Origin of the sequence: Vibrio agarilyticus (genome assembly GCF_012641465.1) — a bacterium.
Lineage (GTDB): Bacteria > Pseudomonadota > Gammaproteobacteria > Enterobacterales > Vibrionaceae > Vibrio > Vibrio agarilyticus.
The window spans coordinates 1-57,671 of the sequence record NZ_JABAIK010000017.1 but is presented as its reverse complement, the minus strand read 5'-3'; the positions used below and the strand labels follow the sequence as shown (position 1 = coordinate 57,671).

The 57,671-nt window shown below is 41.7% G+C and carries 37 protein-coding genes, 1 tRNA gene and 4 pseudogenes (1 of these 42 running past the window's edge); 16 read left to right on the top strand and 26 right to left on the bottom strand.

Translation table 11 applies throughout. The features are described from left to right. The 4 genes from HGP28_RS15150 to HGP28_RS15135 all read right to left on the bottom strand — a co-directional run. On the bottom strand, positions 1 to 197 hold the start of the coding sequence (locus HGP28_RS15150) for a beta-agarase (RefSeq protein ID WP_168837316.1). The gene continues 2,605 nt to the left of window position 1, outside the view; only the first 197 of its 2,802 coding nucleotides appear in the window; it begins with the start codon at positions 195 to 197; its stop codon lies off the left edge, out of view. Positions 198 to 423: 226 nt separating this feature from the next. Further along, positions 424 to 1,635 (bottom strand): GlyGly-CTERM sorting domain-containing protein, encoded by a 1,212-nt coding sequence (locus tag HGP28_RS15145; protein WP_168837315.1) that lies wholly within the window; start codon positions 1,633 to 1,635, stop codon positions 424 to 426. Between the two features lie 56 nt (positions 1,636 to 1,691). Beyond that, positions 1,692 to 4,562, bottom strand: a complete 2,871-nt coding sequence (locus HGP28_RS15140; RefSeq protein WP_168837314.1) for a beta-galactosidase — start codon at positions 4,560 to 4,562, stop codon at positions 1,692 to 1,694. A 78-nt stretch (positions 4,563 to 4,640) separates the two neighbouring features. Beyond that, positions 4,641 to 6,086 (bottom strand): carbohydrate porin, encoded by a 1,446-nt coding sequence (locus HGP28_RS15135; protein ID WP_168837313.1) that lies wholly within the window; start codon positions 6,084 to 6,086, stop codon positions 4,641 to 4,643. A gap of 512 nt (positions 6,087 to 6,598) precedes the next feature. On the opposite strand from HGP28_RS15135, the gene HGP28_RS15130 reads away from it, so the two are divergent. Continuing rightward, the gene (locus HGP28_RS15130) at positions 6,599 to 8,854 is read left to right on the top strand and encodes a beta-galactosidase (protein WP_211092019.1); all 2,256 of its coding nucleotides are present in this window, start codon (positions 6,599 to 6,601) and stop codon (positions 8,852 to 8,854) included. Positions 8,855 to 8,934: 80 nt separating this feature from the next. On the opposite strand, the gene HGP28_RS15125 is transcribed toward HGP28_RS15130, so the two are convergent. The 7 genes from HGP28_RS15125 to HGP28_RS15095 form a co-directional block, all read right to left on the bottom strand. Beyond that, entirely contained in the window at positions 8,935 to 9,432 is a 498-nt protein-coding gene (locus HGP28_RS15125; protein WP_168837311.1) for a hypothetical protein, read from the bottom strand. A 199-nt stretch (positions 9,433 to 9,631) separates the two neighbouring features. Next, positions 9,632 to 12,487 carry a beta-galactosidase gene (locus HGP28_RS15120; RefSeq protein WP_168837310.1) on the bottom strand — a complete coding sequence of 952 codons (2,856 nt, stop codon included), beginning with the start codon at positions 12,485 to 12,487 and terminating at the stop codon, positions 9,632 to 9,634. 28 nt (positions 12,488 to 12,515) lie between these two features. Beyond that, complete coding sequence (locus HGP28_RS15115) at positions 12,516 to 13,967, bottom strand: aldehyde dehydrogenase family protein (RefSeq protein ID WP_168837309.1); 1,452 nt, start codon at positions 13,965 to 13,967, stop codon at positions 12,516 to 12,518. Between the two features lie 18 nt (positions 13,968 to 13,985). Then, positions 13,986 to 14,768 (bottom strand): enoyl-CoA hydratase/isomerase family protein, encoded by a 783-nt coding sequence (locus tag HGP28_RS15110; protein ID WP_168837308.1) that lies wholly within the window; start codon positions 14,766 to 14,768, stop codon positions 13,986 to 13,988. Continuing rightward, the gene (locus HGP28_RS15105; RefSeq protein ID WP_168837307.1) at positions 14,768 to 15,913 is read right to left on the bottom strand and encodes a CaiB/BaiF CoA transferase family protein; all 1,146 of its coding nucleotides are present in this window, start codon (positions 15,911 to 15,913) and stop codon (positions 14,768 to 14,770) included. The genes HGP28_RS15110 and HGP28_RS15105 overlap by 1 nt, the downstream gene beginning before the upstream one ends. Beyond that, positions 15,910 to 17,055, bottom strand: coding sequence for a CaiB/BaiF CoA transferase family protein (locus tag HGP28_RS15100; RefSeq protein WP_168837306.1), 1,146 nt, complete (start codon positions 17,053 to 17,055; stop codon positions 15,910 to 15,912). Before HGP28_RS15100 ends, HGP28_RS15105 begins: the two co-directional genes overlap by 4 nt. Beyond that, positions 17,052 to 18,200 carry an extracellular solute-binding protein gene (locus tag HGP28_RS15095; protein WP_168837305.1) on the bottom strand — a complete coding sequence of 383 codons (1,149 nt, stop codon included), beginning with the start codon at positions 18,198 to 18,200 and terminating at the stop codon, positions 17,052 to 17,054. The genes HGP28_RS15100 and HGP28_RS15095 overlap by 4 nt, the downstream gene beginning before the upstream one ends. Positions 18,201 to 18,492: 292 nt before the next feature. Between HGP28_RS15095 and HGP28_RS15090 the strand changes: the two genes are divergently transcribed. After that, positions 18,493 to 20,859 (top strand): glycoside hydrolase family 2 protein, encoded by a 2,367-nt coding sequence (locus HGP28_RS15090; RefSeq protein ID WP_168837304.1) that lies wholly within the window; start codon positions 18,493 to 18,495, stop codon positions 20,857 to 20,859. A 217-nt stretch (positions 20,860 to 21,076) separates the two neighbouring features. Here HGP28_RS15090 and HGP28_RS15085 read toward each other — a convergent pair whose 3' ends face one another. From HGP28_RS15085 to HGP28_RS15055, 7 genes are all read right to left on the bottom strand, one after another. After that, positions 21,077 to 21,925, bottom strand: coding sequence for an IclR family transcriptional regulator (locus tag HGP28_RS15085; RefSeq protein WP_211092018.1), 849 nt, complete (start codon positions 21,923 to 21,925; stop codon positions 21,077 to 21,079). 196 nt (positions 21,926 to 22,121) lie between these two features. Beyond that, positions 22,122 to 23,564, bottom strand: a complete 1,443-nt coding sequence (gene aldA / locus HGP28_RS15080) for an aldehyde dehydrogenase (RefSeq protein WP_168837303.1) — start codon at positions 23,562 to 23,564, stop codon at positions 22,122 to 22,124. Between the two features lie 436 nt (positions 23,565 to 24,000). Beyond that, entirely contained in the window at positions 24,001 to 25,596 is a 1,596-nt protein-coding gene (locus tag HGP28_RS15075) for a sugar porter family MFS transporter (RefSeq protein WP_168837302.1), read from the bottom strand. Between the two features lie 177 nt (positions 25,597 to 25,773). Then, positions 25,774 to 26,568, bottom strand: coding sequence for an FCD domain-containing protein (locus HGP28_RS15070; RefSeq protein ID WP_246225755.1), 795 nt, complete (start codon positions 26,566 to 26,568; stop codon positions 25,774 to 25,776). A gap of 404 nt (positions 26,569 to 26,972) precedes the next feature. Next, positions 26,973 to 27,980, bottom strand: coding sequence for an Ldh family oxidoreductase (locus tag HGP28_RS15065; protein ID WP_168837301.1), 1,008 nt, complete (start codon positions 27,978 to 27,980; stop codon positions 26,973 to 26,975). A 15-nt stretch (positions 27,981 to 27,995) separates the two neighbouring features. Further along, positions 27,996 to 29,012: a zinc-binding alcohol dehydrogenase family protein gene (locus tag HGP28_RS15060; RefSeq protein WP_168837300.1), complete on the bottom strand. Its 1,017-nt coding sequence runs from the start codon at positions 29,010 to 29,012 to the stop codon at positions 27,996 to 27,998. Between the two features lie 22 nt (positions 29,013 to 29,034). Next, on the bottom strand, positions 29,035 to 30,498 hold the full coding sequence (locus HGP28_RS15055) for a mannitol dehydrogenase family protein (RefSeq protein WP_168837299.1): 1,464 nt from the start codon (positions 30,496 to 30,498) through the stop codon (positions 29,035 to 29,037). A gap of 350 nt (positions 30,499 to 30,848) precedes the next feature. On the opposite strand from HGP28_RS15055, the gene HGP28_RS15050 reads away from it, so the two are divergent. The 3 genes from HGP28_RS15050 to HGP28_RS15040 all read left to right on the top strand — a co-directional run bounded on the left by HGP28_RS15050 (position 30,849) and on the right by HGP28_RS15040 (position 35,701). Beyond that, entirely contained in the window at positions 30,849 to 31,805 is a 957-nt protein-coding gene (locus HGP28_RS15050) for a sugar kinase (protein ID WP_168837298.1), read from the top strand. Positions 31,806 to 31,841: 36 nt separating this feature from the next. Further along, positions 31,842 to 32,930 carry a 3,6-anhydro-alpha-L-galactonate cycloisomerase gene (locus HGP28_RS15045; protein ID WP_168837297.1) on the top strand — a complete coding sequence of 363 codons (1,089 nt, stop codon included), beginning with the start codon at positions 31,842 to 31,844 and terminating at the stop codon, positions 32,928 to 32,930. 290 nt (positions 32,931 to 33,220) lie between these two features. Then, positions 33,221 to 35,701, top strand: coding sequence for an alkaline phosphatase D family protein (locus HGP28_RS15040; protein WP_211092017.1), 2,481 nt, complete (start codon positions 33,221 to 33,223; stop codon positions 35,699 to 35,701). A 146-nt stretch (positions 35,702 to 35,847) separates the two neighbouring features. Here the strand turns inward: HGP28_RS15040 and HGP28_RS15035 are convergent, their stop codons facing one another. Further along, complete coding sequence (locus tag HGP28_RS15035; protein ID WP_246225754.1) at positions 35,848 to 37,062, bottom strand: MFS transporter; 1,215 nt, start codon at positions 37,060 to 37,062, stop codon at positions 35,848 to 35,850. Positions 37,063 to 37,316: 254 nt separating this feature from the next. Further along, positions 37,317 to 38,399: a glycoside hydrolase family 117 protein gene (locus HGP28_RS15030; RefSeq protein WP_168837295.1), complete on the bottom strand. Its 1,083-nt coding sequence runs from the start codon at positions 38,397 to 38,399 to the stop codon at positions 37,317 to 37,319. Between the two features lie 238 nt (positions 38,400 to 38,637). Between HGP28_RS15030 and HGP28_RS15025 the strand changes: the two genes are divergently transcribed. Further along, positions 38,638 to 41,511, top strand: coding sequence for a beta-galactosidase (locus HGP28_RS15025; RefSeq protein ID WP_168837294.1), 2,874 nt, complete (start codon positions 38,638 to 38,640; stop codon positions 41,509 to 41,511). A gap of 203 nt (positions 41,512 to 41,714) precedes the next feature. Then, a complete protein-coding gene (gene tnpA, locus HGP28_RS19485; RefSeq protein WP_439333865.1) occupies positions 41,715 to 41,993 on the top strand; it encodes an IS66 family insertion sequence element accessory protein TnpA in 279 nt (92 codons plus the stop codon). Here tnpA (HGP28_RS19485) and HGP28_RS15020 read toward each other — a convergent pair. Both HGP28_RS15020 and HGP28_RS15015 read right to left on the bottom strand, forming a co-directional pair. Further along, positions 41,990 to 42,826, bottom strand: coding sequence for an IS3 family transposase (locus HGP28_RS15020; protein WP_211092021.1), 837 nt, complete (start codon positions 42,824 to 42,826; stop codon positions 41,990 to 41,992). The two genes, tnpA (HGP28_RS19485) and HGP28_RS15020, sit on opposite strands and share 4 nt — an antisense overlap. 11 nt (positions 42,827 to 42,837) lie before the next feature. Next, entirely contained in the window at positions 42,838 to 43,134 is a 297-nt protein-coding gene (locus HGP28_RS15015; RefSeq protein ID WP_168837293.1) for a transposase, read from the bottom strand. A 65-nt stretch (positions 43,135 to 43,199) separates the two neighbouring features. Between HGP28_RS15015 and HGP28_RS15010 the strand changes: the two are divergent. Beyond that, a pseudogene (locus HGP28_RS15010) lies at positions 43,200 to 43,467 on the top strand (transposase); the annotation flags it as partial. On the opposite strand, the pseudogene tnpA (HGP28_RS15005) reads toward HGP28_RS15010, so the two are convergent. From tnpA (HGP28_RS15005) to HGP28_RS14995, 3 genes and pseudogenes are all read right to left on the bottom strand, one after another. After that, positions 43,461 to 43,649: pseudogene (tnpA, locus tag HGP28_RS15005) on the bottom strand (IS200/IS605 family transposase); the annotation flags it as partial. The pseudogenes HGP28_RS15010 and tnpA (HGP28_RS15005) sit on opposite strands and share 7 nt — an antisense overlap. A gap of 128 nt (positions 43,650 to 43,777) precedes the next feature. After that, the gene (locus HGP28_RS15000; protein ID WP_168837292.1) at positions 43,778 to 45,826 is read right to left on the bottom strand and encodes a methyl-accepting chemotaxis protein; all 2,049 of its coding nucleotides are present in this window, start codon (positions 45,824 to 45,826) and stop codon (positions 43,778 to 43,780) included. A gap of 803 nt (positions 45,827 to 46,629) precedes the next feature. Beyond that, on the bottom strand, positions 46,630 to 47,973 hold the full coding sequence (locus tag HGP28_RS14995) for an RICIN domain-containing protein (RefSeq protein ID WP_168837291.1): 1,344 nt from the start codon (positions 47,971 to 47,973) through the stop codon (positions 46,630 to 46,632). Between the two features lie 733 nt (positions 47,974 to 48,706). On the opposite strand from HGP28_RS14995, the gene HGP28_RS14990 reads away from it, so the two are divergent. From HGP28_RS14990 to HGP28_RS19370, 5 genes and pseudogenes are all read left to right on the top strand, one after another. Further along, a complete protein-coding gene (locus tag HGP28_RS14990; RefSeq protein WP_168837290.1) occupies positions 48,707 to 49,333 on the top strand; it encodes a bifunctional 4-hydroxy-2-oxoglutarate aldolase/2-dehydro-3-deoxy-phosphogluconate aldolase in 627 nt (208 codons plus the stop codon). A gap of 528 nt (positions 49,334 to 49,861) precedes the next feature. After that, positions 49,862 to 50,782, top strand: a pseudogene (locus HGP28_RS14985) (IS5 family transposase). Between the two features lie 103 nt (positions 50,783 to 50,885). Then, positions 50,886 to 51,335 (top strand): hypothetical protein, encoded by a 450-nt coding sequence (locus tag HGP28_RS14980; RefSeq protein WP_211092016.1) that lies wholly within the window; start codon positions 50,886 to 50,888, stop codon positions 51,333 to 51,335. 421 nt (positions 51,336 to 51,756) lie between these two features. Next, positions 51,757 to 52,945 (top strand): annotated as a pseudogene (locus HGP28_RS14975) (ISL3 family transposase). A gap of 34 nt (positions 52,946 to 52,979) precedes the next feature. Continuing rightward, a complete protein-coding gene (locus HGP28_RS19370) occupies positions 52,980 to 53,156 on the top strand; it encodes a phage integrase N-terminal SAM-like domain-containing protein (protein WP_168837288.1) in 177 nt (58 codons plus the stop codon). 461 nt (positions 53,157 to 53,617) lie between these two features. Here HGP28_RS19370 and HGP28_RS14965 read toward each other — a convergent pair. Continuing rightward, positions 53,618 to 53,694, bottom strand: a tRNA-Val gene (locus HGP28_RS14965). Positions 53,695 to 53,976: 282 nt separating this feature from the next. Here HGP28_RS14965 and HGP28_RS14960 point away from each other — a divergent pair. The 3 genes from HGP28_RS14960 to HGP28_RS14950 are packed head-to-tail and all read left to right on the top strand — an operon-like array spanning position 53,977 to position 57,620. Then, complete coding sequence (locus tag HGP28_RS14960) at positions 53,977 to 54,549, top strand: hypothetical protein (RefSeq protein WP_246225753.1); 573 nt, start codon at positions 53,977 to 53,979, stop codon at positions 54,547 to 54,549. A 6-nt stretch (positions 54,550 to 54,555) separates the two neighbouring features. Continuing rightward, the gene (locus tag HGP28_RS14955; RefSeq protein ID WP_168837287.1) at positions 54,556 to 57,036 is read left to right on the top strand and encodes a hypothetical protein; all 2,481 of its coding nucleotides are present in this window, start codon (positions 54,556 to 54,558) and stop codon (positions 57,034 to 57,036) included. Next, the gene (locus tag HGP28_RS14950) at positions 57,033 to 57,620 is read left to right on the top strand and encodes a hypothetical protein (protein WP_168837286.1); all 588 of its coding nucleotides are present in this window, start codon (positions 57,033 to 57,035) and stop codon (positions 57,618 to 57,620) included. The genes HGP28_RS14955 and HGP28_RS14950 overlap by 4 nt, the downstream gene beginning before the upstream one ends. Positions 57,621 to 57,671 lie beyond the last annotated feature (51 nt).

Genomic DNA, 57,671 nt, shown 5'->3' with positions numbered 1-57,671 from the left:
CCTAGCTCAACTTTAAGAGATTGAACACCATTCGTTACAGGTTCTGTAACTGGCGTGACTCCAGCATCACCATAGCCATCAATGGTATAGCTGTGTTTTTCACCTTGTTCGAAAGAAGTTACTAACTGGGTTGCGGCTAAACTGGGCAATGCAACACCGCTGATTAATAAAGCATAGACGAGTTTACTAAATTTCATTATATACATCCGTAACGTAATGAAATTGACCTTGTAAGGACAATTCAAAAATATAAGGTTTACTTTCACATCACGACATTAAGGTTAACCAAATACTCATCCAGAAACAGTGATACAACTAGCAACTAGCAAACAAATCAACCAATACTGCAATTTTGGTTGATTTGTTTGCCAAAAAGAAAACGGGCACTGATCAAACAGTGCCCGTTTTCTTTGTTTATGCGCCCTATTTTCTACGACGTAAGACGCCCAATGCGGCAACTAGCATTAATGCAAAGCCTCCTAAACTACCACCCTCATTCTTATAAGGCTTATCATCTCCACCCAGACCAGGATTAGGTTCAATGCCTGGATCTGGCGCAACCGTACCTTCACCATCGACTCGAATATTATCAATATAGATAGGCAGAGTATCTGCATTCACCTCGGAATGAAGCATAAATTGAATGCCGCCAACTGCACTTTTAGTAAACTTGCTACCAGCTGCACTTGAATCTAAATTCACTTCGACAGTTTGAAACTCGTCAGACGACTCCAACACTTTCGCCTCCATTAGATTATAGGCATCGCTCCAATCTGTCCCCGTAGAAATTAGTCGCCCTGCAATAGTAATTGACTCACCCGAATTATTGAATACATCAAATTTCAACGTCGCTTTACCTGACCAATCCCAAGGCGTACCACCATCCCACATCGAAATAGCTTTATAAGATGCGTCAAAATCAACTTTCATGGATAACGTATCGTTATCAGAAGCCATATCAGAAGACACTATGTTAGTCGGTGCGTTAACATCTGCATCGATTACAGTGCCAGGTGGAATATCAGCAAATGATTGGACAATCTCCACTGTTGGTTCCGGTTCCGGGGTAGGGTCACCGCCCAAATCACAGCCATCACCTACCGTAGCACTGCCATCTGATAAACGCAGGTTATCGATGTAAACCTTATTATCAGCGGATAATCCACTTGAATCCGCAGTACCAAAATCGATTACTTTAATATCAGCAAGATCAGCGCCGCTGTGGTTATTTCCATCTTCATAAGATAGATCAAGCGAATAAACCGCGGCTGCATCCTGATTTAATGTTACCCAGTGCCAAATTTCCCTGTCTGCAGAATCGATTAATTTCACCAGAAGAGGAACATCAGCCGCACCTGCAGCTTTGATTGCATCAAATGAAAAGTGGGTGTTTTGGGTAAAATCAACCGCTTCTGCTAGCGTTACTTTCATTGATGCCCAAGAAGCGGAAGTATAAGTAACCTCTGCGGCTTGCTGACCGGCTGTACATGTCCCAGCGCTCACTTTATTTACAATACCTGATGCGGCGTCTAGTTTGGCATCAATTGCGTAGTTTTCAAAAGACTCAAAAGCGTGAACTGACATGCTGCTTGCGACCAGCACGGCTAAACATGTGGTGTTGAATAGTACTTTCATCTTAAATCCCTTTTTACTGTGAGGCTCAACAGCGTCGCCGAGCCTCACGTTGTCAGTTATTTGAAGCGGTTAGTATATAAATCTCGGTTAAACTCTTTCGCTGCTTTAATAAGCTCGACATAAGGTTCATCACCGATAGTAATAAAGCCAACATTGTAGTTTTCACCATCCCATGCACGGCCTGTTGCAGGCGAGTCTAGATATTGGAACCAGTGTGCTCCCACCATATATGGGTTATCGACCATAGACTGCATGTAATGCTTATACATTTCACCACGCTCTTTTTGACTTCCAACTGATACAATGCCGCCGTGGAATAACCCTGTATCTGTCGCACCAAAGTGGAACTCACCAATCACACTTGGTTTATCCAGCTCTGGTAAGAGTTTGCGCCAATGAGCTTTCTTACCATTAAGGTCATTTGAGTAGAGGTTGTAACTCATTACATCAACATATTTAGCGGCACCTCGAGCAATCTCCTCCGTTACACCCCAATCAGAGAAACGTGCACCTAAATACAAGTGGTTAGGTAACACTCGCTTAATTTCAGCACGTACAGTAGAGAAATATTTTTCAGACAACATAGTTAACATGTCTGAATAATCCGCTTTCATACCCGGTTTCAGCGTGGTTCTATAATCGAACGACTTTTCAAAGTCAGCCCAAGATGCCACATTGACACCCCATGCCTGGTTTAGTGCAGCAATCGTGGTGTATTTGCCCTTCAGGTGGTCAGTGAACGCACGTTTTGCTGGGCTCCCTTTCACATCATAAGCAAGTGCATTAATGATCAAACCGTAATGGTTCGCTTCATTTAGTGGGTTACCCCAAGAAATTTCATTGTCAACAAACACACCAAGTAGCCAAGGGTCATTTTGGTTATTGACGCGTCCGGCAACTCCTTCGGCCATTTCTCTCGCACTAACCTTGAATTCAGGGTCAAATGGGTCATGAATTGGTCCCCAATAATCGTTACCCGTGCTGATTCGCTTGTGATCGCCTTGAATCCAACCATGTGCTTCATAAGCAATGCGTTCACTACCAAAGAACATAGGGTCAATCCAGTTACCTAGTGTGGTAAAGCCCCAATCAACCATGCGATCTAAAGTGACATCTTTCCAAATTTTCATCGCTTCTTGCTTGTCTACGTTATATTTACGCATCAAGTTAGCTTGATAAAAACTGAACACCTCGCCTTTTTTCACCGCTCCCGAATGCACATATCCTGCGTAGCTATAAGCCTCCGCTAAACGATCACTTTCTTCTGGTAACCATTCAAACATAGAGTGACGAAGGTCTGAGGTAACTTCACGTCCAGTACGTGCTTTAGGATCTGTAAAGTCGACCCCTGTAATAGTTACCGTGTCTGCCATACGAACGTTATCAAGACCGGTCATAAAGAACAGGCAACCTTCTGGATCGACTAAGTTCCACTTTCCATCCACTTTTTCAGTGCGGAAGAAGCCTGTTGCTTCAAGACGAGGACCATTAGCATAACCACCAAATTTACAGCGATCAGCCATTGGCTTCGCTTTTCCAAGATTAGCGAGTTCTTGTTTACCTTTTTCGATTAGCTGATCGTCAGACTTGATTTTCTCTAACCACCCATCGCCCTTGAACTGCCCATACTGATCCACAATACCGTTATAACGAGTTGCATCTGCATCAATATTTGGAATCAATCGAATCGAATCGACAATGAACTTTGCATCTTTTGTTGGGTTTTGTAGATAAAGTTGAATCGCATGGATATTAGAGGTGTTAAGACTTGTTTCCCCCCAACCATAGCTGATTGCCTGTGCGTCATAAGACATTTTTGGCGGTTCTGCACGCATACCTGAAACTACATGACCTTTCAATTGTGAAATTGGCATGTAATAAGTTGACTTCTTGTTTGGTAGCAGTGTGGTATAACTTGAAATACTGTCTTTCACACCATCCGCTGTTCCGCCCCAACCTGAATTTTCGGCTTGGTCAACGCGCACGAACACTTGAACCGGATCGTCTGTTGGGTTTTCGATATCAAAAGCAATGTTGAAATCGCCCGCTTCTGACCAATTCCATGGTTGCGGTGGCATAAACGTGACATTCGGATAATCGTTAGACGCCGAAAGTTTAACTTCAAGACCTTTGCCATTTTCAGTATCTACAACTCTCGTGGTTGCCGATACGCTGCGTTCTGCTGCGACGAATGTAGGATCACCATCATTAAACTCTGTGACAACCGCTAAAGTTGGGATTGGCCCCGCTGCAACGACTTTTTCTTCTGCCGAAATAAAATCGCCAGTGGCTTCAATTAGCTCTAAGTTGTCTAAAATAATGGTCTGCTTATCCATTGGGCCTTGCACAAATACTTGGAATTCAGCCAACTTGCGTAGGTTTAAGTTATCCCCCCCCCAGTAGCCTTCAAGCTTACGTTTGCCACCGTTGAACAGCATTTCTACAGTTTGCGTTTCACCTGCTGCAAGGCTTACTGCATAGTTAAGTTGGTTGGTCTCAGCCCCCATTTGACCTACGTTATCGACAATTTTTAAAATAATATTGGCAGGGCTGTCTGTTGGGTTAGTAATATCAAGTTTAAAACTGCCTTTATTGTTCCAGTTCCACAGTTCGCCTTGTGGCATTATTTTGACATTCGGCCAATATTTGAATTTATTTGCCTCGCTGACCGCGTCAAAATCGACTCTGACTGCTGCTGTGCCATTTGTTACACCAGCATCAGTTACCAATTGCACTTTAGCATGATCAGTGACAAGACTATCGACAAACGATTGAGATTCAAAATCTGGCGTTGCTGCACCTGCACTCTCTTCTACTTCAGTCGCTGAAGATGCAGTGCCTGACGAAGAGCCCGTAGAGTTACAACCGTATAAGCCTGTCAGCGCAACCGCCACTAACATAGCCAATGAAGTTTTTTTTATTTCCATAATAAATTACCACTTTTGAGATAGGCGCTCAGAAAAGAGCGCCTTGATATAGTGTTGTAGGGTGTTCGTGATTTGCAATTACCACCAAGTTTCGAACATCACGCCCACAGTAGTGGCGTCACGTTTACCCGGTTCGCTGATCAAATTAGATACGTTTTCAAGGCTCCAAGTTGGAGTTTTGGTGTATGCCGTTGTTTCTGTATCTAACTTGCCGTAGGTCACAAAGAAACGAATAACAGGACGATCCCAGAAGCCACCACCGATATGAAAATCTTGAGCTAAAGTGATTTTATAAGAAGAATTTGTGCCAGACTTAAAGTCTGGATTTTGTGAACGGACTGATGACTTAACATCAAAATCCATCATATCGTAAGCCAGTTCTAAATTCGTTGAGAAACGCTGATTCCAAATATAGGTACCACGCACAACAGCTTGGTTCCAAACACTCTTATCATAGGGTTGTTCAGCACTCTTCGATAAGTCCGCTACGTTCTCGTTATACACAGCCGTTTCATGAGATAGCGCATATTGTACGCGGTAATGCTCGCCAAACTCTTGCATACCATCAAAGAAGCCGCCGTATTGATAACTTGGAATCGGTAACCAACTTTGAGTAATAGAAGATGGCGCTTTATAACCATAACGTGCCACTAAGCGATTAAATTCACCCCAGTCCCCTTGTTTTATTGCAAAACCAACTTGGAAGCCATCAGGGTGATTATCTTTTGCTGTCATATAGCCTGGTTGTTCTGGATTAGGCTCCATGTCGCCATCAGAACCAATGTAAGTACGATAAGTGGCGAATAAATCACCATTAATGTCATTAGCAAGGTTAACACCATGAAGCTTAGACACTAGCGAATAATACGAACCTCCCCATCCATTTTCACTTGTACAATTCCAATCTGCATCCCAAGCTGTACAATATTTATGGCTATTCTTACCCCAACCATCTTTCACGACCGCAACGTTTAACTTACCAAAACCAAGATTAAGATTGTCGACACCAACACCAATACCGTCAGCATTAACATGCTGGTAACCGTTCAATGAGTTCTCATAACGTCCGTAATAACGCTTACCCATCCAAATACCAGCTTCTGGGTTTGAAGGAAAAATACCAGTACCGCTTACCCACCACTCATCTAAATAGAAGTAATCACTCTCAGTTGAACCCGATTTAAAATCACTTGCACCAGTAAATAAATTGATATGGGTTACCCAGTTCATATCATTATTGGTAATACCATAATCAACATGAAGCTCTAGTTGACTTCCTCGGTTACCTAAATTGCCCGTTGGTTTATATGGATTACCCGCGGTTGCAATAATATTCATACCATTATCGGCTTTCTCAGCTTCGCGGCTTACAAGGCGATCACTTGTAGCACCAAACGCCGCTCTACCATAACCAGACGTTTTTAGGCCTTCCACATACTGGATTTCACCAGCATGAATTGGCTGTGTAACAGCGATTCCAATAGCAACTGCTAGCACAGATAGAGATGAGATTGTTTTTTTCATTGTTTTACCCATTTTTAAACACTGATCCTTAAAAACGAGATGTCAAAATACTCGTAAACTAAGGTGTACATAATTAGCTAATGCTTGATGTTTTTAGGTAGCATTATCGTTGTTTCTGTCTATACAATAACAACTGGTTATCCAATTTACCGTGACAAGGTTAACAATTGAACCCAAAGATCGACCTTTTCAATTAAATGACAATATAATTACGAATCTGAACCACAATTTTCCATACAAAGTACAATCAAAGTTTCTTAAAGTATCAATAAATAAACTCAGTAGATAGATGAGAAACAAACAACCTAACCATATGATTTAAAAGAAAATGATAGCCTCACAAATTCAGAATATTTATTTGCAAAAAAGTCAGTAAAGTGTAAAGATCTAAGATTTTCTATATTCACTGCATTTAAATAAATTCCAAAAGTTGCGACGTTCATCAACAATTGGTCAATCAATTAGGGTAGTATTGTTCAACAATAATGCATGTATTTATGGAACAGCCAAGTATGAAGCCTAAGATTGAAGATTTTCGCTATCAAACAGAACACGACACCTCGATCCCTTTATTTTGCAAGGATAAGTCCACACTAACTAAGAATTTTGACTTTAAAAATATGCAAGCTGAGTTGGTTGAAACACCCACAGAAGCTTTGGCTATAAAAGTTCATTGCAAAAGTAAAGACAACTTCTACACCTCTATGTATCTGAGACCAGAAACAGGCGTAGTATGGGACTGGAGCGAACTTTCTAGCTTCTGCTTTGCGTTTGATGTGCAAAATCTAAATAAACGGTCCACTCAAGTTTTTATCAACCTGTTTGACCATAATGGTCAAATGCATAGCCGTTGTATCAATGTTCAGGGTAATAGCTTAAAAACCTATATGGTTGAGCTTAAGGGGGAGTTACTTAAAGGCAGAACCAACTATTATACTGGTTTGCGCTCTAACCCTGCCCCATGGAATAGCCCGCATATCTATGCGACTTGGATGTGGGGCTCTATGAATATTGACGTTTCTAGTATCGATCATATCGAACTCAGCGTTCATGGTACTTTAATTGATCACAATCTTATATTCTCCGACTTCCGCCTAATGCAAAGTCCAGACATTAACCCTAATTATTTTACTCATGTGATTGATAAATTTGGTCAGAACGAACATGTTGAGTACCAAGAAAAAGTCCACTCAACTGAGGAACTGCAAGATTTTATGGAGCAAGAGCTTGAATCCCTAAAGCAAGGAGCTATGTCTGACCGTTCCAAGTTTTCGGGCTATAAAGACGGAAAACAGTATCAAGCAACCGGCTACTTCCGAACTCAAAAAATCGATGGAAAATGGTCACTTATCGATCCTGAAGGCTACCCATACTTTGCTACTGGCATTGATGTCATTCGCCTAGCCAACGCCTACACGATTACCGGTAATGACTACGATAACTCGCTAGTTCCTCAGCGCGATCCTGCCGATTTAACTCCAGAAGACTCGATTGAAAAACTGACCGTCTCCGATGAAGCTAAGCAAACGGCCTTTGTTGCCAGTAAAGTCCGCCGCGACTGTTTTCAATGGCTCCCTTCCTACGATGAGCCACTAGGTGAACACTACGCCTATATGCGTGAGTTATTTGATGGTGCCGTCGACCGCGGAGAAACGTTCAGTTTCTATGCCGCCAACCTAGAACGAAAATATGGCAAGAAAAACTACCTAGAAAAATGGCGAGAAGTCACTGTAGATCGTATGTTGAATTGGGGTTTTACCTCTCTAGGCAACTGGAATGCGCCTGAGTTTTACAGCAACGACCGAATCCCATTTTTCGCTAACGGCTGGATTATTGGCAACTTCAAAACCGTGAGTAGCGGCGATGACTTCTGGTCGCCACTGCCCGACCCGTTTGATCCTGTGTTTGCCGAGCGTGCAGAAGTCACTGTACAGCAAGTTAAAAATGAGATGAAAGGCTCACCTTGGTGCGTCGGTATCTTTATCGACAACGAAAAATCATGGGGACGAATGGGCACTATTGAGGGGCAGCATGGTATTGCTATTCATACCCTAAGCCGCAGTGATAGCGAGTCTCCAACTAAGGCTGTGTTCACGCAAACACTCAAAGACAAATACGTCGATATCACCGCCCTCAATGCCCGTTGGGGTACTGACATTGCGTCATGGGATGCGGTTTCTGACGGACTTTCTGGTCTAGAGCACAACGAAGCGCAGTTAAGTGACTATGGATTGCTGTTAGAAACCTATGCTAGTGAATATTTCCGTATCGTTAACTGTGCCCTTAAAAAGCATTTACCCAACCACCTATACCTTGGGGTGCGTTTTGCCGATTGGGGTATGACGCCGGATGTAGTGCGAGCGGCAGCTAAGCATTGTGATGTGATCAGCTACAACTATTACAAAGAAGGGCTGCACCCTAAAGCGTGGGAGTTCCTCGCTGACGTTGATATGCCAAGTATCATTGGTGAATTCCATATTGGTGCCAAAGATACTGGTGTGTACCATCCAGGTTTAGTTTGTGCTCACGATCAGACTGAACGCGGTGAGATGTATGAGTCTTATATGCAGTCGGTGATCGATAATCCATACTTTGTTGGCGCTCACTGGTTCCAATATATCGACTCTCCAATTACCGGCCGCTCATATGACGGTGAGAACTACAACGTTGGCTTTGTCTCTGTAGCCGATGTTCCTTATCAACCTATGGTTGAAGCAGCAAAACGTTTACACAGCAATATGTATAAGCGTCGTATTAATAAAAAGTAGTGGTGCTTTTATTAATTTATAGCGGCATACAATGTATGCCGCTATTTTTTCAATCATAAAAATCTGAAAGAAAAGTATTTTTATACAGACTCATCAAAGATATAGCTAAACCATTTTTCTATATCAGAAACCTTTTCTTCTGGCCCTCGAAAAGTAACTAACTTTTTATTTTTTGCTTGTGGCCAAGTTAATTTCCCCGTAGCCAAAGCATCAAGAATATCTAGCTCAGTAATTAATAGTAAATCTTGTTCTGATGGCAACTCATTTAACACTGTCAAACGAGGTTTTGCTGCGCTAACCACTTGACTATAGTGACGACTTATCGGCTCTAGTAGCGCAAAGTCCAATCGATTTGGATAAGCATAACCGAGTCTATTCTCCAAGGAAAACTTCATAAAATGCTTAGGTTTAGCTTGATTCTCAAGCATATGTTTTTTTCTTGCTTTGACTATCCCTCTCACCACTTCTTGCACTTCATTGGTACCAATTATGGCGACATTAGTTCCATAGTGCAGTGCACATGCATTGGCCCAAGAGGAGAGTGTCACAAGTAGTATTAAAAAGTAGTGCTTAGACATTATTCATCCCTTTACTTATTTACACACTATAATAACCTATCGAAGGTGATTAATTTAACGTATCTAATATTAAATAAATTAGCTTTAAGGTAATTTTCGAACAATATATTAATTAATCAATAGCTATCATTTAATTCTATGATCTAAGCATACTAAAAACCCCCTATGAAAGGGGGCATAATTAATCTAACATCAACTGCTATTGATTTTGCAGCGCTAATCGTTTTGGATACATAGTTCGATTGAACTGAGTCGCTTGCTTAACTAGCTCTCGATATGGTGTATCGGTAACGGTGACAAAGCCCACATTGTAGTTTTCACCATCCCAAGCTCGCCCTGTTGCTGGCGAATCTGTGTACTGGAACCAATGCGCACCAACAAAGTATGGGTTCTCCAATATACTGTTCATATAGTGGGTAAACATCTTACCGCGCTCTTTTTGGTTCGGCGTGGTCACAATACCACCGTGGAACAGTCCTGTATCTGTAGAACCAAAGTGGAATTCACCAATAATTGATGGTTTATCCAATTTTGGCAGTCGACTCCAATCACCTTTCGATTTTAGATCATTGGCGTAGAGGTTATAACTCATCACATCAACGTGAGGTGCCGCACCTTTTGCTACTTCAGGAGTGATCCCCCAATCAGCAAACCGCGCACCTAAATACATGTGATTTGGTAATACCCGAGCGACTTCTTGCTGCACCACAGAAAAATACTGAGAAGCGATCATTTCTAACATCTGACCATAATCCGCTTTCATTGCTGGGTTTAGAGTGTCACGGTAGTCAAAACCCGCAGCGAAACTATCCCAAGAGTTGATATCTTGACCCCATTTTTGAGCTAGGTTATCGACTGTTTTATACTCTTGCTGCAAATAGTCTGTGAGCGCTTTTTTAGCGGGACTTTGTGCTGCATCATAACTTAGCGCATTGACAACTAAACCATAACGGTTAGCTTCATTTGCCGTATTACCCCAACTCATTTCATTATCAATGAAGACACCGATAAGCCAAGGATCGTTAACTTCTACTTCAGTGGCTATTTTATCCACGGTGTTTTGTGCTGCTTGCTTAAATGCTGGGTCAAAGGGGTCGGGAATGGGTCCCCAATAATCATTCCCTGAGCTAATTTTCTTGAACTCGCCACCAAACATGGTCCAGCCATTTGCAACATAGGGGACGCGCTCGTTACCATAAAAAGAGGGGTCAGCCCAGTTACCTAGTGAGGTAAAGCCCCACTCCAAGTTACGATCTAACGAGACATCACGCCAGATATCGAGCGCTTCTTGAGCGGAATCGGTATTGTACTTACGCATCAAGTTCGCTAGATAGAAGCTAAATACCTCCCCCTTTTCTACCGCCCCTTTGTGTACAAATGGAACATAATCGTATGCCTGAGCTAGTGGGGAGTCCTCTTCTGGCAACCAAGTAAACAGGGAACGTCGTAATTTTGATTTTACCTCTCCACCTTGACGCCCCTCTGGCTGCTGATAATCCACACCTGTGATGGTCATGGTGTCGGTAGTACGGAAGTTATCGATACCCGTCATAAAATAGATATTGCCTTCCGGATCAATCATATTCCACTGACCATTCGTCTTCTCGACTCGGAAAAAGCCCGTGGCCTCAAATTTTGGCCCTTCGCTCCAACCACCAAATTTACTGCGATCTGTGTTCTGTTTTGCTTTACCGCGCTCGGCTAACTCTTGTTGACCTTGCTGTTGCAGTTCATCCAAAGAGTGCACTTTCTCTGGCCAATCTGAACCTATGTATTGACCAAACTGATCGATAAGGCCATCAAAGCGACTAGTATCCGAGACAAGATCAGGGATCAAGCGTAAGTTGTTAACCACCAACTTATAGTCTTTGTTGGGCTGCATAAGGAACAACTGAACGGTGTAGATGCTGTCTAATTTATCTAGCTCTTCCTCACCCCAAGAATAAGTAATCGCTTGAGCGTTATAGCTAGCTCTTGGTGGCTCACCTCGCATACCAGAGACTGCATCTTGGCTTGGTTTAGTGAGCGCCATATAGTAGGTACTATCGGAGTTTGGAGTAATCGCCATAGAGCCGACCATGCTGTCTGTAACGCCATCTGCGGTACCGCCAAACACTTGATGATCGCCCTGGTCGACACGCACATATACTTGCACCGGGTCGTCAGTTGGGTTTTCAATATCAAACGCTAGGTTAAAGCTGCCCTGTTTAGACCAATCCCAAGGCTGGCTGGGACGAAATGCGATACTTGGATAATCCGAGGCTTGACTAAACACTACCTCTAACGCCTTATCCTGATTTTTTCCGTCCACGACTTTTATTTGGCTAGCATTACTGAGGTCTTTGAACACCATACTAGTATTGCCTGTTTCAAATTGACTTAACGTGGCAACGGTTGGGATAGGGCCAGCGTCTATTTCTACCACATCAGAGGCAATAAAATCTCCCGTTGCACCAACAAGCTCAAACTGACTGAGTGCCGCTTGTTGTGCATCCGCAGGTCCTTGTACATACACTTGGAATTCACTGATTGTTTTTAAATCCAATTTTTCGCCACCAAAATAGCCTGGCAACTGCCTTTGGGTGCCATTGAATAACAGCTCAACTTCGCGCTCTTCACCCGCTTGAAGTTGGAAGGCATAATTAAGTGCATTGGGCGCTGAGCCCACCATTCCCACCCTATCTGATAACTTAAACACTAAACTTAGCGGATCGCTATCCGATGGGTTTTTAACTAAAACTTTCAGGCTACCTTTATCATTCCAGTTCCAATGACCCGACTTAGGTGCAAAGCGGATATGTGGCCAAATCTTAAATTTGTTCTCTTCCGATACGCTGTCAAAATCGACCGTCAGTAGAGATACATCGCCAGCTTTTGCTGTCGATGTCTTAGCATTTGATGCCGTCATATTGGGCAACAGACCGTTATGGATAAAACTCTCCGCTGCTAGCTGTCCAACATCTGTATTAGAGGCGATATCACTCCCGCCACTTGAACATCCATAAAGCGATAGAAAACTTGCCGCTAGAGCAAGAGATAATGCTGTTCTTTTCATTTCACGTCCTTAATTTACTCTGTTTTTATTATTCGTAGCTCCAGTACACTACACGTTTTTGTAGGTAGTTCTCGATACCATGGATACCATCTTCACCACCAATACCGCTGCGTTTATGGCCAGAGTGATAACCTTGGACATTACCAGTAATCTGGCGATTGACAAACACAGTGCCGACCTCTAACCGATTGATAGTGTGCATTATTTTATTGACGTCTTGAGTGTAGATATAAGATGAAAGCCCTTCTTCACGATCGTTTGCGATCGCTAATGCCTGCTCAAAGTTTTGCACTTTTATGATGGGCATTACTGGTGCAAACATCTCTTGAGCTGCCACAGGCATCTCGGCGGTGACTTCGGTTAAAACTGTCGGCTCAAACCAGTGACCCTTTTCAAACTCTTTGCCTGCTGGGCGACCACCACCGATGACAACTTTGGCACCCATCGCAACCGAGGTGTCAATCATGTCGGCAACACGATCTAGGCCTATTTGGGTCACACTAGGTCCCATATCCACATCCTGCATCGGGTCACCGACCGTAATATCTTTGACTTTTTCCAGTACTTTATGAGTAAACTCTTCTGCGACAGATTCCTCGACCAAGACCAGCTCATTACAGATACAAACTTGACCACAATTGGCGTAACGGGAGACCACTGCCGCTTCTGCCGCTTTATCAATATCTGCGTCAGCAAGAACGATAAAGGCCGCCTTACCACCTAGCTCCAACACCAGCCCTGATACATTGTCAGCCGATGCTTGATAAATCGCCTGACCTGCGGGCGTACTTCCCGTCAGAGAAACCAATCGAGTGAGCGGGTGGGTCACCAACTGCGAACTCACCTCAATACCAGCGCCACTGACAAGATTGATCACACCTGCAGGAATCCCCGCCTCTTCGACTGCTTTACAAAATTCACTCGCGGTGACCGGTGTCGCTTCATGGGCTTTTAATACCATGGTGTTACCTGTTACCAAGGCTGGACCTATCTTGCGACCAATTAAAGCTAGCGGATAGTTGTAAGCACAGAGACCTAAAGTCACACCATAAGGAACACGATTAATGTGAATCTGTTCATTTGCGCTATCAGATGGAAAAATTTCTCCTTGGATGCGGCGGACTGCTTCAGCAGAGTATGTTAGGTAATTGAGCGTATCATCAAACTCACCATAAGCTTGTACTAGGGTCTTTCCCTGCTCTTTAACAATCAGCTTGGCGAAGTGATCACGTTTTGGCTTTAATGCTTCTACCAATCTATGAATATAGCGACCGCGCTCAACCGCTGGCAGCAGTTGCCATGCTAATTGCGCTTGCTGTGCGCTTTGCATCGCCGCTTCTACATCGTCCGCAGTGCAGTCCGGTACGGTTGCCCATACTTGTTCATTGGCAGGATCGATAACCTCAAAAGTCTTGCCATTCGAGGCGTTTACCCACTGACCGTGGATAAAACATGGATAGTGTTTCACGTTATTGTTCATTGTTATTCCCGTAATGGTTTATGTACCAGAAAACTTCGCTGCTCGTTTTTCAACAAACGCTAAAAAGCCCTCATTGGCATCCTTGGTTTCATAAAGTTCATCAACGTATTTTTGTTCTATTGCTAATCCCTGTTTCAGTGAGACTTCAACCCCCTCTCTTAGCGCTTTCTTTGTGGCTGCGATGGCAAGACCAGGCCCATTGGAGAGCCCTAAAGCGTAATCAAAGGTTTGCTGATGCAACTCTTCCTCAGAGTAAAGACGGTTTACGATTCCCCAGTGATAAGCCTGTTCGATATTAAAATTGTCACCACTTGCTAACAGCTCCAACGCTCGGCTTAGACCGACCAATCGAACTAACCTTTGTGTGCCACCGTTGCCCGGAATCAAACCCAGTTTGATCTCCGGGAGCCCAAGCAGATAGCCGCCATTTGCTGCAAATCTTAGGTCGCATGACAGAGCAATTTCTACCCCCCCCCCCAAACAGTGCCCCGCTATTTGCGCAATATAGATCTTGTTACTCGACTCTATGGTTGCCATATTCAAACGCGCCTGAGTGACCATCTTTTGATTATCTTCGGTGGAGTTTTGCGAAAAGGCATGAATATCGGCACCTGCGCAGAAGAACTTCGCTAGGCCACTTTTGACTATTACGGCATTTACTGCGCTATCTTGCTCAGCTTGTTGTAAAGCTTGGCCAAACTGAGTCACCATAGCCAAATCGTAGGCATTGGCTTTAGCACGTTGCATAGTAATAATGCCAACACCATTATCTTGATGGTAAATAACTGATTTATCTTGCATTACAACACTTCCTGCTCACTAAACTCTTGTCGAATTTGTTCGGTGTGCTGCCCCAAGGTTGGCGCACCTAATGAATGGAAAAATATCTCACCATCGATACGAATGGGGCACCGAGTGGTTTGGTAACTCTCACCGCCCTCAACTTGCACTGTCTGCAGCATATTGAGAATTTTGAATCCGTCATGAGCGAGCAGTTGTTTCCAATCAAAAACTTCCGCACACCAAATATCAGCAGGCTCTAGAATCTGCAACCAATAGCCAGTGGTTTGAGTGCTCACCAGTTCTCGCAAGATATGTTTGATCTCATCACGTTTGCTGTACCACTGTCCGGGATCATCAAAAGCCAATAGTTGGGGACAATTCATCAAATCTCCTAGCTTTAGAATCGATCCCATCGCTAGGGCTAAGTAGCCATCTTGAGTTTGATATAAGCCGTAAGGTGCACCGACTAGAGGATGTGCACCACTGACCTCCCCCCGCACAACCGGTTCGCCATCTTGGTAAAACAGCGTAAGAGGCTCAAATTGAAAATCGAGTATGGCTTCTAGCATACTGACCTCAACCAAGGCACTCTCACCGCTGACCAACGCAGCTAGAACACCCTGAACTAATTGACCACCAGCAAACATATCGGCAATGGCTAACCCCATAGGCATAGGCCCATATTGGTCATTGCCTGTTTGCCAACTCAACCCAGAAAGTGCTTGAACCAATAAGTCTTGACCCGGTTTACTCCTCCACGGCCCTTGTTCACCATATCCAGAAACAGCACCGTAAATAATATTTGGGTTAACCGACTTAACCTCTTGATAGCTCAGCCCCAAGCGCTCCATAACCCCAGGTCGAAAGTTGTGAATCAAGATATCTGCTTTTGCTACCAGCTTTTGCACTAACGCTCTATCTTGCTCTGAACCTTTTAGATCCAGTTCTATACTCTGCTTATTGCGGTTAATCGCTTGATAAAAAGCGCACTCGCCAGCGATTTGATAGGACTCTCCGTATAAAGTCCGTGAAAGATCACCCCGATTGGCCTGCTCCACTTTAATCACCCTAGCGCCAAGATCAGCGAAGCGCAGCGCCGCACAAGGGCCTGACAGCAGTTGAGTAAAGTCCAACACGGTTAAACCTGTTAGAGGTAAGCTCATAATTGAAACTCCAAAGAAATGGCATCAGTATCCGCCCCAAGTCGAGGTGCGGCTTTTTGTGATTTAAGCGTGTGGCCATTGAAGCGGATCGGGCAGCGAGTGGTACGGATATGAGTCTGCTCATTGCGAGCAACCACTTGTTCCATATCCAAACTTAAGTAGCCATCACTGGCGACCAGTTTTTGATAGTCATTAACTTCAGAGCACCAGTAACCCACAAGCTCTAAACGTTCTATCCAGTATGCGGTGCTGCGCTGTTTCAATATGTCCGCTACATCGGCTTTCACCTCATCTCTATGGGTGAAGTATCTGTCGCCATCTAGCCACTTAGCTAAGCGTTGATCTCCTAAACCTTGATGAAGCACTGACATCTTGCCCATCGCAAGTGCGATGTAGCCATCCTGTGTTGGGTAGATTCCATAAGGCGCACCCAAATAAGCATGCGCACCATTTTGTTGACTGCGTACAGGCTCGAACTCTGGGTTATTAAGGTAAGCGGTCAATCCTTCAAACTGAAAATCGACCACAGATTCCATTAAACTGACGGCTACCTTAGCTCCAATACCCTGTCGGCGTTTGCGCACTAAAGCGGCGAGAATACCTTGCGCCAGATGGGTGCCACATAACATGTCGGCTACCGCTGCGCCAAAGGGAATTGGAGGGTGCTCGCTGTTGCCGCTGAGCCAAGTCAAACCTGACATGGATTGAGCGAGTAAATCTTGGCCTGGCTTATCTCTCCAAGGCCCCTCTTCCCCATAACCACTGACCTCTGCGTAGATGAGCTGCGGGTTAATCTGTTTTACCGCCTCATAATCCAATCCCAATCGCTGCATAATTCCAGGACGGAAGTTATGGGTGATAACGTCGACTTTACTAATGAGCTTTTTCACTAGCTCAATATCGTCAGAATTTTTCAGATCGGCGACAAATGAAGATTTATTGCGGTTAACGGTGTGAAATAGCACACTATCTCCGTCAGCCCACATCCCTTTAGTCGCAAGTTGACGACAGGCATCACCATACTTGGGACGCTCAATCTTAATAACGGTTGCCCCCAGATCGGCAAGGCGCAGCCCAGCATAAGGGCCGGCCATATATTGGCTAAACTCCAACACCGTTATCCCCTCTAGAGGCCGCTTCATAGGGTGATTCCTTTAGAAGTGACGTAAAGGTCATTGAGGTGATTTAATACCGCTTTTGCATCACCACCATTCATCAAATAGTCTCGAATTGGCGCTCCTGCATGGTCTTGGAAATACATATGTCCGTGATATCGAGGACGCAGGAAAGCTCGCTCAAGTGTTGGCATGGTATCGATGAAATAGTTGTCTGATGTTGCGTTAGCAAACTCGCTCAACCAAGCTTCCTTGTGACCCGGTTGACCACCAAACTCAATAAAGAAATTGGCTTGCATCTGTGGGTTGGCGACAAATTGTGCATACTGAGCAGCGATCGCTTTATGTTTAGAAGATGCAGATACGGCAAAGCCAGTGCCGCCAAGAGTGGTAATCAAGCGGCCGTTACCGTCTAGATCAACCGTATCTGCAAATTTGAGTAACTTACGAGCATAATTGGGTTTGGCATAGTTGGCATAACCGTAAGCAAATGGACAGTAAGCAAAGTTGTCACTTTGCGTCATTGCCTCATAAACTTGGATCGGGTTCCAATCAAAACAGCGCTTATCTAGATGAATAGACAGCTCTCTCAGCATCTGTAAGCTTTTGACACCAATCTCTTCACTAACAACGTATTGGTCATTGATACATGGCGCTTCACCTAATGTGCAACACAACATGTAGAAGTTCATTAAGGTATCTTGAGGAATAGAAGGCACCGCAACCGTTCCTTTGCGAGCCAACTCCATTAAGTCACTCCAGGTTTGTGGCATGGCTTTACCCAAACTCTCCAGAATGTCCATACGGGCTGAGGCTACCGGCGTTGCCGCATCCATGGCTAATGCCCACTGCTGACCGTTGTACCCATAACTGACATGCGAGTGACCCACAGAGTGGTTGGCTTGGTCGTTTAAGAATTCGGCAGGCAGAATATTATCTAGTGCTTCAATTACGCCAGTCTTAGCAGCAAAGCCAGCCCAAGGGTGATCGATAACCAATAAATCATAGCGCTCAGCTAATTGATCAATCGGCTCATCAGCAAACGCTTGTAGTGAACGTTTTTCCCAAACAATTCGAACGTCAGGATTTAACTCTTCAAAACGCTGAGCCGTCGCAACTAAGGGGGTAAAACCGCGAGTGTGGTTCCAAGTAATGCCTTTAAGTGTAATCACGTAAATCTACCTCATATATGAATATTTAATTTATATATAAACTATAAGCACGGATTTATTAATAAGGTCAAGTCTATTTTAATATCGAATACAAAAACTGTGACGCTTACAATTCGTACAGACTGGTAGCCTATTTTTATTGTAATAGCATGAAAAAGGCTGTTTGTTTGAGCTATATCACACAGTGACATCAGTTTGCGATCTGCATCAACTCCCAAACAACAAATTTAATTTTTATTTGAATAAACGCTTCATATATGAATATTATATTCACATCTGATTCGGAGGATATATGACACGCATTAATTTAGATTTAAGTGGTGAGCGTTGGCAGATGGAGCGCATGCGCCCAGGTCAAGGCGTCAAAGAGGGGCTGCATTTGTTGCCTGCTGAATATCAAGGCACACACTTTAGCTGGAACTTCGCTAAAGTACCGGGGGATGTGTATAGCGATCTCTATCGTGCCAATGAGATCGACGATCCCTATTTCGGTCGCAATATGCATAGAGCCAAATGGGCTGCTGAATATGAGTGGTGGTATAGCCGTCGCTTTGCCCTACCAAACGAGATGCAAGGCAAGAAGATCCGTTTAGTATTTGAAGGGGTTGACTATAGCTGTGAGGTTTGGCTTAACGGTCAATATCTGGGTCGTCATGAAGGCATGTTCTCTGAGTTTGAGTTCGATATTACCGAAGCAGCAAGCTTTGCTGACTGGCGTGATGGCTCTAATATGCTGATGGTCAAGCTTGATCCACCACCTAAAAACTACCGCAATTGTGGCGGTAAAAAGGTCAACTTTTCTGGCGACTATTTTTCAGGTCTTGTTCCTTTTGGTATCTGGAGACCTGTACGGGTCGAAGCAACCGACATCGTTAGTGTTAAAGATATCCGCACTGACGTTAAAGTCACAGCGCAAACAAGCGCGACGGTAAAAGCTCAGTACACGCTCATCAACCACACCGATACTGCGCAGCAAGTGACTGTAGTTTCTCAGTTACACGGAAAAAACTGTGAGACGGGTGAATACGTTGCAGAAGCCAAACTCACTGTTCAACCGGGTGAGACAACACTAGATGCCGAAATCGATGTGCCTGACGCCAAGCTTTGGTGGCCATGGGATATGGGTGACCAAAATCTGTATGATCTTAATGTCATCGTTAACCAAGACGGTCAAGAGCTCGATGCGACCAAAGAGACCATCGGCCTTCGTGAAGTGACCATGGACTACAACCCAGGCTACACACGCGATGAAGCCGAGTATCCTTGGACCTTCTTTATTAATGGTAAACGCCACTTCCTTCGCTCTGCTTGTTGGGGAGGACAGCCGTCATTCCTTTATGGTCAAAACAGCCTATCGAAATATGAAAAACGTATTCAAATGGTCCGTGAGGCTAACATTAACAACCTGCGTATCTTCGGTTGGCACCCGCCAGAGATCCCTGACTTTTACCGTCTATGTGACGAGTTAGGTATTACCGTTTGGACTAACTTTACATTGGCAACCCAAGCCTACCCTGAAGATGAGGCTTTCATTAACGGTGTATTGCATGAGTGTGTTGAAACCGTCAAGCAACGTCGCAATCATCCATCCAATATATTCTGGATGGGGGGCGAAGAAGTCTTCTTCTCCGGCGCTCACGAAGAGAGTGGTAACAAACGCCTAATGGAAGTGATCGGCGAATCTGTGGCTCAATATACCGATGTGCCATATGGCCTTGCCTCACCATTAAGTTCAGAGTCTGCGCAAAATATGGGCTTTAAAGCACATGAATCTATCCATGCAAACGAGCACTACTATCAAGGTGGCGCCGAGTTTATGGAAGAGTACTACCCTGCTTTAGATTGCTGCATTATTCCTGAGCTAACCGCAGCGTCTGCACCATCAATTGAGAGTTTGAAGAAATTTATTCCTCAAGATGAAATGTGGCCAATGGGACCAAGCTGGGCTTATCACTGGGCAGATATTGATATTCTCAAGAACCTAAACTTTGAAGTCTTTAATGACTATAAAATGGGCTCATTAGAGGAGTTTGTCGAAGCAACTCAGATAGCTCAAGGAACAGTGATTCAGTTTGCTCTCGAAACCTACCGCCGTCGCAAACCTAAAATGAGCGGCGTTGCTCTGTGCCACTTTATTACCCATGTGCCTGATATCAAATGGGGTGTGGTCGATTTTTATGGTGAGAAGAAAATCAGCTTTGACTATTTAAAACGGACTTATCAGCCACTTCTGCCTAGTCTTGAATTTAGTAAGCGGCGTTGGGATGCGGGTTCCAATTTCCATGCAAACTTATGGCTAGTTAATGACTATCAATATCTGCTTGAGGATTTGACACTTGAATGGCAGGTGCTCTATCAAGGTCAAGCAACCGAGTGCAACGGCAGCATAACCCAGAGTGTTAAGGTGGACTCAGCGACTCAATTGGCTACGATAGATTGGCAAGTGCCTTCTGGTGCTCAAGGTGAGTTCGAGATTGCCCTGAGCCTCAAAGATAGAAGTGGCAAAGAAGTCGCCAACAACCATTACGTCCTGCTGATTGGTAATCAAGAGCAAGCGAAGCAGCAAAGCTTAGCTTATTTAGCCCAAGCTCAAGAGCGTCTGGAACGTCACGGTCACTGCATCTACCGCTACTGGCCAGAAATGTGGGACAACGAATAAGCTGTAAGCTAATTGAAGTCAAGGCATTAACCTAGCCATAAGCAATGGTGTTTGTGCCAAGGATGGTGCGAGTCAAGCGCACAAGGACGTGCTTGCAGCTATCTTGTATTGGATGAGTTAATGACCTTTGTTAGCACTATAAAAAGAGGCATTTCGCCTCTTTTTTGTTTCTATTTTCTGTTTTAACTTGAAAGCTAAGCCTTTATTGTTGAAACCGTTAACAACCTAACTGCTCGCTAATCCTGACCGCTGTTTCACGCAGTTTAGCAATCAGTTCATCAGTATCTTTTTGAACATTGAGAGCAGACGGCATAGTTGACATAGACAACGAAGCAATCACTAAGCCCTCAGGATGCCCAACTAGGGTTGAATAATCCTCTACGCCAACAACAAATGGGCTAGCGGCTACCAAGTAGCCCTGATCACGAATCATCAGCAACTCCTCAAATAGACTATCTCGTTTAACTTGCGACATTTTCGCAAACTCAGGATCGCGCTCCAAAATCATATCAGTAACCTCTTTGTTACTGTTGGCTAAAAGAATCTTACCCGGACAGGTAGAGCGAGTAGAGAGCAAGGTCCCCTCTGCAATGTTTAGTGATACCGGTTCGTGACTTGCTGCATGGACAATCACCATAGTCTGGCTTTGATACAGCATGGTTAAATAACAGGAGTTACCCGTGGTAAATGCCAAGTCTTCCATATGCGGTATTGCACATTGCCGAATTTTGTCTACGGGTGTAATTCTTCTCGATAGATTATAGATTTTGAGGGACATTCGGTATTTGCCAGAGACTTCATCGCGATGCAAGTAGCCTCTTGCCTCCAGTCCAACTAGAACTCGGTAGATTTCATTGGCACTACGGTTAAGTGCAGTGGCGATCTCAGCTTGAGAACGAGGAGAGTCTTGCGAGGTCAAGTACTCCATAATATCCAAGCCTTTATCTAAAGCAGGAACAGCATATTTATTAGTTTTGTTTTTTGGTTCCATTGTCTTCTCAATAATATTTTCCGGTAAAAGATCAGTATAAACATAACCAAACAAAGCTCTGTTCCAACGACCCATCAATATGCGCTCAAACTCATATTGTGACAAAGGTGATCTAATACAACCCATCCACCATATTAAGCGCTCTAAATGCATTGATTGCAAGCGATCTAATTACAAATCACAAGTGGACGATAAAAAGTGGTTATATACCCAAATAACAAAACCGAAGGACTGCACCTTCGGTTTATTAGTAGTTTACCTAATCACTCAATTAGCCAAAGTTGACATAAAACGTCTTCTTCTCTAGGTACTGCTCAAAACCATACTTACCATCTTCACCGCCAGTTCCACTCAGTTTATAACCGTTATGAAACCCTTGGTGTTGTTCACCGTGACCTCGGTTAACGTAGATTTCACCACACTCTAGCTCGTGAGTTAAGCGGTGGATGTACTTCATATTTTGAGTACAAATCATTGTCGCAAGACCGTATTCACTGTCATTTGCGTAATCAATAACTTCCTCAAACGTTTCAAATTTGATTACTGGTAGAATCGGGCCAAACGCTTCTTCATGTACAATGGTCATGTCTTGAGTGATATTGCCAAGAACCGTTGGTTGAAACCAATAGCCTTTCTCGAACTCGCCACCAGTAATGCGCTCGCCACCACAAAGAACGGTCGCGCCCTCTTCTTTCGCTTTAGAAACCAACTCAACCATATGTTCAAGCTCACGCTTGTTGACTTTAGGGCCCATATCTGAATCTTGATTCATTGGATTGCCCACTTTAAGTGCTTTAACCTTCTCCATAAAGATCGCCATAAACTCATCATAGACAGATGAGTGCACGTACATACGTTCATTACAGGTACAGACTTGACCACAGTTGTCAAAGCGCGAATGCAGTGCGGCAGCCGCAGCTTGCTCAAGGTCAGCATCTTCCATCACGATAAATGGCGCTTTGCCACCCAATTCAAGCTGAACGTGTGCCATATTATTAGCACAAGATTTAATAATCTGCTGACCTACAGGAGTAGATCCTGTCATTGTAACCATATTAGTATACGGGTGACCAGTTAGCGCACCACCAAGTGAAGCGCCACCACCAGTAACAATATTTAGTACGCCGGCAGGGATGCCGACCTTTTCCGCTAGATAACCTAGCTCTAACGTAGCTAACGGGGTCTCCGATGTCGGTTTAACGACAATAGTATTACCAGCAACTAGAGCTGGGCCAATTTTACGACCTGCAAGTGCAAGCGGAAAATTCCATGCAGTGATCGCTACCACTACGCCGCGAGGAATTTTTTGAATCCAGATATGCTCGTCTTCATTGTCAGACTGAACTATATCTCCATCCATTTGACGAGCCCAATCACAAGCATATTCGATAAATGAAGCTGTCACATCAACTTCGCCACGCGCCACTTTTAAAAGCTTACCTTGCTCTTTTACTAATAGCTCAGCCAAGAACTCTTTATTGTCACGAATTTCCTGAGCAAATTTACGTAATAGTTCAGCGCGCTGCCTTGCTGGCACTCTCTTCCACTCACTTTGAGCTTTCTTGGCAACACTTAATACATAATCAGCATCACTTGCATCACCGTCTTGAATTTCAGCAACGATTTCTTCATTAGATGGATTAATCACCCGATCAATCTTACCACTTGTTGCATTAATCCATTCACCGTTTACATACATTTGGTAACGTTTCATGTTGTTTTCCACACTAACTATCCGAGAATAAAATTGGTTTACCGAAATCTATCAATTATAATACCAATTTACAGTGATAGACCTCAAGTTTTATCAATTCTTCCTCTAAGATAGTTAGGTTCACGAGCCTTCCACAAGATAAATGTCATAAAATTCATCAACCTGATCATCCCAGCTGACAAGTGTTATAAGATAAACACGATTGATTTCAATATAACTCCACATCGCTGTACATGTGATGAACTTCTACAACCACCCAAGTTTTTAATTTGCGCTTAGTTGTGGTGAATAAGTGTTTTACTTCTAATATGGACATTCCTTGGACTATATGCCCTAAGGAACAAGCACTCCTCCTAGGCGGTGGCTTAGAAATGGCAGGAAAAGCGTTGGTTTATAATAAACAAACGCTTTTCCTCAACTCTAAGTAGTGATCTAACTAAGCTTGAGAAGAAGTAATCACGCTCTTCTTCTCTGCTTCTTTTTTGTTACTGCCCATAAGAATTTCAATATGTTCAATGGTTTTTCCTTTAGTCTCAGGTAAGCTCATTGCCATGACCAACAAACCAATGGCAGCGAATACGCCATACACTAAAAATGTGTTAGCTGCGCCCAAGTTCGCCAACTGCCAAGGAAAAAATTGTTGAATAAGGTAACTTGCTATACTTGTTACCATCGCTGCGACAGGTATAGCTACACTACGAACAGAGTTAGGGAAAATCTCTGAAAACAACACCCACATAATTGGCCCAATCGAAATATGAAACGCGGCAATAAACCCTAAAATACCAATTAGAATCAGAGCTGGATTGATCGATATTGATTTTTCAATGATTTCAGCCTGATGCCACTTTAGTATATCTGCATGTAATACCTCTGATAGGGCCAGTTTGAACTCGGTGTCTGATTGATAAGTATTGTCCTGAATAGACACCAGAGGCCCAGCGTCAAATGATTCTGACATCTGTGTAACGTGGTGGCTCTCGAGGCGATACTCGGCATTGTAAAATCCATACCAACAAGTCATATGACTCAGAACCGCAAGCGTTAAACCGATGAGCATCAATGGTCGTCGACCCAGACGGTCTATAAAGAGCACGGCCATAACAGTAAACACAAAACTGGTTAACCCAATATAAAGTGCCTGTTGAAATGCAGCATTGACCCCAAAACCTACCTGCTCAAATACTGTCGGTGCATAAAATAGAATCGCATTCATTCCGGTAACACCTTGGATCACCGCAATAGTGATGCCCACGAACATCGCGTGTCGATATTTCGTATTTAATAGAAGCATCAATTGCTGTTTAAAAGAGATATCTGCAACATGCACTAAGTTTTGTTTAATCGCAGTAAACTCTGCTTCTGCATCTTCTTCACTGTTAATTTTATTCAACACTTGTATTGCTTGATTATCATGACCTACTTTGATCAACCAACGAGGAGATTCAGGAATCATACATACTAATGCGAACCAGATAAGAGCTGGAATAATTTCTGAACCAAGCATAGCGCGCCAAATACCCTCATTAGAGAGTAGATATATGGAAGCGTCCGCTTTCTCAACAAGATAAAAGTTTATAAAATATGCCGCAGATAAGCCAATCACAATATTGAGTTGATTGACAGTAACAAGTTTACCTCTGAGACGGTTAGGAGCAATTTCGCCAATATACATAGATGCTAAAGAGAGAGAACTAAATGCCAGGCCGCCAATAAAACGGAAAGCGACTAACATTTCATAGCTAGTCGCAAGCGCAGAGCCAATTGCTGAAATAACGTACAGCAAGGCTATCGTAACGAGGGTATTTTTACGCCCATATTTATCTGCAGCTTTACCTGCAAAGCACAGAGCGATAATCGCCCCTAAACTCGGCGCACTTACCACCGTGCCCACTTGCAGGTCTGTTAACATAAACTCTGCACTTATATAGCGTACAGTACCAGATATCACCGCAGCATCCAGTCCAAAAACAAAGCCCCCTAGCGCAACAATAAACGCATACATTGCTGCTCGTCTTATATACAAGCCCATTGGTTATCCTCTTCATCATTAATGGCCAACCAATATATTACAATCGCCTAGGGATAATACCTTACCAGAGATCACATATTTACCAATATTGAAAGTGAAATCAACAAGAGGTAGCTGCGTAAACAAAAAAAGCATGGGAACTACCATGCCTTTTTAGGAAAAAAATATATATTTTTGTTAATTTAGTAAGTCAATCTCCATGTCTCCAGAAAAGAAATAATCATCCAAATCTGCTTCAAACTCACTGGAATCAGCAATTTTTAATAACTCTTGTTTTGAGTTTTCTATATGCTGCCAAACTGCTTGTTTCGCATCCTCAGCAGAGCGTCGTTGAAGTGCCATAAAAATACGTTTATGATCAGATAGCCAGCTTTCTCTTAGTTTTGGCTCATGTAAATACTTTTCATTCAGAGCGTTCCACAAAGGATTTTGGATTCGGACATTACGCCACATCTCAGCCGCTTGATTAATCAAAACTCGATTTTGGGTCGATTCAGCGATTAAGACGTGGAATAGCCTGTCGAGTTCTTCAAATTTTTCACTATCACCATGAAGCTCTTTAATTTGCATATCAAGTACACGTTTTAGTTCGCGTAACTCATTAATTTTAATCTGTGTTGCTGCAAAACCTGCTATGTTACTCTCGATAATTTGTCTCGCTTGTAACAACTCAAATGGCCCAACATCGCTGTGGGGGATGATTGTACGCTGTGTAATTTTATCTGGTGAATCAATAAAATAGATACCCGCCCCTTGACGTACAACGACTAACCCCTTCAGCTCTAGCATAATAATCGCTTCACGGATGGTAGCACGACTACTGTCAAATCTTTCACTGAGCTCTCGTTCAGATGGCAAGCGCTCACCTGCCTTAAACACTCCGGAATAAAGTAGATCTTCTATCTGTAATCCAACTTCGTAATATCTGCGTTTAGTTTGGCTTTTATCCATAATGACACCTAAATCTTGCATTAACACTCGAGCATAGCATATGCAAACTCATTGATACGTTTCATTTGTATGATTAATTTAACATACATATTTACCAATAATACATCTTTTATTGCTGATTCTCGAAACAAGAAGCAAAAAAAGTGATTCGATTTCATGAAGCGGTACATCAATTGCAAATATTTATTTACCAGCAAATGATGAATGCGCTAGCGAAGAATATCGCATCTAAATTGACCAACTAAGTAAACCAACCTAAGTAATGACTCATAGAAGTGTTGGACATGATATTGTATGGAACCAGAAGTAAAACACTAATTTCGGCTGGGTGACACTCATTTTTTATCAGAGCGCAGCAAACAAAAATGCCACTGTTCTACAACGAGAGTAAGTGGCATAGACACAATACATTTAAAAATAAATATTTAACTTATTAGGTAGTCATAAACCCCTTGAGCGATTGGAATACCATCTCTTTCACACTCAGCTTTGTAGGCAACTTGTGGATCATTAGGAGCCAGAACTCGCTCTACACCAGGAACCGGGCGAACATTACGCAGTTCCGCTACCATCATTGCCATAGTTGCGGCAAACAAAGGGGTTCCTAAACGGCTTGGGTCAATTACAATCATTAAACTGGCAAGTTTACGCATTTTATCGTAATCACCGTACATGCGGACGATATGGTTACCATAGTTAGCCCCCATTAATACACCTGTTAGAGCATCAATAGCCAAAGCAATACCTGAGCCTTTGTGTGCGCCAAATGGCAGCAAGTTTTCTACTTTGTGTGGATCTGTCGTTTCGTTACCATCTTTGTCGATAGCTAGACCTTCACCAATTTGTTGACCTGTCTCTTTGGCATGCAGAAGCTTACCAAATGCAGTTGCACTCGTCGCCATATCAACAATCATTGGTTCTCCACCCTCTACAGGGAAGCCAAAAGCAATCGGGTTAGTGCCTAAAAATCGCTCTGCTCCGCCATGAGGTGCGACGCAAGTGTCAGTTTGTGTCATACCAATTGCAATCATACCTTCAGATGTCGCTTGCTCCATAAAGTAAGACAACGCACCACAGTGAGAGGTATTTTTCACGCTCACAAAACCAAGGCCTGAATCTCGAGCCATGTCGATCCCGCGTTGGGTAGCAGCGATCAAAGCCGAGTGTCCCATGCCATCATCTGAGTCTAAAATTGCTACAGATGGAGACACCTGTTCAAATGTAAACTTAGCTTGTTTATTTAAGCCACCAGATTTTAGGCGCGTGCAGTAATGCTCAACACGCATAGTACCATGAGAGTGAACGCCTGTTTTATCCGCATGAACAAGGACGTCAGTCACTTCTTGTGCTGTTTTGTTATCAAGACCAGCTTCAACTAACTTAGAGAAAGATAGCTCTCTTAACTTATTTTCATTTACTCGAATCGTAGACATAACTTCTTTCTCTAATTAAAAATTGATCACGCCTTTAACAAGGCTCTTGTTTTCAACTACATCCTGCTGGTATCTCAAACCAAAATCAGCGAAGTTATAGTCTTTGTTCTTCATGATATTTTGCGAGACCTTACCTTCAGCCATAAGTTGAATAACACGCTCAAAGTCTTGACGAGTCGCGTTACGAGAACTCATTAAAGTTGTCTCTTTCATATGGAAAGTTGGGTTGTGGAAAGCAAGTTCACCTTTTGTAAACCCAATAAATACAAGTTTTCCACCATGTCTAATCAGGTTGACTGCATTTGACATTGATTTATCAAAACCTGTGGCATCAAATACGATATCAGCCAGTTTGCCGCCGAATACTTCACGCACATCTTCAATATAGCTCTCGCTCATCGCATTTAGTGTTGCTGTGCCTAGCTTCTCTTTAGCCCAAGACAGACGCTCTTCGGCAACATCAACAACGACAACCTCACAACCCTCAGCTTTCGCGATTGCCGCAGCAGCAAGGCCAATAGGTCCAGCACCGACTACCAATACTTTATTATCTTCGATTACCTCAGCACGACGGATAGCGTGAGCACTTATAGCAAAACACTCAACTAATGCCCCTTCACTACAGCTAACTTCATCTGGCAGTTCAACTAAGTTATCCTCAAGCACTGCTAGATACTCAGTAAAGCCGCCATCTTGGTGTACACCATAGAGTGAGATGCTTTCACAGCAATTAGTTTTGCCTTCTTTACAAGCAGGACACTCACCGCATGGAATCGCTGGAATCACTGAGTAACGTTTGCCCTCTTTTGCTTTAGTTACAGATGTGCCCACCTGTTCAACTGTGCCACTAATCTCATGTCCCAACACTCGTGGATAAGAGAAAAAAGCTTGCTTACCAGCGAAGGCGTGAATATCTGTACCGCAAATGCCAACTGCATTGATTTTTAGAAGAACTTCGTTTGCTGCAATGCGTGGTACATCTCTTTCGATGTATTCAATTGAATAAGGTTCGTTGCAAATTAGTGTTTTCATAATAATTCCAAATCTTTATTAACTATTGAGCAAGCTCGGCGATAACAGTGTGAACACCGAGTTCTTCTATCTGTTTAAATGCATTTATCGTTTGTTGAATAAACAGGGCATTTTCAGCTTTATGCCCACCAAAAATTTTCTCAATATCAAGCAGAGCTTGAGCTTTTTCTAGCTTGCTTGTCTCTTTAGTTACAATCTCTTCAAATGTTTGCGCTAGAGGATCGAATACCTCTTTACCCGCTTGAATCTGGTCAATTACGTAGTGCATCCAACCGGCGATCAATACTGGTAAGCATCGTGTTGCAACTCCGCGATCTCTTAGTGTCATGTATGGATCTACTGCGCGCTGTGGTAATTTTTGCGAACCATCCATCGCAATTTGACCAGTTTTATGTTTGACGTTAGCGTTGCTAAAACGGGCGATAAGCAATTCTGCGTAACCGTCCAGATCCACATCCAAACTTGGATTAAGAGACTTCGCTTGCTCATCTTTCATCAGTTTTAACGTCACTTCTCGCAGCTCTTTGTGCTCCATGCATTGATAAATAAATTCATGTCCTGCAAGACTGCCGTTGTAGGCGAGGAATGAGTGACTGCCGTTTAGCATACGCAGCTTCATCTCTTCGTAAGGAAGTACATCTTGAACCAACATGGCACCAGCTACTTCCCAGCTTGGTCGACCTGCAACAAAATTGTCTTCTACTACCCACTGACGGAAGTCTTCACACACCACACCACATGGATCCCGATAGCCAGTCTCTTGCTCTATCACCTCGAACTGCTCCGGAGTCATAGCTGGAACAATGCGATCAACCATTGTATTTGGGAAAGTCACGTTCTCTGAAATCCACTGTTCTAATTCCGCATCTCGCAATGCCGCAAAATCAAGAACCGCTTTTTTTGTTAGGTCACCATTTTCAGGAATATTGTCACAAGACATGACACTGAAAGGCATCAAGCCAAGCTCTTTGCGCAATTTTAGTGCCTCTGTAATTAAACCAATTGCTGATTGAGGTTTAGTAGGATTCGCCAAATCATGAATAATCAGAGCATGCTGCGTATCCAACTGGCGTGATTGAGGATCAACACAGTAGCCTTTTTCTGTGATCGTCAAAGAGACAATTTTGACTTGAGTCTCAAGCATTTTTTGTATTGCCGCTTCGATACCAACGTCAGGCGTATGCAAACCTGTCGTTACTGTGCGAATTTGGCGTGTCGTCGTCTCTGAAGCTGACTTTTCGACCACAGTAAACAGTCCATCTTGTTGGTTAAGATCGTTAATTAAATCTGCTGGACCAAACATATTGATCTCACAGATCCCCCAACGTTCATTTGCTAACTCGTTCGTCAGATCGGTGTATAGGGCTTGGTGACCACGGTGAAATGCGCCAAATCCTATGTGAACAATCTGAGTTACCAGTTCATCACGATTATATTGGGTAACTTGACTGTACTTCGCCTTACCAATTTGTTTCTCTGAGCCCATTGTGACTGACCTTTTAATTAAATTAATTAACCAATAAGGAGTTTATACCGAGTAACACACTCAAATTCAGTGACACAAATCACACTTACCAGACAGCGGGGTAAAATTGGACAACCAATGCTAGGCAAATCACATGAAACCAGACTGAATAAAGGAGAAATTAGCACACCAAATGTATAAAAATGTTCAATGAAGTGCCTGTTTCTTATTTTTGTGAAGCAAACATTATGTAACCCAACCTAACTGGTTGACCAAATTTTTTATACAGAATAATATTAGCGGTATATCAATAGGCAATAGCTACCTATATGACCCATTACCGTAGTTTCAGATTAAGAGAGTTTAAGATAATGAACAGTCAGGGAAATTTAGAAAAGTTCAGTGACATACTCAGCTTTGGCGAACCAATGTTTGAATTCAGTCAAATCAATTCTGCGAAAGTTGGGCAACCCGACTTTCTCAGTGGTTTTGGTGGCGACGCTTCTAATTTTGCCATCGCCGCAGCGAGGCAGGGAGCGAATGTCGGTATGCTAACGCAGATTGGTGGTGATGAGTTTGGTCGTCGCTTTGTCGATTTATGGCAGACTGAAAAAGTCGCCACTCACTGTGTGAAGACACTGCCAAATGCCTCTACGGGCGTCTACTTTATAACTCACGATAACACTGGGCATCATTTCTCTTTTTTGCGTAAAAATTCTGCTGCCAGCCAAATCACGCCAGATCAGCTGCCACAGCAAGCGATAACCAAAGCGAAACTGCTGCATGTTACCGCGATTACTCAAGCGATCAGTGCTTCAAGCTGTGATTCCGTGTTTGCTGCTATCGACATTGCCAAGCGAAATAACACCGCAGTCTCATATGACACTAACCTAAGACTCAAACTTTGGTCACTTCAGAGGGCAAGAGCCATTATCAATGAAACCGCGTCTTTGGTTGATATCTGTTTCCCAAGCCTAGACGAGGCGCAGTTGGTCACAGGTTTAACTCATGTTGATGACATTATCGATTATTATTTGAAGCTCGGTGCTAAGATAGTGGTTCTAAAACAAGGGGGAGACGGTGCAACCGTGGCTACAAGTGATATGCGTAGTCACGTTACACCGCATAAAGTTGTTCCTGTTGATGCTACGGCGGCTGGCGATTCCTTCGCAGGCTCTTTTTGTACCCACTTTGTAAATGGCGAATCCCTTGTTCGTTGTCTTGAGTTAGCTAACGCAACTGCATCCATAACAATCACCGGATATGGCGCAGTCGCTCCTCTACCAACTTTACAACAAGTGCTTGAACGCGCAAGCTCTAAGCAATAACCCTATTTTAATCGCACTATCAAGGAACAGGAATATATGAGCACGTTAATAAAAGATATTGAAACTAAGCTGTTTAAGATTCCTCTAAAAGAAATTTTATCTGATGCAAAACATGGCGATCATGACCATTTTGAATTGATTACCACAACAGTTACTTTAGAGGATGGTTCACAAGGTACCGGATACACCTACACAGGTGGTAAAGGTGGTTACTCCATCAAGGCAATGCTGGAACATGATATTCAGCCTGCACTTATCGGTAAAGACTCGATCCAAATCGAAGAAATTTATGATTTTATGGAGTGGCATATTCACTACGTTGGCCGTGGTGGTATTTCAACATTTGCTATGTCTGCTGTTGATATCGCACTCTGGGATCTTAAAGGTAAGCGTGAAGGACTTCCTTTGTGGAAAATGGCTGGAGGTAAAAACAATACCTGTAAAGCCTATTGCGGTGGTATCGATCTGCAATTCCCACTAGAAAAACTACTATGCAACATTCAAGGCTATTTAGATAGCGGTTTCAACGCGGTTAAAATTAAAATTGGTCGCGCTAATCCCCAAGAAGATATTGATCGTATCGAGGCGGTACGTAAGCTCATAGGTCCGGATATTACTTTTATGATTGATGCTAACTACTCTCTTAGCGTCGATGAAGCTATCTCACTATCTAAAGCAGTAGAGCAGTACGATATTACTTGGTTTGAAGAGCCGACCCTTCCTGACGACTATCTGGGATTTGCTAAAATTGCAGACAATACCAACATTCCATTAGCGATGGGTGAGAACCTTCATACCATCCATGAATTTGGCTACGCCATGGATCAAGCGAAACTGGGATATTGCCAGCCTGATGCATCAAACTGCGGCGGTATCACTGGTTGGTTGAAAGCGGCACGCCTCATCACTGAGCACAATATTCCCGTCTGTACCCACGGTATGCAAGAATTACATGTTAGTTTGGTATCCGCGTTTGATACTGGTTGGCTCGAAGTGCATAGCTTCCCAATCGATGAGTATACCAAACGTCCACTAATTGTAGATAACTATCGTGCGGTTGCCCCTGATAGTCCTGGCATTGGTGTAGAATTTGATTGGGAAAAAATTAGCCAATATCAAGTTTAACTCCCCGTCATTACTTCACTTGTGTTTTTAGTCTCGCACTTGATTTGGAGAGACTAAAAACACCTAGAGTATTAATTGAGCCTCCATATATCTAAACCGATCCAATTTACAATAGTATCACTGACTATCCCTATCTAAATCGTATATCTTCGACGCAAAACGTAATTCGATTTAAAACTAAGCAATCTATAATAATTTCAGAAATTTCGGATTAGCACGCTATTGCAAACATGATTTAAATCAGAAACCTGCATTTACTTAAATTTAAATTTTGATTTGGTTCACTTAAATTGAATATTGGTTTTCCAATGATTGCACATTGGTTGTACTTTGTCGTAGAGCTCCCTGTCGAACAACATCGGAGCATAAGTTCATCGAAAGGTAAAAAAATGAGCACTGAAATTTCTAGAAGAAGCATGATTAAGTGGGCAGGTGCAAGTGTCGTTGTCGGAGGTTTGGCAACACAAAGTTATGCATTGTCGAAAACAGAGAAAGAGGTTCAGTCTAATAAAGAGCCGACACTACCATTACAAGATAAATGGGGCATTACTCATGACCGAGTTTGGGTCGGAGGGGAGTATTGGGCAAACCCAATGGAAGATTGGAGAGTAAAAGACGGATATGTCGAATCTCTCAGCCTAGGTGGCAATCGAAGCGTTCATAGCTTGACCCATCAGATAACAGATCCAACTAAGGGCTTTGAAATTTCTGTTGTGGTTGAGCGATTAGAAAAAACCGAAAAAGATGGTGGAGGCGGAATTCGCTTGGGTGCAAGAAGTGAGCTGAATGACGTGCGTAGCAACTGTTTTGTCCAACGAGGATACGATATGGGTATCGTAGGACAAAAACTAGTGCTTGCTAATAAGTATACAAATATCACAGAAGATCTGACGCACAAACAAGTCAGACTCGAACTAAAAGCAACTCCTGTTGCAGGAGCAGTGACATTAACATTAGTTGCGACTTTAGTTGATACAGATGAAAAACTGAGTGAGGTGACACATATTGCATCCAGCGACGAATTGATTGGTAACGTCGGTATAGTGAGCAACTTTGAAATTGAATCCACTTATGGTCCGAATATTCCAGAAAAATCCAAAGGAAGTCGCTATCGATTCAAAAACTTATTCCTAACAGGTAGTGGATTTACGGCGACTAAAGAAAATAAGTTCGGTCCTATTCTATGGTCTATGTATACCGTGAACAATACACTTTCCAGTGATGGATATGTACTAACATTAAGCGCTTATACCGGTCCGTTAGGTCAGAAAGATAATAAAGTATTAGAGCTTCAGATTAAATCAGATGGAAAATGGCGAAGTTATGGCAATTCTGAGCTTGATAACGATGCATGGTTGGCGACATTCCGCATAGCGAACTGGGATGCAAGCAAGAAGTGCCCTTATCGTGTGTTATATGTTGAAAAGCATAAAAATGATACTGAATCTATCGATGTGTTTGAAGGTGTTATTCAGGCAGAACCAAAAGGCCGCCCTCTTCGTATGGCCGCATTTACTTGTCAAAATGACTATGCATTCCCATACGCTCCTGTAGCAAGTAATGTTGCTGCACTTGATCCTGATATTTTGTTTTTCTCTGGCGATCAAATTTATGAAAGTCATGGTGGTTTTGGCGTAGTTCGTTCGCCTGATGATAAAGCTATCCTGAATTATCTGAGGAAATACTATCAATTCGGTTGGGCATTTAAAGAAATAATGAGAAACACTCCAACTATCTGTATCCCTGATGATCATGATATTTTACAGGGTAACATGTGGGGTGAAGGTGGCGTTGCGATGAAAAATCCAGAGCGCGATCCAAGCGCTTCCATATTAACTGGCTATATACACTCACCCAAATTTGTTAACGTCGTACACAAGACTCACACAGCACACCACCCTGCTCCTGACAATCCACACCCTAAGGCTGCCGTAAATGGTATTATCGCTTATTACGGTGAGATGGTATACGGAAATGTCGGCTTTGCAATTTTAGCTGATCGACAATTCAAAAGCGGCCCGGATCGAGTTGATGCAGTTGTGGGTGTTACAGGTCGTGATGAGCACCCGCTTTATGTAAATGACAGCATTGATTCTCCAGAACTACATTTATTGGGCGATGAACAAGAAGCATTCTTGGAGTCTTGGGGACGAAAATGGGACGGCCATGAACTTAAAGCGGTGTTAAGTCAGACTATTCTGGCAAGCATCGCAACGCACAATGGTGGCGCTGATAAATACCTTAAATATGATTTCGACAGCAATGGTTGGCCTGCAACTGCAAGAAACCGAGCAGTACGAGCAATGCGTGAATCTATGGCAATACACATCTGTGGGGACACACATCTAGCCTCCATTTCACAATATGGCGTCGATAAGCAACGCGATAGTAATTGGGCGTTTTGTGTCCCAGCAATAGGTGCTGGTTGGCAACGTTTTTGGTTTCCAGAGACGGTTGGGTTACCCGTTACAAATAAGCCGAGGCATGGTTTAGCCAACACGGGTGAGTACATGGATGCGTTTGGTACTAAAAATTATGTCTATGCTGTCGCAAACCCCGTGGCTGGCGTATCAAAAAACCGGTATGTGAAAGCTCAGGAAAAAGGTAGTGGTTTTGGTTTTATAACTTTTGACACTTTGAATAAAACATATCAGTGTACCGCTTACCGTTTCTTAGCCGATGTTACCAATAATAAGGCGAATAATATCTACCCTGGATGGCCGTTGACTATCTATCAGCATGAAAACATGGGGATTAATAGAATAAGTTGACCTTGCTCTCTCAAGACTATTCTGAACTCTGTCCAACTTACGCTGTAATGGCTAAGAATAGACGATATGGATAAGAATGTACTTGAAGGTATCCGCCCAGTGTTTTTTTTGGTGCGGATACCTTAGAGTATCCAATTTCTGCTATATCATTGCCGATGAGCTTTAGTCTGAATTGATAAATAACATCCCAACGGAATCAGATTTTTTCGTGCGGCTAGCGCAGAAAAAATAGTGCAAATCCCAGAGAATATAGTAATGATAAAAAGAGGTAGTTCCCAAGCATTTGTAACAGTGTAGAAGTATCCTATCAGTGATGGCCCCATCGCAGCTAAGCCATAACCAAAACTTTGTGCCATTCCCGACAGGGCTGTAGCTTGCTCCGAGTTCAGTGTCCTTAAACCAATAAAAGATAAAGCAACAATAAAAGTCGAACAGTTACTTAATCCAAATAGCACGACCCAAAATATGGATAAATTTGGAATAACTAGTAAACCGATCAAGCTAAAGGTTACACCTGATGAACAAGCTATAATTAATATAACATGGTTTCTAATTTTAGACAGAATAGGAATTAATATTAACCCAGGAAGGATAGTTGAGAACTGAAGAAGCCCATAAATATAACCAGATTGAATATCGGTATAACCAAAACTAGTTAATATTCTCGGTAGCCAACCAGCTAAAGAGTAAAATGTAAACGAGTTAATTCCCAAGGCTAAAGTTACATACCAAGCGGTAGGTGACTTTAGTAAGGGTTTAATAGATACGGAATAGTCAGTATTTTGTGTACTTTTTGAGTTTCCTAAAAGTAGCTTAGGCCACCAATAAATAACTGCTGTTACAGGAAAAATTAAGTTCAACAGTAATGCTATCTGCCAACCATCTACGTCTCCGAGTTGTAGCTGAGATAGAGGAACCATTGAGCTTGCTGAAAACGTTGCGCCTATACCCATAACTAGCACATAGATAGACGTAATCACTGATATTTTATTAGGGAAGAGCTTTTTTACAATTGAAGGCAATAATACATTTCCAAAAGCGATACCGGCGCCTAGTATTATCGTACCGAGATAGAGCATATATTCACTTCCCATTGAACGAATGACAATACCGAAAGCAATACAGAATAGCGCAATTATTAAGGAAGGCTCAATGCCTACTCTATTTACTAGTTTTGGTGTAACTGGAGAAAATATAGCAAGTGCAATAAGTGGAAGAGCCGTAACAAATCCTCCTTTTGATGCGTTTAATCCGAGTGTTTCCATAATTTGAGCCAATAAAGGAGCGACGCTCGTAAATGGGCCACGTAAGTTAAGAGCTATAAAAAGAACGCCAAGTAATGCAACAAAATGAGATACCATAGACCGGTTCATATAAAAACCAAGAATCAAAAATAATATTATAATACAAACTAAACTAATAACCAGAACGTTTTGCGGAAATTTATCAATTCTTCGAAAGTTAATCGATGGTAGTGAAAAGCACTAAAAATGACTATTGATAGGAAATCTAATCTGAGTTCACTCATTGAACTTTGAATGACATCAACTCCTCGGCGGGCTTCATTCATTTATTGGTTCGGCCACTGTCAAGCAGTGGCCACAGTCCAAGGAAATTAATTACTGTTTTGGAAAGTACCAGCCTCTAAAATTTGTCTTTTGACGCGATAACTGCAAATATAGTTCCAGTTCCATGAACTGTCATATTTATGGCATAGACCCCAGTTTAATCCCGGCTCTTGCTTTGTTCCATCTTCGAGTGAACGGTAAATTCCTATGGCTTCAGGCGCGCCCTTTATATAAGACATAATCTCAAAATTTATACCATCAGCTGACCACTGGATAGTGTTCTTTTCTGGCCCATCGGTAGTAATGAGAGAGGCGATACCACCATTTTGGTGCCAGACTGCAACTTCATGACCTGAATTAGAAATAGGATTATATTCTGACTTGATATAAGGCCCTAAAATATTATCGGCAATGGCTACACCATGCTTAATCTCACGGCCACCCATATTCATACTCTCACCCATAGTTTCGCCTTTGTAATAAAGAAAGAACTTATCTTTGAAGTACATTAGGCAAGGATCGTGAACTTTATGGCTATCAAAACTACCTTTCGATTTAACATAAAATCGATTATCTTCATCACCATCCCACTCTCCATCTTTTTCCGGACTTAATATTGGGCCATCTGATTTTGTCCAAGGACCATATGGCGAATCAGCCCAAGCAATGGCAATTTCCTCATATTGGCGATTTGTATATGGAAATTGCACTGTTTGGTATAAGAGGTAGAACTTACCTTCATGCTCTAATATTTCCGGAGTAAATACTGCTCGGTCATCAAATCGGCCCGATTCACCAGCCTTTATTGCAGGTCCTTGCTCTTTCCACGTTACTGCATCATCAGAAATTGCATGCCAAACTTCAGTTTTATCCCATGGAAACACCTTATCGACTGGATTACCTGTAAAACCCAAAGTTTCCCCTTCTCCTTTGGTATACCAACAGTGGTAGATGCCATCCACTTGAATAACTGCTGTTGGGTCTCGGCGGATGATGCCTTCTTCATAAGCAAAATCACCTTTAAGTTCACTTATCTCGAACTCGATAAGCCACTCAGGCCCTCGGCTATCATAGCCGAGTTCAATAGCTCTCTTACTCGCTAAACTCAGTTTTTTGGTAGTAGAGTTCATAAATTGGTCCTACGACATTTGAAACATTTCGACCAAAGGTAAACCAATTTTAAGTTTATCACAATTACTGAGAGTCTTATCGTACATAGATTCTTTCATTTAAGTGATCCGAACCACATATCGACAAATAAAGCACTATTGGTTGATTAATTTGAGCCTTTGATCTGGGATGGATACTATCGAATGAGCATAATGGCATACACAATGTAAAGTGCGCTAATTTATAGGAGGAAACTATATGCGCTTGATAAAAACAGCTCTTGCTGTAGCGATCTTATCGACACTCTCTTTGCAGTGTGTCGCTGTTCCGAAGTCTGATTCTAATGATATGTCTGGCTCAGCAACAAAGATTGAAATTACAAATAAACAGTTTCTCGATATTGCACTTAATGAACACAGCAAATTTGAAGTATTAGAAAACAGACTTTTGATCACTTTCGATGCGATATCTAAATCAGAGTCCATTTCAAAATGGCCCAGTATGAAATTCAGACCAATTCAAGGTAATTATGATTGGAACGCTCAAGGAGGATTAAAGTTATTAGTCGAAAACCCAACCGCACAAGAAGTGAACTTCGAAATTAAAATCGCAGATCACTTAGGTACTTTGGGCGCTGCTTCGCATCAGCTTGATTACGCTATATCAATTCCAGCAAACAGTACAAAAGAGGTGGAACTACTGTTCAATGGTTCTGCAATGAACGTTAAAGGATATCGTGGCGGTGATGAGTTGCAGTTGGCGAATATTGCCGAGTTCCAATTCTATACAGTTGGTCCAGCACAACAGCAATCAATTATATTGCATAATATTGATTTTATAAAACGAACCGGCGACTTTGTGGTTACTCAAGCAAGAAAGAATCAAGTTAAAGGAGAAATAGAAACTCTTCATGTGTTGACTGACTTTGAAAAAGGGCTAGGTAACCTTATTGAGCATCATGACGGGTCACAAGTTGATCTTATTAACAATAAACATGGTAAAGCACTTCAAGTGGCCTATTCAACGCAGAGTGATTACCCAACCGTTAAATTCTCTGCTGGGATAGAAGGTCAAGCCTGGGATTGGTCAAGCTTTGGTGATGCAGCTGTCGCTTTTGATATTGTCAATCCGAGTGACTCCGGCATTCAACTTTTTGTACGGATTGATGATGCTTTAGATAAAAAGCTGGGTGGAGATGCGACCGGGGCTGTTCATAGTCGGACTGGTTATGCGCAGATTGCCCCTAATTCAAGTGGTAAATATTACTTCACGCTGAAAGACTTAGAACAAGGTCTCGATTCAGGTATGCGAGGAGAGCCACCTGAAAAAGCATTTGATGCTAACCAAGTCGTATTTGGTTGGGGCGAAAAAGAGCTAGACACGTCCAATATCGTATCAATTCAGCTCTACTTGATGAACCCTAAACAAGATGCTGTTCTAGCGATAGAAAAGATCAGTTTGATTCCAAACGTGAGTCTTGACACCTCTCGTTATATTGGTTTGCTTGACGAGTTTGGTCAATATATGGAGGAGACTTGGACTGAAAAAATAAATACTGTCGAAGAGCTTAAGCGATACGGTCAAGCAGATCTCCTATTAATAGATAGCGCCAAATTGCCCGCTGATCGTTCAAAGTATAGTGGATGGAAACATGGACCTAAACTTGAAGCCACTGGTTTCTTTAGAACTGAAAAAATAGATGGAAAATGGAGCTTAGTAGACCCAGAGGGATACCTCTATTTTATGACAGGTCTAGATAACATTCGTATGGATGATTCTTATACCGTAACAGGTATAGATTTTGCAGATGCTTCTGGATCAAGTAAAGAAAATATGAGACCGAGTCAGCTAAAGGACATCTCTTACAAGTTAGACAAACGTAAACGTGTGGTTGCTTCACCGTTGCGTAGTCAGATGTTTACTTGGCTACCAGACTATTCTAGCCCATTAGCAGATAACTATAGCTATACCGAGATGATCCACATGGGCCCACTGGCTCATGGTGAAGTATTTAGCTTTTATTCTGCTAATTTGCAGAGAAAATATGGCACCAAAAATAGTCAAGAAACACTATCAATATGGAAAGATGTAACTTTGGCACGTATGGAGGATTGGGGCTTCACCTCTCTAGGTAACTGGTCGGATCCTATGTATCGCCATAACGGAAAAATGCCATATACCGCACATGGTTGGATAACTGGAACGCATCAGAAAGTTAGTACAGGTAACGACTACTGGGGGCCTATGCATGATCCATTTGATCCGCAATTTAGAGTCTCGGTCGCCTCAATGGCAGAAGAGATAGGTAAAGAAGTCAATAACGACCCATGGTGTATTGGGTATTTTGTCGATAACGAGCTGAGTTGGGGTAACACTGTTTCTGATACAAATCACTACTCGCTGATAGTTTCTGCTCTTCGTTCAGATATAAAACAAAGCCACACTAAAGCCGTATTAGCTAATTTATTAAAAGGGAAGTATGGGACTATTGATAAGTTCAATCAAGCCTGGGGGGTGTCGGTAGAATCGTGGCAGGAATTTAGTAAAGGATTCGATTTTCAAGGAGAATATACCAACGTAATCAAGACAGATCTTAGCGAAATGTTATTCAAATTTGCAGATAAATATTTTTCTGTAGTTAGTGAAGAGATGGCCAAGAAATTACCCAATCATATGTTTTTAGGCTCTCGCTTTGCTGATTGGGCAATTACTCCAGAGGCTGCTGAAGCAGCAGCTAAGTATGTAGATGTAATGAGTTATAATCTATACGCTTCGGATCTTAACTCTAAAGGGGATTGGAGCCGACTTGCTAAATTAGATAAACCTAGTGTAATTGGTGAGTTTCATTTTGGCTCTTTAGACTCAGGTCTATTCCATCCTGGTATCATGAGTGCTGATAATCAATTTGGTCGCAGTGAGTCATATACTAAATATATGCAAAGCATTATTGAAAATCCATATTTTGTTGGAGCACACTGGTTTCAATATATGGACTCACCAGTAACAGGTCGAGCATGGGATGGTGAGAACTATAACGTAGGTTTTGTCACTGTAGCTGATGTACCGTATAAACCTTTAGTAAATGCCGCAAAAGCATTTAACGAGTCACTTTATCAAAATCGTTTTAAATAACCGAAATTATTTTTGATCTAACTATAAGCACTACTGGGAAATGACGGTAGTCATAAAAGATAAACCCCATCATTTTAGTTGGGGTTTATCTTTTTATACGTTGGTGGAAATGTAACCCTGTAATGATCTAACCGAAATGTAAGCGCGTCATAAACCCCGTATTCTAATCACCTAACACGAATAATAAGATCACGTATCCAACTATGAGGAGACTTAAAATAGGAAAACGATACACTAATCAAGAGTGGCAAACGCTTATTGAGAAATCGCAAACAAGTTCGTTATTAAAGCTCGCTTTTTGCCAGCTCAACGGCGTAAATACTTCAAGGTTTTACACCAAGCGCGACCAGTTAAAAGACGCGCTAAAATCTCAACGCTTTATTCGATCAGAAGTCGTTGAAAAGACGACCTCCTATCAAATAGCCCACGCCCTAATACCTAATATGACTGTAATGGTCAACAAAATTTGGAGACTGTTTTAGGCACTTTTCAGTAAATTCATCTCATATCGTACTGGGGATATGTTACCCAACTTGTGGTGTTTTCTTTTCTGATTATAAAACGGCTCAATGTAGTTGATTATGTCTGCGATAGCTTGGTTTCTTGTCTCATAACGACGGTAATTAACTCGTTCTGACTTGAGACTTCTAAAAAATCGCTCTGTCACTGCGTTATCCAAACAGTTGCCAGCACGGCTCATACTCGATTCAACACCAAACTCTTTTAGTGAGCTTTGATAAGCAACACTCGTATACTGACAACCTTGGTCTGAGTGAAAAACCACATTACGATAAGCTCTTCGTTTTTGTACCGCTAATCGCAATGCTCGAGTGGTTAGCTCGATGTTTGGTTTATCAGAGAACGCCCAACTAATTACACGGCGAGAGCATAAATCCATGATGATGGCGAGATATAACCAACCTTGTTGCGTTCGAATATAGGTTATATCACCCGACCAATACGTGTTGAGTTGCTCAGGGTTAAATTGGCGATTGAGTTTATTAGGCGCAATAACAGACGCTACGCCACCAGATGGATATCGATGTTGCTTTGGTCGTTTCGCTACTAAGTTAAGGTTCTTCATCCAACGGCGAACCTTTTCAAGGCCAACTGTGAAACCCATATCCTGCAATTCTGATAACATCCGCCGCTTACCATAGGTCGCATCCATGTCGTTATGAATTTGCTGCATTGCGGCTTTTAATCGCACCATTTCAGCGTTGATAGCTTTGGGCTTTAACCGATAATAAAATGAACTGGCAGCGAGTGTTAAACAACGGCAAATCTGTTGTACTGTGTAGCCTATCTTCTTCAGTTTTACCGCAACTATCTGTTTTTGTTAATTTCGATTGCGTAGAAGGCTGAAGCTTTTTTTAACAGTTCATTGTCACTTTGAAGTTGTTTGAGCTGCTTTTCTAGCTCTTGAATCCTAAGCTGCTCTGGCGTCAAGGCCGTGACCTTAGGTGTTACTCCTGATAACTCTTGTCGATATTGTGCAACCCAACGTTGAATAGACGACAAGCCGACGTTCATTGCTGCGGCAGCATCTTTGTGACTGTTGCCATGAGTGATAACTAGCTCAGTACACTCGCGTTTAAACTCAGACGTAATTTTTCTTGGCATTTTTTACCTCTTTAGTTGTATAAAATCATACCTCTAAACAGGTCTCCAATCTAAGTCTACCGTTACAGTCAGAAATGGTGAGAAATGCGGCAAAAGTACTCAATATAGAGCTTCATTACTTGCCACCATATAGCCCAAGCTTAAATCGAATAGAGCGGCTTTGGAAAGTAACGAATGAGCATGTGAGGAACAATGTCTATTTTCCCTCGAAAGCAGCAGTCACCTCTGCTATCAAAACGTTTTTTTGATGTGACGCTACCAGAAGTTGCAGGCTCACTTGTACCCAGAATTATCAATAATTTTCAGATATTGAAGCCTGCATCTTCAAGTTGAACATGGTCTAGTTGAAAATTTAGCTCTAAGACTTCACAATCTTTGATATTGCATAATATGTAGATTGAACGATAAAGCTCTTTACCAACATTACCTTTCAAGATCTTAAATCTGTACTTTGGTGTTCACACTATATGGTATTTACAACCCCAATATACATGTGCTGAACTTCTATATTTCACATGTTTTTATTGCCCTCTTACCTGTGGTGAATAAGAATATTACTACTAAAATGGGCACTCCTTTGGGCAATAGCCCTAAAAGACAATCACCACCGCCCGAGGCGGTGGTTTTGGACTGACAATACATTTTATAATCTAAACTTTTGCACATTGGTGTAAAGCTTATCAGCTGATTCTTTTAATTCCTTTGTCGAGATAAGAGCCATTATTGTTTTATCTTTAATATCGCAGCTTTCATCAGAAATAGTCGTAATTCTTAAATTAATTTCTTCAGCAACTGATGTTTGCTCTTCAGTTGCTGTTGCAATTTGAATAGACTGCCCCATTATTAAATCGAAATCTTGCTTCATACTTTCAAGTGATTGAGAATTTTCATCAACAATAGAAACGGCTTTATCATTCTCGATTTGTAAAGCGATCATTTTATGAGTAACTGCCTGACTCTCTAGTTGAAGCCGTTCAATCTGATGGCGAATTGTTTCTGTTGACTCTTGTGTGCGGTGTGCCAAACTACGAACTTCATCAGCAACAACTGCAAAGCCGCGTCCTTGCTCACCAGCTCGAGCAGCTTCAATAGCAGCATTAAGTGCGAGCAGGTTAGTTTGCTCTGCAATTCCCTGAATAATTGTAATAACATTAGTAATAGCTTCAGCTTCTTTAGCAAGTGTCCCCATTACTCCCTGGGTATTTCCAAGTTCTAAAGTCAACGCAGCCATAATATCTCGACTTTTCTTCGCGTTATCAAAACTAATAATTGAAGTTTGATGCGCTTTTTCAACAGTATCAGAGGTACTCGCAGCCATATTTGCTACTTCTTGAATTGTACTTGACATCTCGTTTATCGCTACAGATATACTGTCAGTAGCGACAAACTGACTGTTAGATAACGTTTCTGATTTTTGCATATTTTCGACCATTAAATCACTTGTTTGGTGAATTAACTTCGCTTCTGACTGAACATTTTTTAATGTATCACGTAGACTGCCAACTAGCTCATTGAACACGCCAGCTAACTCCGTCAATTCATCAGAACCTCGCTGTTTTAATATGGTAGTAAGATCCTTGTTTTTTGAAATATGTCTATACATCATCACCATTTCATTTAAAGGAACTGTTATACTACGTGCAATTGTTATAGATAATACTATAAAAATTAGAAGTGCTAATATATCCAGACCGATAGTTTTATATACACTATATTTGGCTTTTAACTTTAAATCATCTTTAGTTGTAACCAATTCAATTACAACTTTTTTAATTGTGGTGTTAAACATATCAAATTGGATTTCATTAATGTTATCCCAATTAATGCTACCATCAATATCAAGGGGCTTATTTTGCGTATCATATATATTACTTCTAGCTTCAAGTGCAAGCGAGAACCATCTTTTTTGATTATCACTTTCAATCAATCCATTTGCAATGTCGATTAACTTTTGATTTGCAAAATTAAAGTATTCACTCTTAGCTCTTTCATACTTCTGGAAGCCACTCATAATCTCACCAAAAACATAAATATCTAACACACTGTTTTTTGCAAGATTAACCATACTATTATGAAACGTCGCCTCCATATTCATGGTAATTAACTTAGAATAAGCTGTAGCTGCTGGAATCAAATCCTTATTTACGGATGAAATCACAGAAACCTGGCTAATGGAATTAACGACCTTTTCTATTATTTGATTAAAGTCATACATTGTGTGTATTTCACGCCCAAATTGAGAGCGGAATATATTACTAGTATGACTTTTGCTATCGGCAACAAGCCTTATATAATTAGATTTTTTAATTAAAGGAATGATTTCTTTAATTTGTTCATATAAGCTTTGATATTTCATTAATTCATTTGTATTATTTTCAATGAATTTAACAAATCTCTCTTGAAAGAATAATGTCGATTCTCTAGATTTCATCATATTAAAATGTTCAGATTGAAAATCACTCTTATCACTATCTAAATAAATTCTTGTATAATAAGACTCTTTCAAAGCTGAGGTAATAAAAGGATAAGCAGATTCTGCATATTTTATTGCTGTATCGACCCTCTCAAGATTCGCTAGCTGTTGGCGCGCATCTCGTATCGAGATGGAGGATAAGACTAGGATAACAAAGATAGGCAACAAAATAAGTGCAACTACTCTTCTTTGAATGCGAATACTTCTCAATAAATTCACGAATAATCCTCGATGTACACAACAAATATAGTATTATTATTAACAATATTCCGATAGCTGTCTGCATTATGTGTCACACTTTGGCGCATTGGTTTACCAAATAAACATAAAAAGGAAACCAATGTGATGTGCATGGTACATGAGTTCGCGATGTCGCTATTCGCTAAAGTGATCTGCACGCTCCACTTCCCAAGTGGTAAGTCAATATTACAGTCCGTCATCGCATTAATGCCGTTGATGAGCTTTCTGAAATCGACGCAGTCACTATACAAACAAATTCCAGCAGCACTTAACGTTCGTTTCATGGCAGCGCACAAATCAGCCCATCTTGTATATTGAGGAATACTCAGTTTAATCGCACTGACGCGAAGTATCATGTTGGGTGGTGAGGCATAGATTAATTGATAGGTGGTCTCTTTTCCATGACTTCTGATGCTTAACGTAAAGCGTTGAACTATATACACCATTGAGCTGGAAAAAGTGAGCGTTAATAAAAATTTGTTTTATATTTATCAATAAACGCTCACCACTCTTGGCAGGTGCGCCGTATTGCAATTTCAATTCTTCTTATGATTAGAGAATTGATCTTATTACTCATGCTAGGTGATTAGAATACTGGGGTTATAGGGTGATTACTGTGTTTCTCGTAAGCAAGGCGTGCTCATCGAGTTTAGCGTTTAGTGCTGTCTCAATGGCCGCCTTGGTTAACATCTTGCGAAATTTAATTACTTAGCCTTGACATCATAAGTATAAACAGTCGGCGTTTTTCAAGATAGTTGACAGATAGTGTAGGAAAACATTAACTACTTAAACTTTAATCGTTGATTATTTCCTCCATCACAATACGCCTGAACAACACTTCCACCATTAGAAGTTATATTATTATTTAGTGCCAAACACATATCTGTTTTCTTATTTCTTAATTCAAATGTATCACTGTTTTTATCGAACAAAGTCCAAAGTTGGTTGTCTTCTGAAGAGTTACATATATACTGTTGAATTACTGCACCATCATTCCATTGTGAGCTGTCCGGCTTAAGCTCAACACAAAGTTGGCTCTTTTCTGATTGAATTAAATATTCACCATTCGATACATGAATAAAACTGAATTTCTGATTGATGTTCGAAGCATTGCAAGTCCATTGTTGATATTTACTTCCATTCCATAGGGCACCATCTGTTACATCGAGGCACTTATCACTGTGAATGAATTGTAAGTTTGTTGCTGAAGAAGGTGGAATAATCTCATTCCCTTCACCAGTGCTAACTGGCTTATAAACACGAATCCAATCAACATACATTTTGTTTTTTGACCCGTCGGCTAGGTCCGCGTCAGAAGCAATAATCCCCGCTTCAGACCGCCACGAGTGGTCCTCTGTATCAAGAATCAAAAACATTTCATGATCCATATTGTAGATGTTTTTATCTAGAATTTCTCCGGTGTAATCTTTATCTTTCATCACAACTTGTTCCCACGATCCTTTGGGAGTTTTTACACCATCAATATAGAATGTTACTTCAGTGGGGCTTTTCCAATAAGCTCCAAAACGGTGGAAACCATCTCTCCAATAATTTCCCCATCTAGGTGTGTTGTGCGTCTGATCATTAAAATCACTTTTAATAGTGTTGTCGTTATTACGGAAAAATACATGAAAGTTCGTTGACATATTTTTGGCAAACCAATCATCTTCAGCCCCCCCATAAACTTCTAATATATCAATTTCACGCTGATCATTTTCACTCAATAGCCAGAAGTTTGAAGAAAGTTCTAAATTACTAACTTTAATATTCGCTTCCATAAAGATAGGATACTTGACCTTAGTTTTAGAAGTAACAACACCAGCATTTACTTGCTCAGTACCCTCACGCCGTGAAGCACTAATAATCAAGTTACCATCTGCTACCCACGATTCATCTTGCTCCCAGTATGTTAAACCTGGCCCAATCCAGTTATGAAAATATTTATCATTCCATTTGCTTGTAAATGTTGAGTTCTTACCATTGTAATTAAAAGAATCAGAGTAAGCTTCTTGCAACTCCCATTTTTGGTCATCGTCCAATTCAGCTGGAATTGGAATAGAATCCCAATCATTAGCAAACGCAATTGCAGGGATCACTACGAGTACGGACAACATGTTTCGTTTCATTCTTTATCCTTAATATATTGTTAATAACTACAGGCTCAATATTGGTACTACGAGTAGCTACAAATTCATAGAACCAATACCTGCAATTGACGCACCATTGTGCAATCAGATTCAAATTTGGTATCATGATCAACCTAAATTGTATCGAAATGTCGTGAGAGTCACTAAGAATGCGATCTTCGCATTAGACTATAGTCGGCGCGTTTCACATTTGTCTCAATAGATTTGATATTGAAAAAATTGGTTGACCAAATGAAAGCTTAACAATATCATTGTCTATAGTTAATGCTCATAAAGTTCATTGCATTAGATGGAAAGCTCATTAATTTATAAATCTTAATGTTTAAACTCTTATTGACCTATGAATTAGCACAACACAAATTTCTTATTTACATACATTAAACCAATTTTAATGCAAATCTGAAGGAGGGATAACAAGGACACATAAGATATCATCGACTTTGGTAAACCATTATTTGAGTTTAATAAGTTTAAATAGCTCATCTAGGGCGAAACTGAATATTTAAGTGTTTTGGATATGATATATAAATTTAGGGCCCTATTGATAGTGGTGCTGAAATCTTATATCTACTATATCAATGATCATTCTCTCGAGTTCAGATTTTCATATTACAAATGCTACAAGCTAAATTACTATTAATCGCATTGGTATAGCTGCACCATTGTCTAATTTACAATAAATACTACATAAAATTTAAGGAACGCTTTGATTATGGCCACATTAAATGAACGACTAGTTCAATATAAAATCATCCCTGTTATTGCAATTGATAATCCACTTGACATACTTCCTCTTGGAGAACAGCTCGTTAAAAATGGTTTACCGGTAGCTGAAATTACGTTTCGCTCTGATGCCGCTGAAGAAGCAATACGCTTACTTCGAAAGCATTATCCTACAATGCTTATTGGAGCTGGAACAGTTCTAAATGAAGTCCAAGTAGTTTCAGCAAAAGAAGCTGGAGCTGACTTTGTTGTATCTCCTGGACTAAACCCTAATACTGTAAAAGCATGTCAAAAACATCATATTGCAATTATCCCAGGAGTGAATAATCCCTCACAGGTTGAACAAGCATTAGAGCTCGGACTTGACACCGTAAAATTTTTTCCTGCCGAAGCTTCTGGTGGTTTACCCATGTTAAAATCGTTGTTGGGGCCTTACAAACAAATTAAAGTCATGCCTACGGGAGGTATTGGAAAAAGCAATATTCACGAGTATCTATCCTTGCCGGAAGTTCTTGCTTGCGGTGGTACATGGATGGTTGATAAAGAGTTAATTATTAACGAGAATTGGACTCGTATAGGGCAGCTTGTTAAAGAAATTGTTGATGCGGTCAACTAGGAAAAAATCACTAGATTATCCTCTCATATATACTCACACAAAGAGCCTACTCATACAGGCTCTTCTTTAAAAAAATTTTTGCCTTATGTTTTTTTAGTTATACATATCAAGGCTATCTAGTGATTCTTACAAAGTAAGATATCCTATAACTTAAATTTTTAACATAATTTACTCACTTCCATGCATCTAAACATATAAAACACTCATGCTCAGATACTTTATTTATATTTTATCACAACTAACTCTTCAAGGCGTTTCTGTACAAATTAAATACACACTAAATAATTATATTGGATACTGTAAAATCACCATTAATAACTTTTGCATCTATCTAAAGCATAAAAACAAATTAACATATTTTTATTATAAGCAAAGGTGATGGATGGTGCCAGTAGCATAGCAATGATATAATTGCATCATAGATAAGATTTATTTTTTATGTAATGACCGACATTGTTGCGTAAATCGAAGGAACTAAATCCAAAGCTTACGATCTGATCGGCTACATTCATTCAACTCTGTAGTCTCATGTCGAAACCTCGTTACAAAACAAGCAACTGGAAGCAATACAATCAAACTCTAATAAACCGAGGCTCTCTGACGTTTTAGATTGACGAGGAAGCGATAATAGATCGGAAACAAGGCAAGCAAAACAAGCGCGGGAGACCTCGTTTTTTCAGTGAGTTAGCCATCACAACCGCTTTGATGATAAAGCGTATTTTTTCAATGCCACTTCGCGCTTCGCAAGGCTTTATTGATTCCGTGTTTCAACTTGCTCACCTTCCACTGCGCTGCGCACATTACAGTTGTATCAGTCGTCGAGCCAAAGACGTTGATGTAAGTTTTAAGACGAAAACCAAAGGAGCGATTCAGCATCTTGCTATCGATGCGACAGGTCTCAAGGTTTATGGTGAGGGCGAGTGGAAAGTAAAAAAGCATGGCACGGATGGTAAACGCAGAGTGTGGCGAAAATTACATCTCGCAGTTGATACGAGTACGCACGAAATTATTGCCGCAGAGTTGAGTTTATCAAAGGTGACTGATGCAGAGGTGTTGCCTAATTTACTTAAACAAACACGTCGTAAAATCCTTGAGATATCCGGCGATGGGGCTTATGACACGAGGGATTGCCACGCAGCAATCCGTATCAAACGAGCTGTAGCACTTATCCCTCCAAGAGAGGGGGCGGCATTCTGGGAACGAGGTCATCCGAGAAATTTAGCAGTTGGTTGTCAAAAGCTATATGGTTCGAATAAGCATTGGAAAAAGCGCTATGGTTACCACAAGCGTTCGCTATCTGAAACGGCGATGTATCGAGTCAAACAGTTGTTTGATGGACGGCTATGTCTAAGAAATTACAACGCACATCTTGGTGAAACCTATGCGATGATCAAAGCATTGAACAAGCTTACAGGGCTTGGTATGCCTAAAACTTGCCGTGTTGGATAAAAATTAATCCAAATGGGCTGTTCGGCTTCGAAAATGAATTACGCAACAAAGCCGGTCATTGCATACTTTAAACTGAATTGCGCAGCAAAGTAGGTTAGTTAAAGTGTTTGATTGCAAAATCATTGTACAAATTACAAGCACATTAGCTAAAATTGAATTTCGAGTCGAGAAACCACATTCAGGAAGCTTAGTGATGGCAATTGGGATAAATATTACTTCTGAGCAACGAAAAACTGCACTCCAGACAGCATTACGAATCCTGGATAAGTGGCGATGTAACGATACCGAAAAAAACATTTTGTTAGGTATAAATTGTGATTGTCAAGACCTTGAAATCAGCGAGCCGACATTAGAAAGGATCAGCTATATCCTCGGTATTCATAAGGCATTACGACAGATTTTTACTAGTGATGAAACTGTCTATGGTTGGATACGTAAACCCAATAGCCATCCCGCCCTAGCGAATGGTTCCGCAATGGACTACATGCTATTAGGGAACGCATCTTCGATATCAACGGTTGCAAAACTCATCAAGGGCTATAGTGGACAGTGAACTCCTAAAACTTGTATATTAACGTTATGATCTTGATAATCATGCTTAAATAAACATTATTCAACAAATTTTTACCCTACCAGTCCCCCTTTATCCATTGCTCCTTTAATTAATCGACTGAAAAATAGCTAAAGCACCATTGTGAACGTTGTCTTCTGGCGAAAGCGAGTACTGCGCACAACGCTGCGCTCGGTTATCTCATACCCACCAAAAATTACATTTGGATTCATATAGATAGAAAAGTAACCGGAGATAACTATGAATGACTTTGCACGGTTATCCTAAATTTCGTTCTCATTTTCACCAAAACTCACTTATACCTGTATATTAATGGCTCTTCACCGTTCATGGTGGAAAATCTTTCTTTCCAAACTATAGAATCAGACCGAGAATAGAATGAAATTCAGCGGCTCGATTGAAAATGAAAGATACTGCACTTTATGATGCCATGCTCGGGCTTGTTTCACCATGGGACGTTTCGTCGGTTAACAGTCACATAGAATAACTGTCACGGTCACGTAGGCCAAAGACACTGTTCAATGCCCACCTTGCCAGAAAAAAGTCAGAAAACATGATTCACGTAATCGTGTTTTGCGTCACCCAGATACATGCCAATTTGAAACCTACATCGAAGCCAAAATTCCTCGCTGTGACTGTACAAAGCATGGGATGCAAACGCTTTCAGTTCCCTGGACATCTTCAGGAAATAGATATTTGGAGTTGTTTAAAGCGAAACTCATTGAAGCACTCCAAATCACGTCACTACTTGCTGTAGCCAAGCTGTTTCGACTCAGTTGGGGTGCTATCGACCGGATAATGGGTAGAGCCGTTTGTAGAGAGCTTTCTCGACGGCAATTGGACAACGTTGAGCACCTGTTGGTTGATGAAAAAGCGTTTTGCCGAGGCCACGACTATGTCACTGCGGGGCAAGTTAACGCTGTTTCGATGAAAAAACTCACAAAGCCTTGCCGCCTGTTACGCAGTGTTACCGATGAAGGCCAAATTACAAACCCGCTCTGTGTCTATGGATATGAGCCGTGCTTTTATCAATGCAACAGAAGCCTATTTTGGTCACAGAGCCAAGCAGGTCATATCTATTGACCACTTTCATATCGCTAAACTCCTGACCAAAGCAGTAGGTGATGTGCGTAAGCAAGACGCGGAATCTCTTCCTTCATCAATGCCGAACTCGTTATGGTTGGCTAAAACGAGACGATCGTCTCAGTAAACAGCTGAGAGTTCGCATCTGTGAATTATCAAAGATAATGGCAAATACGGAATTAAGTTGGGTGTTCAAGGAGCAAGCCAGACTCATTTGGAAAGGAAACTGAGTACAAGGTGCCAAAAGCCAATGGTTAGAGTGGTTAGCTCTGATAAAAGCCATCCAGATCAAGCCGATGATAAATGCTGCCAATGCAGTGAAGGAGCATCTACGGAGAATACTCAATGCAATGAGAATGCGCGTATCCATTGGGCTTGCTGAGGCAATAAATACACAGATTCAATATATAAAGTTGCGTGCTAGGGGGTATCGGAACAAGAGCAGATTTAAAATGGCGATATTGTTCCACTTTGGACAGCTTGATATGGCTTTCCACCATAAACGGTGAAGAGCCATATAAATACAGTTACATTGAGGTCGTGATGTCTCGCTCACCTTTTATGGAAAAAGTGCGTACCGAGCTACGTACTCGTCAATACAGCACTAGAACCGAGAAAAATTATCTTTATTGGATCCGATGGTTTATTCGCTTCAATGGCTTAAGACACCCTGAAAGCATCATAGCGCATTTACGAACGTGGGCGCTTTTCATTCGCTAGCACATCACCTTTATGTTTCTCGAACTTTACAATCCCAAAAACGCATAGTTATGCAAAATTGCAACTCGCACTGAAACGCTGCGATCCACCTATGAGTGGCGGATCAAAATGACATCCACATTATGAGAAAAAATGTGGCACCAGCACTTTGTGGGCTGACCCCTGCCCTGTTTTGCCATGAGCACTGTTTTAGTTGGTCACAGCGCCTGACCCATGTTTTACAAAATTTTTCGTTCTTCAAAAACGACTTTGGTGCCCATTCGTGGTCACCACGTGGTCACAAAACCCATGAAAAAAACAAGCGTCATTTGGTCACCGAAACAATGCCAAATAAAAATTCACAATGATGAATAAGAAGGCAGTGGAAAATTCGAGGGGAATAGATATGAAATTGGCATACGCCAGATACAACAAAGCCAAGCGTAATGCTTGGCTTTGTGCTTGTTCTATTAGAACGAATATGGTGGATCCGGGCGAACTCGAATCGCCGACCCCCGCCATGTCAAGGCGGTACTCTAACCAACTGAGCTACGGATCCAGACTTTATCTCTTTTGCATAAAAATGCAAAAATAGATGGTGCGTCCAGGCAGACTCGAACTGCCGACCCCTACCATGTCAAGACAGGCTATCAAAAAAAACTATAACCGCAAAACAGTCGTTTATAAATTTTATCAACACGTTAAGTTGATTTAACGACCTTCTTTTTCTAACTTTAAATACGTAACTGCTTTCATATGTTCACTTAAGGGTCACAATTCTAAAGTGTCTATTAAGGATAAACCTTGAGCCTTGTTTTAGTCTAGCATCGGAGGGATGAAAATGCGTTTAGATGAGATGGAGCGATTTCATAGGAACATTTTGACTCAGGCTCAATGGCAACCTATTGCAATAGACTTGCTCGTTCAGGACGATATTCTCGAGTCCATGTTTGCCGCCGCCCACCCTTCTTCACTACTCAGAAATCAGGCGCAGCCGGGACAAAATAGCAATTTTCGATTTAATTTACTTGCTCTCCAATCACCTGTTATCTGCTATTCATTTCGGCGCCATTATCGCTATTTGTCAGGAGCATTTACGGTTGAAAAATGGTCTAAGGCCATCGCTGATAGGCAATTAGAATCCGATACAACAATGCCTGTTTTTATCCTGCCTAAAAAACCCAGCGAAACCATTCGACGACAATTAATCCAATTCGACTTAACCAATAATTTATTAGACAAATGCTTTGTCAGTGACACCAAAAAGCTCAGTTTTGTTTTGCGCAATTGGTTTAAAAAGGACAAAGATGCACGAAGTATTTTTCAGTCTCAAGAGTGGCGGTCGCTATATCCTCAACTGAATACCGCCGAAAAAGTTGCCAACTACCTATCAATTACCAAAAAGGATTTTTAATATTCTATGAGTCATTCTCTGGAACAAAACATCAATACCTTATTAGTCAATGCCCCTCAGGAGATAATTGATGCTTGGCAATCTATTGCTGTTTATATTGAGTGTCCAGACAATTTAAGATCGTTAAAACTCGCGGTTCATGCACTGGAAAGTTGCGCTAGATTTAAACCCAATAATTTTGAGCGAACGTTTAATTTAGAGGCCGGTATATCAAACGCTCTCTTCTCACCATTTTCCTCCATCAACTCAAGCGAATTTCCAGACTATTCGAATAAAACCTTAGCCAAAGGCTCAAAAACCGAACGACCAATATACGCGCTACTTCATCAATTAAATGATATCGTCGATCGTTATTTAGCTAACACATTATTGGTTTTTCTTGATCACTACTTTACAAATGAAGCAGCCATAAAAAAATTCAATCGAGACTACCAAATATTCTCCTCAATTCGATTACTTTATACCGATATCAATTTCGATCGTTCTTATTTATCCGAGTCGATTCCAAATGATATTGCTTTGCACCTGACGCAATATAAAGAAGAGTTACTCTTATTAGACAACAATGAACCAAAACGTCAAATGCTGCCCCATATCAGAGAGCTGACTCATTTTTATCAGTTAGATTGGAAAACTCGAGCTGCTCGGTGTCGCAAAAGCAGTAAAACCATTCGCAGTGCTTATAGAAAAATAAAACCAGAGCGTATTATTGGCAGTCGCGCATTATCAACTTATCCATTAAAACAGAATTCGGCTTCATTTCATGAAAGCCACACCGAAAATGGAGCCACTTTTTATGAAGATTATCCCGCGCTGCATGTGGTTGACTTGGCACCGTCAGAAACAAGAAAACCGTCTCATGAATTACCTGATTACTCTTTGCTACACGATCAAACAAAGGAAAAAGCCAAAGCCAGAAGTATTCAACATGCAGTAAATCAATCGCACAACATCACCTGCCTCGCGCGCACCATACTTCAGCCACACGAGCTGAGTTACCTATGGCAAGAGTTACTCTCAAATCGACGTGGCGAAGTGAACAAGATTGATAAGCATAAGGTACGATTCGTCATAACGGTTTGCTTAATGTTTGCCCGTGAGTTAGACAGTGCGCTGCAGCTACAATATTCATCTCTACAAACGGGAGTAGACGATGGCTTTTGGCACACGAAGCACAAAACAACGTTAGTCACCTCCGTAACGCCAACCGCCAGGCGTACTAAGTTCAAAGAAAGTCCTGATTTACTTAAAACTGACGGAAATATTTCGTTGGTACTACCTGAGTCATTCCATCAACAATTGCAAGCTTGCCAGTTTCACTCTGGTACGTTGAAGGACAATCTTGGCGGAATAAAGCAAGTTCGCAAAGCTATTGACCAGTTGCTGGCGACGCTCAATCAAAAACACGGCTGCCAAATCAGCTTAAAACGTATCGAAAATCACCTCAAAAATGACATCACCGCCCGTGAACAATTCGACCCCGTGTTGTTAGAGCCTCTTAGTGGAACCCAAAACTACTTTACGCGCTCTCCGAGACATTACGCTTGGTATCAATGCGATGAATTAGCCTCTCAGCTAACCTCACTTTGGCAAAAGAGTTTACATAAAAAGTTTGACGTGCTCGAAACCATGACGCTGTGCTTTGATGAATCCCAGCCTGGCTTTGGCTCAGAATTTACACCAAGCTTCGAGGCGCTCAAGCGATTAGTCTCATTGCTTACAAGTGATATTAATCGCTGGTCGGCGTTTGATGCCTGTAAAACATTAGACGCGGCAATTAGTTACCATAATGCATACACACTATATACCGTCTATCTGCTCTTTATCGCAACCGGTTACCGTGCGGTTTCCAATCCATTACCCAGTTTTAGCTTCGCGCTAATGCGCTACAACGCCATTTGCATTTCAGATAAAGACAGCGCGATCACCTTTGCTCACATGCGGGTTATTGCTTGTCCTACGCTCTTAAAAACACAACTGACATTTTATCAACACCACCTTGATGCGTTTGCTCGCTTATTGGCGCACAACTTTCCATTCGAAGCCGGTCAATTGCTTTGGCATCGCTCTCATCAGCGTTTTATCGAGCTAACGTCTAAAAATGCACGACTCGATTGGCATGAGTCAGCAAAAAATTCACAGAAGAATGATGGCCTATTTTTGTTGTTTGAAAAAAATGAGGATGGCACTTATCGCACGACCAATACATATCCTGCAAGCATCATGGCGATGTCTGGACATTTACCTGACTTACCACTGAATTTTGGTCGCCATTATTTGCGCAGATATTTGCAGCGCGCCGAGGTTGACCAAGAGTTGATCAAATTTCAGATGGGCCATTGGGTAACCGGTGAAAACCCACTTGAGCGTCATTCATCACTTTGTATGCAAGACGCGGTTGCCACCTTATTGCCAATTTTAGATGAAATGTTGGATGAAATGAATTGGCAATCTATACCCTCGGCGCTAACTAGGATGCGTTTATGAGCCGTGAACAACGCTTATCAGTAGATGGTTTAAAACCACAATTCGAGACGTTAGCATTAAGTGAGTTATCGAAAGGCGCACTACCGCCTCTTCCACCTCAAGCGTCAAATAACAATAGTGACGACAATGACAGCGTAAAAAGTCTCTTCACTCTCGTTGAAGACAGTGAAACGGAGCGGTTATCTATAATCGATAAGGTCTATACACATGTCGTCAACCTAGCTCGACATAGCGACAACCAAATCACGACTGAGTCGATCACGATGGTGATCAAAAAACTGCCCAATGATCAGTCTGGGCCACTGCATCGTTTAGTCCTCAACCTGCTACTTTTTTTCATCGAAAAGCAAACTGGGATCCGCGCGCCCGACCTTGGCGCTTCAATCACCTTAAAGCAGCCCTTACCTACCCTAACGCCAGATACTTTTTTAAATTCAGAGCTTAGCGATGCGTTATACCAATTAATCGAATCAAAATCCGCACTCACAGCCTATCTTGAGTCACCTGAAAAGCATGTGGCTTATCTTTGTTTGTGGTTGATATTAAAAGAGGGTATCACCGATCATGTAATAGCCCCCAATTAAAACGGACACTCATTAGTTAAGCGATAGGCTTAGACCTATCTTTAAGGAGTG

Coding starts and splice junctions, on each gene's coding strand:
- HGP28_RS15145 (WP_168837315.1), bottom strand. CDS start 1,635: ATGAAAGTACTATTCAACACCACATGTTTAGCCGTGCTGGTCGCAAGC.
- HGP28_RS15140 (WP_168837314.1), bottom strand. CDS start 4,562: ATGGAAATAAAAAAAACTTCATTGGCTATGTTAGTGGCGGTTGCGCTG.
- HGP28_RS15135 (WP_168837313.1), bottom strand. CDS start 6,086: ATGAAAAAAACAATCTCATCTCTATCTGTGCTAGCAGTTGCTATTGGA.
- HGP28_RS15130 (WP_211092019.1), top strand. CDS start 6,599: ATGAAGCCTAAGATTGAAGATTTTCGCTATCAAACAGAACACGACACC.
- HGP28_RS15125 (WP_168837311.1), bottom strand. CDS start 9,432: ATGTCTAAGCACTACTTTTTAATACTACTTGTGACACTCTCCTCTTGG.
- HGP28_RS15120 (WP_168837310.1), bottom strand. CDS start 12,487: ATGAAAAGAACAGCATTATCTCTTGCTCTAGCGGCAAGTTTTCTATCG.
- HGP28_RS15115 (WP_168837309.1), bottom strand. CDS start 13,967: ATGAACAATAACGTGAAACACTATCCATGTTTTATCCACGGTCAGTGG.
- HGP28_RS15110 (WP_168837308.1), bottom strand. CDS start 14,768: ATGCAAGATAAATCAGTTATTTACCATCAAGATAATGGTGTTGGCATT.
- HGP28_RS15105 (WP_168837307.1), bottom strand. CDS start 15,913: ATGAGCTTACCTCTAACAGGTTTAACCGTGTTGGACTTTACTCAACTG.
- HGP28_RS15100 (WP_168837306.1), bottom strand. CDS start 17,055: ATGAAGCGGCCTCTAGAGGGGATAACGGTGTTGGAGTTTAGCCAATAT.
- HGP28_RS15090 (WP_168837304.1), top strand. CDS start 18,493: ATGACACGCATTAATTTAGATTTAAGTGGTGAGCGTTGGCAGATGGAG.
- HGP28_RS15085 (WP_211092018.1), bottom strand. CDS start 21,925: ATGGGTCGTTGGAACAGAGCTTTGTTTGGTTATGTTTATACTGATCTT.
- aldA (WP_168837303.1), bottom strand. CDS start 23,564: ATGAAACGTTACCAAATGTATGTAAACGGTGAATGGATTAATGCAACA.
- HGP28_RS15075 (WP_168837302.1), bottom strand. CDS start 25,596: ATGGGCTTGTATATAAGACGAGCAGCAATGTATGCGTTTATTGTTGCG.
- HGP28_RS15070 (WP_246225755.1), bottom strand. CDS start 26,568: ATGCAAGATTTAGGTGTCATTATGGATAAAAGCCAAACTAAACGCAGA.
- HGP28_RS15065 (WP_168837301.1), bottom strand. CDS start 27,980: ATGTCTACGATTCGAGTAAATGAAAATAAGTTAAGAGAGCTATCTTTC.
- HGP28_RS15060 (WP_168837300.1), bottom strand. CDS start 29,012: ATGAAAACACTAATTTGCAACGAACCTTATTCAATTGAATACATCGAA.
- HGP28_RS15055 (WP_168837299.1), bottom strand. CDS start 30,498: ATGGGCTCAGAGAAACAAATTGGTAAGGCGAAGTACAGTCAAGTTACC.
- HGP28_RS15050 (WP_168837298.1), top strand. CDS start 30,849: ATGAACAGTCAGGGAAATTTAGAAAAGTTCAGTGACATACTCAGCTTT.
- HGP28_RS15045 (WP_168837297.1), top strand. CDS start 31,842: ATGAGCACGTTAATAAAAGATATTGAAACTAAGCTGTTTAAGATTCCT.
- HGP28_RS15035 (WP_246225754.1), bottom strand. CDS start 37,062: ATGGTATCTCATTTTGTTGCATTACTTGGCGTTCTTTTTATAGCTCTT.
- HGP28_RS15030 (WP_168837295.1), bottom strand. CDS start 38,399: ATGAACTCTACTACCAAAAAACTGAGTTTAGCGAGTAAGAGAGCTATT.
- HGP28_RS15025 (WP_168837294.1), top strand. CDS start 38,638: ATGCGCTTGATAAAAACAGCTCTTGCTGTAGCGATCTTATCGACACTC.
- tnpA (WP_439333865.1), top strand. CDS start 41,715: ATGAGGAGACTTAAAATAGGAAAACGATACACTAATCAAGAGTGGCAA.
- HGP28_RS15015 (WP_168837293.1), bottom strand. CDS start 43,134: ATGCCAAGAAAAATTACGTCTGAGTTTAAACGCGAGTGTACTGAGCTA.
- HGP28_RS14995 (WP_168837291.1), bottom strand. CDS start 47,973: ATGAAACGAAACATGTTGTCCGTACTCGTAGTGATCCCTGCAATTGCG.
- HGP28_RS14990 (WP_168837290.1), top strand. CDS start 48,707: ATGGCCACATTAAATGAACGACTAGTTCAATATAAAATCATCCCTGTT.
- HGP28_RS19370 (WP_168837288.1), top strand. CDS start 52,980: ATGTCTCGCTCACCTTTTATGGAAAAAGTGCGTACCGAGCTACGTACT.
- HGP28_RS14960 (WP_246225753.1), top strand. CDS start 53,977: ATGCGTTTAGATGAGATGGAGCGATTTCATAGGAACATTTTGACTCAG.
- HGP28_RS14955 (WP_168837287.1), top strand. CDS start 54,556: ATGAGTCATTCTCTGGAACAAAACATCAATACCTTATTAGTCAATGCC.
- HGP28_RS14950 (WP_168837286.1), top strand. CDS start 57,033: ATGAGCCGTGAACAACGCTTATCAGTAGATGGTTTAAAACCACAATTC.